Source organism: Actinoplanes sp. NPDC051537, from assembly GCF_055586105.1.
Genome location: NZ_JBVJIU010000028.1, coordinates 48,573 through 104,244, shown reverse-complemented (window position 1 = coordinate 104,244; position 55,672 = coordinate 48,573). Strand labels below are relative to the sequence as shown.

Genomic DNA, 55,672 nt, shown 5'->3' with positions numbered 1-55,672 from the left:
TCGGGGTCCCGCAGCTGCGCGCGCCACGCCGCGGCGGCCTCCTTCAACAGCAGGTCGCCGGCCTGATGCCCGTACGCATCGTTGAATCGCTTGAAGAAATCAAGATCAAGAAGACCGACCACGAGGGGTACGCCGGAACGCCGCGCCCGCGTCAGCTCGCGCGCGAGGGCCTCGTCCCAGGACCGCCGGTTCGGCACGCCGGTGAGCCCGTCGAGGTGCGCGAGCGAGGCGAGCTGCCGGGCCTGCCGGTGCACGCGGTCCAGCAGCAGCTTCATCCGGGCCACCACCAGCAGGAACAGGATCGCGCTGCCGACCGCGACGGCCCGCCAGTCGATCGCCGCCGGGTTGTGCAGGCCCTGGATCGCGAGCACGGCCGGCGCCAGCAGCGAGGCGCCGGCGAGGACGGTGAGCCGCGGCGTGGAGAGGGTGCCGGCGTCGGGCCGCGGTCCGGGCTCGTCCGGGCGCAGCGCCGAGGGGTGCAGGACGGCCGCCGTGGTGAGCAGGTAGGTGAGGATCCAGCCGCCGTCGAGCCAGGTGACGTCGATGCTGCCGAGGTCGGCGGCGCTGTAGAGGACGTCGGCCGGCAGCCGGGTCGCCTGGGCGAGAACGATCAGCACGTACGCCGGGGACAGCCGCCGCGTTCCCGGGGACATCACGAGCCGGGCCGTCGTGGCGATCAGCAGCACGTCGAGCACCGGATAGGCCAGCGACACCAGCTGGTCGCCGAGCCCCGCGTGGTCGGCGGCGGCGAGCGGCCGGATCACGAAGACCCAGACCGGCAGCGCCAGCGCCGTGGAGAGGATCGCGGCGTCGAGCAGCCCGATCCGGTCGCGTCCCCGGGTGCGGCCGCGGATCAGGATCACGAGCCCGGCCAGGGTCAGCGGGTAGGAGCCGAGATAGACGACATCGGCGATGCTCGGGTACGCGTCGACGTGCTCGACATTGAGCAGGTAGTCGTAGATCGCGTCGCCCGCCACCGACAGCACGTTGCCGGCCAGCAGCAGGTGCCACCGGAGGGCGTTCGGCGGCCGCACCCGGATGATCGCCACGAGCATGACGAGGCACGCGATGGCGCCGACGCCCTCGAAGCAGAGGCCGGCGGCCAGCGAGCCCTCGCGCAGCAACGGGTAGCCGACCGCCGCGGGGGCGCTCAGCCCGAGCCACCAGAGCCAAGCGCGGCGGGACATGCCGGGAAGATCGGCTCCCCGGCGCCCCAGTTTCGATTTCCCCCGGCCCGACTTTTACGTGCTCGCGACCCACGTCGGGTGGGTGGCGGCGAACTGGGCGACCGAGTCGTCCTTGGCCGCCTGCAGCAGTTGCATGCTGTCGCTGTTGAGGATCTCGACCTCGCCGATGCCCGCGATCGACCTCGGGTTGAACTTGCCCTCGTTGGTCTTGATCGTGATCAGGTCGTCGGGGCGGATGCTCTTCATCGAGAACACCCAGTCCTCGAGCGAGATGCCGCCGGTGTCGACCGTCATGGTCGCGCCGATCGCCTTGATCAGCCCGGGCAGCTTGGTCGGCGACGACAGGCCGTCCTTCACCGCCTGGTTCACGATCGCCTTGAAGAACTGCTGCTGGTGGCGCTGCCGGCCGTAGTCGAAGTCCTTGTTGGCGAGCAGGTCGCGCTGGCGGACGAAGTCGAGCGCCTCGGCCGGCGTGAAGCAGTGGTTGCCCTTGGCGTAGAACTTCGCCGTCACCCCGGGGATCTTGCGCTTGAGCGTGCCGTCCTTGTTGATCACGTACGGCGCCGCGGGCTTGCCGGTCTTGTCGTTGGTGCCGACATGGATCGAGGTGGTGTCCTCGTCCACGTACATGCAGACCTTGCCCAGCACGTTCACCACGTTCTTGAAGCCCTCGAAGTCGATGATCGCGCCGGCGTCGGGCGTGATGCCGGTCAGCTCCTTGATCGTCAGCGAGAGCAGCTCGAACCCGTGCGACAGCGCGGCGGAGCCGGTCAGGCCCCGGCTGCCGAAGAAGAAGGCGGCGTTGATCTTGTTTTTCCCGCCCTCGTACTTCTGCTTCCCGTTGTCGTACGCCGGGATCGGCACGTAGCTGTCGCGGGGCAGCGAGATCATGTAGCCGGCCTGGTGATCGGCCTCGACGTGCAACAGGATGATCGAGTCGGAGCGGGTGCCCGCCGTGGGCAGCGCGTCCTTCCGTGCGTCGATGCCGACCAGCAGGATGTTCTTGGCGCCGGTGATCGTCACGTGCTTGGTCGCGTCACCGGCCGAGCCGATCAGGCTCTGCTGGGCGACCGACCGGGTCGCCGCGCCGACCGTCGCCTGGATGGCCACCACCGACCCGCCGCCGACGATCGTCAGCAACGCGCCGAGGGTGATGCACCAGCGCGCCCACATCGGGCTGCGCCGGCGGCGCCGGGCTGCGGCGTTTCTCTTCAAGATCGGCTCCTATTCGCGACGTCGTCCACATATAAGACGGATGTCGCGGCCTATGAGATTGCTCCGGGGACGTGAGAAATCCCGGAGTTTTCGCTGTCAAGATCCTGAGACCGGGGGCATTCGTCCGTTCGCAGCGCGGTGTTAACCCCCCGTCCGCCTCCCGCACCTACTGTGCGGCAGGCCCGCAATCCCCTCGCGTTAGCAGGTCACCCCATGTCCACAAGGCCGGACGTCAGCGTCGTGATCCCGACGCGCAACCGCCCGGAGCTGGCCGCCCGGGCCGTCCGCAGCGTGCTCGCCCAGACGCACGCCGCGCTCGAGGTGATCGTGGTCGTCGACGGCCCCGACGGGGTGTCGGCCGGCGCGCTGGCCGCCATCGGCGACGAGCGCCTGCGCGTGATCGAGCTGCCCGAGCAGGGCGGCGCGCCGAACGCCCGCAACGCCGGGGCGGCCGAGGCCCGGGGTCGCTGGACCGCCCTGCTCGACGACGACGACGAGTGGCTGCCGGAGAAGATCGAGGCCCAGCTGCGACTGGCGGCCACCGCCACCCGCCCGTCCCCGGTCGTCGCCACCCGCATGATCAGCCGCACCCCGCGCGCCGACACGGTGATGCCGCGCCGGCTCCCGGCCCCCGGCGAGCCCCTCAGCGAGTACTTCACCCTCCGGCGCGGCCTCTTCTACGGCGACGGCTTCATCCAGACCTCGACGATCATGGCGCCCACCGCCTTGCTCCGCCGGGTCCCGTTCACCGTCGGCCTGCGCCGCCAGCAGGAACTCGACTGGGCGCTCCGGGCGGTGCGCGAGAAGGACGTCGAGCTCCTGTACGCCGACGACGCGCTCGTGCTGTGGCACCAGGACGAGGATCGGGAGCGGATCAGCCTGGCGAACCCGTGGGAGGAGCAGCTCGCCTGGCTGCGCGGCAGTCGCGACCTGTTCACCCGGCGGGCGTACGCTGCGTTCACGATGAGTGTGCTGAGCTCGATGGCCGCACCCACCCGCAGCGGCAAGGTCTTCCGCGAGCTGCTGTCCGAGGCCCGCACCCACGGCCGGCCCGGCGTCATCGACTACGTGACGTTCCTCCAGATCTGGACGCTGCCGCCCACCGTGCGAGCCCGCCTCCGCGACCTGATCGTCGGCCGCCGCACCGCCGGGGCCCCGCCCACCGAGGCCGCCACCACCGACGGCACCGCCCCCACCGGCACCGCCATCAACGGCACCGCCCCCACCGGCACGGCCGCCACCCACGGCACCACCACCCGCTCCGCCGCCACCCACGGCGCCGCCGTCACCAATGGCACCGCCGCCACCACCGGCACCTCGGCGGCCACGTCATCGATCCGCGCCACCTCGCCAGACATTTCCGATAAATCAGCCGATGTCCACTGAGCCGCTCGTGGCCGTGTGGCGTAGCGCCATGCTCGGCGGCTCCGAGACCTTCGTGCGCAACCAGGGCGACGCGCTGAGCCGGTGGCGGCCGGTCTACGTCGGGGCGACCAAGGTCGAATCGGCCGTCTCCCGCGACAGCGATCTCATCGCGTACCCGAACCGGACCGACCGCAACGCCTTCCTCCGCCTGCGCCTGACCGGCAGCTCGCCGCGCCTGCGGCGGCTTCTCGCAGACGTCGCGCCCCGGCTCGTGCACGCCCACTTCGGCGGCGACGGCTGGCTGGTCAGCGGCGAGGCGAAACGCCTGGGCATCCCCCTGATCGTCACCGCGCACGGCCACGACGTGACCCGCCAGCCGGCCAGCGCCGGCGCGCACGGCGTCCGCTACCGCCGCAACCTGCGCACGGTCTTCGAGCGGGCCGCCGTCGTCATCGCCGTCTCCGAGGTGATCCGGTCCAAGGCGATCGGCTGGGGCGCCGACCCGGACAAGGTGCGGGTGCACTACATGGGCGTCCCGATCCCCGCCGACGTGCCCGCCCGCCCGAAGCAGTGGGACGTCGCCTTCGTCGGCCGCTTCGTCGAGAAGAAGGGCGCCGACGACCTGCTGGCCGCCCTCGCCACGCTGCCGTCCCGCCCCCGCGCCGTCTTCATCGGCGCCGGGCCGTTGCTCGCCGGCATGCGGGCGTACGCGCGAGAGCTCGGCGTGGACGCGACCTTCCCCGGCCAGCAGACCCCGGCGGAGGTACGCGAGATCCTGCTGGCCACCCGCGTTTTCGCCGCGCCGTCGCGGACCGCCAAGGACGGCGACACCGAGGGCCTGCCCACCACCGTCATGGAGGCCGCCGCGCTGGGCCTGCCGGTCGCCGGCACCCACCACAGCGGCATCCCCGAGGCGGTGACCGACGGCGAGACCGGCCTGCTCTCCCCCGAGGGCGACCGGCCGGCCTTGGCCGCCGGCCTGTCCCGCCTCCTGGCCGACGAGGATCTGCGCGACCGCCTGGGCCGTCGGGGCCGCGCCCTGATGCTGGCCAGGTTCGACGTCGTCACCCAGACCGCCCGGCTCGAGCAGATCTACGACGAGGTCGTCGCCGCGCACCCGGCCCGCTGATCACTTACGGTCGTCGGCGGGTGACGGCCCAGAAGGCCCGGCGCCCCGCCTTGAGGCCGCCGAGCACCGCCTTGCCGGGCGTGGTCGCGGAGAGGACGGCGTTGATCTTCCGGACCCGCTTGAGCTCGTCGTCGCGGTAGGCGATCTGGCGCTCGTAGAACTCGTGCCTGGCCCGGGCGTCGGCCAGTTCCTGTTCGAGGCGGTCGCGGGCCATGGTCAGCTCGCGGACCGTGCCCGAGACGGCGGGTTCGCCCGCGGGGACGTCGTGCGGGTCGAGCTCGCGGCCGGTCATCCCGGCCAGCAGCGCCGTCAGCTCGGCCTCGTCGGCGGGCGACGGCCACAGGTGCGTGAGGCCGGCCCCGATCAGCGTGGCGGCCAGCCGGCGCAGGGCCTCGACCGGTGACGACGCCGGGGCGAGGCCGTGGTGGTTCCCGTCGGCGTCCACCACGACCTGCGCGGCGGCGACGCCGGCGAACGGGCCGCGCTGCCAGGCGCCGAGCAGCTCGCGCACGGCGGGCAGCGCGCGCCGCCGGCTCGCCGCGATGACCAGGTCCTCGAGGGTGCGACCGAGCGGGAGCGGGCTCTCATCCCGCACCCACCGGCCGCCGGTGTCGCGGGTGACAGCGCCGGACCCGATCAGGGCGGCGGGACCGGCCGGGAGGTCGCCGGCGAGCAGGATCCAGGAGGGGGCCAGCGAGGCCGCGAGCTCGTGGCGGAGCGCCCCGGTCACCAGCCGCGCCGGGTCGGCCAGCAATGACGGCGCCGGGTGCGCGGCAGCTGTCAGCGTCGCCGACAGGAAGCCGCTCAGGGCGGGGTCGGCGAGGACCTCGGCGCCGAGCAGAACGGACGGCGTGCGCGGCGCCGGATAAGCCGCATACGAACGGACGACCGGCACCCCGGCGGTGGCCAGGCGGCGGTGCAGCGCGGCCGGCGACACCGGCCACGAGTCGTCGGGCCCGGCCCACTCGGCGTCGGACGGGGACGGCGGCAGGGCCAGCAGGCGGTGCAGGCCGAACAGGTTCTCCACGGCCAGCAGCAGGCGGCCGCCGGGGCGCAGGACGGCGAGCAGGCGGCCCAGCGTCTCGTCCCAGGTCAGGTCGTCGGTCTCGGGCGAGCCGAGCCGGTCCAGGCCGTCGAGGGCGACGACGGTGTCGAACGCCGGCGCCGACGACAGCTTCGCGAGGCTGCCGCACAGCACCGCGGCCCGGGGAAAGCGCGCCGCCAGGGACGCGGCGTCGGCGGCGCCGCGTACCAGCAGGGTCAGGTCGCCGGGCGGGAGCGCCGAGATCAGCGCCGGGTCGTGCGGGCCGGCGACGAGGATGCGGCCGGCGAGCGGCACCGGCAGGGCGACCAGCGCCGGGGCGGGGCCGTGCGTCCCGTCGAGGTCGGACCAGTGCAGCATCTCGCCGCCGATCGGCTGGACGGTCATCGGGTCAGCACTCCGGTCAGCTCGGCGCCGGCGACGCTCGCGGGCATCGGCCAGCCGAGCAGGCGGCGCAGCTCGGCGGGGGGAAGCAGGCGGTCGGCGCCCAGCTCGTCGACGGCGATCGCGCGGGCCACCCCGGCGTCGACGTGGGCGCCGTGCAGCGCGGCCCACTCGCTGCGGATGCGGGCCTGGCCGCCGAACGCCGGCGACTCGCCCTCCAGCTGCATCGGGTCGCCGTAGACGGCAGGCTCGCAGCCGGCCAGTGAGCCGTAGAAGATCGCGCTGCACAGCCGGTTCGAGGCGATCCGCCGGTGCCGGCGCTGCTCGGCGAGCTGCCGGTAGAGGAAGCCGGGCTCGAGGTCCTTCCACCAGCCGCCGCGGAAGCCGTGGCAGATGACCCGGAAGCCGGCCCGCTCGTAGCGCGCCCGCAGCCGCGGGTCGCGGAACTCCTGCCAGTACAGGCAGACGGTGACGGGGCCGGTCTCGACCTCGCGGATCTCGGCCATCAGCCGGTCGTGGTCGCCGAGGACCTGCTGACCCTCCCAGCCGTGGAACGGGTACCAGATGGTGCCCTCGCGGGGCGCGCCCGCATCGATCGGTTCCATCGAGAGGAGGTACGCGTAGGGAGCGCCCACGACGTAGAGCTGCCGGCGCCCCAGGGCCCAGGCGCGCCGCCGGGTGCGCTCGGACCACAGGAAGCTCGGCACCCCGGGCACGAACTCGTGGTCGGGGGCGAGGCCGTCCCCGATGTTCCACCCGTGCTGGAGGTAGCCGTTCAGGCGGGGCGGGCCGGCGTCGTCGAGTCCGCAGTAGCGCGCCAGGACGTGCGAATGCCCGTAGTAGTGGTTGGCGTGATGCACGGCCCATCCCACACCGGGCAAGCGTCGCCCGAGCCAACGGAAGATGTCCCCGGGGTGACGGAATCAGGCCCCGGGATCGTACATGTGCACACCGATCAGAACCCCGGCCGGATCCGTGACGTACGCCCCCCGCCCGACCCCGCCGATCGCGAACGGCGGCACCACGACGGTACCGCCGTTCTTCGCCGCCGCGTCGAGCACCGCGCCGAGATCGGGCACCCGGATCACCGGCACCGACCGCGGCTGCCCGTCCCGCGACGCCAGCAGCCCGGTGTCGACGCCGGGCGCGTCGCCGTGCGGCGCCACCAGGTAGTCGGGGGCCGCGAACGGCTGCGTCTCCCAGCCGAACACCTCGGCGAAGAAGCCCGCGCTCGCCGCGAGATCGGGCGAGTGAATCTCCAGGTAACTGACCGGCCGGCTCACGCGAGGCCCCTTTCGTAGGAATGGATGGTGCGGATCCAGTGCTCGATCTCGGCCAGCGGCGACGTCGACAGGGTGTGCCAGTGCTGGCGCCCGCGCACCGTGGTGGCCATCAGCCCGGCTTCGGCGAGCACGCGCAGGTGCTGCGAGGTGGCGGGCCGGCTGATCGGCAGCAGCTCGGCCAGCTGCCCGCTGGTCGCCGGGCCGTGCGCGAGCCGCTGGAGCAGCGCGCGCCGCGACGGGTCGGCCAGCGCGGCGAGCGTCGAGCTGAGGTCGGTCACCGCGAAAGTGTAAGCTAGAGCTTACATGTTTTCCAGTGTGCTACAGTTCGCCGCAGCAGGACCGCGGATGCTGGCGTTCACGCCCCCGCCGGTCCCCCGGCCGAGAGTCGCTGACCCGGCCAAGTTTTCTTTTCATCGACGCCACGGCGCGTTGCCGTCGCGTATCGCATCGACGCCATGGCGTGCTGCCGTCGCGTATCCGAGGAGTCCCTCCATGCCCGTTCAAGCTACCCAAAACACCTCAAAAGACACGCTCGTCGCCGTTGACGCGCTCCTCGACATCGTCGACGACCGCGCCTGGCTGCGGGCCGACGGCTACCGGCCGGGCCCCGGCGACATCGCCGTCCACCGCGACCAGATCCGCCGCCTCCACCTGCGCCGGGGCGACCGCGTCACCGGCGTCGCCCGGGTGACCGCCCCCGGCAAGCCGGCCACCCTCCAGATCGACGCGATCAACGGGCGCCCGCCTGGCCGGCGCCCCGACTTCTACGAGCTGACCGCCCTGCACCCGGACGAGCGCCTCCGCCTCGAGACCGACCCGAAGCTGCTCACCACCCGGGTCATCGACCTGCTCATGCCGATCGGCAAGGGCCAGCGCGCCCTGGTCGTGGCGCCGCCGATGGCCGGCAAGACGACCATCCTGCAGCAGATGGCCAACGGGATCGCCCGCAACCACCCCGAGTGTCACCTCATGATCGTGCTGGTCGACGAGCGGCCGGAGGAGGTCACCGACATGCAGCGGCAGGTGAAGGCCGAGGTCGTCGCCGCAACCTTCGACCGGCCCCCGCACGAGCACACCGCCGTCGCCGAGCTGGCCATCGAGCGGGCCAAGCGCCTGGTCGAGCACGGCGAGGACGTGGTCGTGCTGCTCGACTCGATCACCCGGCTCGGCCGCGCCTACAACCTGCAGACATCGGGACGCGGCCGTACGCTCTCCGGCGGTCTCGACGCGAGCGCCCTGTACCCGCCCAAGCGGTTCCTCGGCGCGGCCCGCAACATCGAGGGCGGCGGCTCGCTGACCATCATCGCGACCGCGCTCGTCGAGAACGGCTCGGCCATGGACACGCTGATCTACGAGGAGTTCAAGAGCACCGGCAACGCCGACCTCAAGCTCGACCGCGCCCTGGCCGAGGCCCGCACCTTCCCGGCGATCGACATCTCCGCCACCGGCACCCGGCACGACGAGGCCATCGTCGGCCGCCTCGAGCTGGCCGTGCTCGCCCGGCTGCGCCGCGCGCTCGGCGGCCAGGACCGCCGCGACGCCATGCGCCAGCTCCTCGACCAGCTGCGCACCACCACCGGCAACGCCGAGTTCCTGCGTCGCGTCGCCGGCACGCTGACCGCGTAGCCGATGATGGCGGGATGCCGAGCATCGACGAGATAGTCGCCGCCACTCCCCGGGTCAGCTGGTCGATCGCCCTGTCGAACGGGCAAACCTACGAGCCGGACAGGCAGCTGCGCACGGCCAGCGTCGGCAAGCTCCTGCTCCTGGCCGAGACCGCCCGCCGCATCACCACCGGCGAGCTCGATCCGGCCGAGCCCCTCCCCCGCGACGAGCGGGTCGCCGTCGCCGATTCCGGCCTCTGGCAGCATCTTTCGACCACCGAGCTGCCGATCGCCGACGTCGCGGTGCTGATCGCCGCCGCGAGCGACAACTGGGCCACCAACGTGCTGCTCGACCGCATCAGGCTGCCCGCGGTGGCGGCCCTGACCGCGTCGCTGGGTCTCACCCGAACGGCACTGCATGATCGCGTACGGAATGATCGTGGTCCCGGAGATCCGCCGACACTCTCCACCGGCACCGCCGCCGAGCTGCTCGCCCTCATGATCCGCCTGCGCGACCGTGAGTTGATCTCGAAGGCCGCCGACGACCTCGTCGACCGCTGGCTCGCGACCGGCACCGACCTGTCGATGGTCGCCGCCGCCTTCCACGACGACCCGCTCGCCCACGTCACCGGCGTGCGCAACAAGACCGGCACCGACGACAGCGTCCGCTGCGACGTCGGCTACCGCGACGGCCTCGCCTACGCCGTCCTGGCCAACTGGGACCCGGCGGCCGGGGACGCGACCGCCGGGGTCATGACCGCGATGCGCGCGATCGGCGCCGCGATCAGTGGGTGATCCGCAGCCGCCCCGGCTGATAGGTGACGATGCCCTCGGCATCCAGGTCGAAGCTGGTGGCCGGACCGTCCCCGGTGACGCGCAGCTTGCCGGCGCTCACCCGGTGGAAGGTGGACTCGCCGGCCACCACGGTCAGCCACGGCATGCGGATCCGGATCACCGGCGCCGCCTGCGCGGCCGAGCCGGCGTCGAGCTGCAGCGTGCGCATCGCCCAGGTCAGGAACAGCGGCGAGTCGGCCAGCAGGACCACCGCGCCGCCGTCGAGCGTGGCCGGGTCGCCGAGCCCGGCGGGCGGCCCGTCGACGGTGCCCGACTCCTCGGCGCCGCAGGTCCAGCCGTCGTCGGTGCGCGACAGCGCCAGGTTGCGCCGCCAGCCGCTGCCCTCGGTGGTGATGGTGAGCGCGCGGACCCGCCAGGAGCCGTCGAGATCGGCGTGCCAGCGGGAGGTCCAGGGCCGGTGGCCGCCGACGACGGCCGTCCCGGTCACGACGCCGGGCGCCACGCCGTCCCGCAGGACGAGCTCGGTGCCGACCGTGCCGGTCCGCTGCCAGACGAGCGGTCCGTGTGTGCGCGTTTCCGCCACCCGGCGCTGGGTGGCGGCCATTCCCAGGGTCATCTGCTCGGCCGCCTCGGAGTTGGGTTGCATGCCCTTACGATTGCACCATGCAACCTTTGCCGCCAGGTTGCCGCGCGTCAAACTCCGGCTGGGAATCGGGGATCAGGCCGCGTTTCCCGGATTGTCCTGATCTTGGGAGTGCCGGTGCCAGCCGAGCCACCACTCCTGCTCGGGCATCTCGCCGGCGGCGGCCGCGAACGCGGTGAGGGCCTCGGTCACCGCAGGCTGCCACACGCCGGCCGTCTCGGCCACGATCCGCTCGAGCTCGGCGCGCCGCGCGTCGATCACGCGCTCGACGATCTCCTGGCCGGCCCGGGTCAGCCGCAGCGTCACCACCCGCCGGTCGTCGGTGGACCGCACCCGGCGCACCAGGCCCTTGGCCGCCAGCCGGTCGGTCATCCGGGTGCCGGTGGAGGGGTTGACCTGCAATTCCTCGGCGATGTCGGCGCCGCGCAACGAGCCCTTGACGGCCAGCACGACCAGCGCGCGGAACTGGGGCAGGGTCACATCGGCCTCGACCGCGGCGAGCGCGCGCACGGTGAGGCCCACGAAGGCCCGGCTCGCCAGCATCAGGGCATTGACGGCGGGCGCGTGATCGGCCGACGGCAACGGTTGCACAGAGCCATCATTGCAGGAAGGGCCGGAACCGTGTCACGGTCCCGGCCCTCCTGTCCGATATTTACGGCGTCGGGTAGTCGGTCACGTAGACCGGCGTCCCGATGTGACCGGGCTCCGAGGTGGCCGGGTCGCCCACGCCGTTGACGACGTGGTCGATGGTGCCGGCCGACAGGTTGACGGTCATGATGTGGTGCAGTTTCACGCCGGGACGGTTCGGAACCTCGAAGCCGTTCTCGGTGTGGATCGACGGGTTGTTCTGGTTGAACACGTACACGCCCGCGCCGTACAGGTTGTGGGTCTTGACCTTGTCGCCGACCTTGTAACCCGCGTAGCCCTCGACCTTCCCGTTCATCCAGTCCGCCTGCGTCGGCGGGTCGTACGGAAGCTCGTTCTGGTAGAGCACGGTCGTGCCCCGGTCGCCGTTCCAGGTGAGGTTGTACTTCTGGAAGTGCTCGACGAACAGGCCCGTCGCGGTCACGCCGGCGCCGTTGATCACGACGCCCTGGCGACCGGTGTTGGTGTTCCACCGCTCGGTGTCGCCACCGGTGAAGCCCTCGATGCCGTGGTCGGCCCGCCACACCCAGGTGTGGTCGATGAGGACGTTGTCGCTGTTGACCTCGAGCGCGGTGTCGACCTTGCCGACGTGCGGGCCGCCGACGCGGAAGTACACGTCGGACAGCGTGGTCGGGTTGCTCGCGGAGCTGAAGTTCAGCCCGTGCGGGTTACCGACCTGCAGCAGGGTCTTCGACTCCTTGGTGCCGGCGTCGATGGTGACGCCCGCGACGATCGCGCCGGGGACGTCGGCCACCTTCAGCGGCGTGGCGCCGTTGACCGCGGTGAGCGTGGCGTGCCCGATGCCGAGCACCACCTGGTTGGGCCAGAAGACCTGCAGGCTCTTGTCCACGTTGTAGATACCGGGACTCAAAAGCAGGTTCTTGCCCAGGAGCAGCTGCGCGTTGATCAGCCACTCCGGGTCGGACGGCTTGGCGATGTAGAAGTCGCTCAGCGGCACGGTGCGGCCGGGAGTGATCCCGTTCGCCCAGGAGACGCCGCTGGAGTTCTTCTGCGCCGACGGGACGCGGACGTTCCACTTGCCCTTGTCGTCGACGAAGAGGTACGGCTTCTCCCGGCTGACCGGGGTGGCGGCCAGGGTCGTGTACGGCTCCGTCGGCCACTTCGCCTCGGTGGGCGCGCCCTCGACGCCGCTGAAGACCTGGTTCCACACGCCGTTGGTCCAGCTGTCCAGCTTGCTGTTACGGGTGATCCACTGCTGCTGCGAGCCGTTGAGCACCGTGGGGAACTTGGAGTCGGCGATGAACCCGCCGCTGGCGTACTGCGGTCCCGCGGTGCAGTAGTCCATCAGCGAGAACGTGCCGCCGGTGACGTCGAGCCGGCGCAACGAGACCGCCTGGGACACCGCCCAGAAGTTCGTGTTGCCGGCCCGGCAGCCCTCCTGGCCCGTGCCGTTGATGTGCAACGACAGGTTGGAGAGCGTGCGCCAGAAGTTGACCAGCGCGAGACAGTTGCTCGTGCCGTTGTTCTCCAGGCAGCGGTTGTAGACCTCGATCTTCCCGTTGATCACCACGTCGTCCGGGCTCGCGCCCAGACCGGCGACCTCGGTGTAGTACCCGATCTTGAACTGCAGCGGCTTGGCGTCCGTGCCGTACGTGCCCGGCTTGAAGAGGAACGCGTAGCGGTCCGTGCTCATCTCGGCGTCGGTCTGCTTGGTGGCAGCGGCGTCGAGCTTGGCCTGGATCTCCTCCACCGGCATGCTCGGGTCGAAGATGGTCACATTGCTGCCGAAGTTCGGCGTGGGGGCCGGCTTTCCGGCCGGTGAGGCCTGCGCGGCGGTGCCGGTCAGCGAGGTCACGGTGATCACCGCGAGCCCTATGGCGAAGATCCGCCCGAACTGCCGGCGTACATGCCGCCCGGCGCGTGTCGTCATGCTGGAGGGGTCCTTCCCGTCATGTGCGTGCAACAGACTGGACACAGATGGCTACAGACGGACGCCCGTGTCAAGGCAATGAAGATCGGCAATAGCACAGGCTTCGGACATCTCGGCCCGGTTCCGCAACAGGGTCTGCCCGAATGACCGCCGGAACCGGTACCGGCGGGCGTGCTGCTCGTGTGTACTGGGCCGATGGCCGCCCTCATCGACGTCGCCCGCCGCGCCGGGGTCTCCCCCGCGACCGCTTCGCGCGTTTTGTCGGGCAGCGGGCCGGCGTCCGCCGCGAGCCGGGCGCGGGTGCGGGACGCGGCGGCCGAGCTCGGCTACGCGGCCCACCCGGTGGCGCGGATGCTGGCCCGCGGCGACGGCACCCGGATCGTGCTCGCCGTCCGCGACCGCAACCCCGCGATCCTGGCCGACCAGTACGTCAGCCGGGCGGCGGCCGCGGCGGCGCGGACGGCCGACGACGCCGGGCTCGGGGTGGCGGTGCGATGGCTGCCGCTGGACTGCGCGGCGGCACTGGACGACCTGGCCCGCGACCGCAGCGTGGCGGCTCTGCTGCTGGTCGGGCACGACCGGGCGATCCTCGACGCGCTGCCGGGCCGGCTGCGCGGGCGGACCGCGGCGATCGGGGTCGGCGGGGCCGACGTCGACAGCGCGGCCGGCGTCGGCGGCCTGCTGCGGCACCTGCTGGCGAGCGGGCGGCGGCGGATCGCGATGGTGGCGGGCCCGCGCTGGCTTGCCGCCGCACGGGCGCCGCTCCGGGCGTACGGGCAGATCATGCTCGAAGCCGGTCTCGCCACCCGCACCGTGACCGGCGACTTCACCGCGGCCCGGGGTCGCCGGGCGGCCGAGCGGATCCTGCGCCGATGGCCGGACACCGACGCCATCGTCGCGGTCAGCGACGCCACCGCGCTCGGCGTGCTCACCGCGCTGACCGACCGCGGCGTGCGGGTGCCCGGCGACATCGCGGTGACCGGTTTCGACAACCTCCCGCTGCTGCCGGCCCTGACCACCGCCACCCACCCGGTCGAGCGGATCGCCGCCGCCGCGACCGGGGCCGTGCTCGCCGGCGAGAGCGCCGCCGGGCTGTTCCCGAGCCGGCCGGTGCTGCGGCGTACCGCGTGAGTCTTGCGGTGGAAACGCTTCCACCGCATAGCCTCGGCGGGTGCCCGAGATCCGCATCTACCGGCCGAGCGACCGCCTGGCCCTCTACGACATCTGCGTGCGCACCGCCGACGCCGGCGGCGACGCGCGCGGCCAGTTCTCGACCGACGAGCTGTGGGGCGACCTGTTCGCCGGCCCGTACGCGTACCTCGAACCGGGCCTCGCGTTCGTGGTCGACGACGGCGGCCGGACGGTCGGCTACGTGGTCGGCACCGCCGACACCGCCACGTTCGCCAAGCGGTACGCCGCCGAGTGGGTCCCGCTGCTCGGCGACAAGTACACCGAGCCGCCGCCCCCGCCGCGCACCCCCGAGCAGGACATGGTCGCCCTGCACTTCCACTCGGAGCGGATGGTCGTGCCGGGCCTCGACGGCTTCCCCGCCCACCTGCACATCGACCTGCTCCCGCCGTACCAGGGCCGGGGGCTGGGCCGGCGGCTCATCGAGCGGTTCGCCGCGACGGTCGAGGCCCCGGGCGTGCACGTGGCCATGGTGACCGCCAACGTGCGCGCCCGGGCCTTCTACGACCGGCTCGGCTTCGCGGTGCTGCCGGTGCCCGACCCCGGACCGCTGACCTACCTCGGGCTGCGGACCGGCACCTGACCGGCGCGCAGCACGTTCGCCGGGTCGTAGCGCTCGGCCACCGCGATCAGCCGCTCCAGCGTCGCCGGGTCGTAGGAGCGGGCGATCCGCTCGGCGCCGACGCCGGCGGCCAGGTTGGGCAGGAGGCCGCCGGTCGTCCACCGGGACATGGCGGCCTTCACCCGCGCGGCGTGCGCGACGACCGCGGGCGCGGCGATGCCGATGGTGACCAGCGTGTACGCGGCATCGCGGTGACAGAGGGCGCCGGCGACGCCGGGCTGCTCGGCCAGGGCGCCGCCCAGTTGCCGCACCTCGACGATGATCTGCTCGCTGCCCGACCCCGGGCCGGCCACGGCGAGCAGCGCGTCCGCCGCCCCGGCCGGCAGGTCGTGCAGCAGCTCGCCGCCCTCGTGCACCGGCATCGGGTCGGACGGGTCGTAGTGAATCACACCCAGGGACGCGTACGGGATCGTCTGCACGCCGTCGATGACCGGCTTCAGTTCCCGCATCGGGGCGAGCGCCCGCTCGCCCTCGTCCTCGTCCCCGGTCCAGGCGAACCGGACCGTGACCGAGAACTTCCCGGCCAGCGGCCCGGGCACGCCGGGCAGGGGCGGCAGCTGGAGGAACGCGATCGAGGTGGTGCCCTCGGCCGGGAGCTTCGCGCTCCACTCGCGCCAGCCGTGCAGCACCGCCGCCGCCTCGTCGCCGGTGTAGAACAGCGAACCGGCATAGAGGGCCGGCTGCGGGATCAGGTCGAACTCCAGCGCGGTCACGATGCCCACCGCGCCCTTGCCGCCGCGCACGGCCCAGAACAGGTCGGGCTCGTCGGTCGCGGTCACCCGGCGCAGCACGCCGTCGCCGGTGACCAGCTCGGCCGCGCGGACCCGGTCGGAGGCCCAGCCGTAGGTGCGGGCGACCGGTCCGAGGCCGCCGCCGGTGGTGTAGCCGACCACGCCGACGCCGGGCGCCGACCCGGCGAGGGGGGCCAGTCCGTGCGGGGCGGCGGCGTCGAGCACCTGCTGCCAGCGGACGCCGGCACCGACCCGGGCCCAGCGCTCGGCCGGGTGCACCACGCACTCGTCGAGGCGTCCGGTGTGGACCAGCAGCGCGCCGTCGAGGGCGCCGGCCAGGCCGTGCCCGGTGGCCTGGACCGCGACCGGCAGCCCGTGCGCACCGGCGAAGCGGACGGCCTCGGCCACGTCCTGGGCGTCGCGGCACTCGACGATCAGGGCCGGGGTGGCGGTGACCGCCACGTTGAAGGCGGCGGCGAGGCGGGCGTACGCGTCCTCGCCGGGCGTGGCGATCGTGCCGTTCAGGCGGCGGCGCAGCGAGTCGAGCTCCATGATGTTTTCCTCCACTGTCGGTTCGTCTGTGCCGACAGTGCCCGGAACCGCTTGAGCCGCGCTTGAGCCCGCCTTGCGGATCACTGGAACGGTTCTCGTGCCGCCGCTCGATGACGTTCGGCGCGGCCCGGCTCGCCCATCGCCCCGGCCAGATCGGCGAGCAGGCGGTCGTAGGGACCCCAGCAGGCGGTGGCGGTGCCGACCACCATCTGCCGTCCTTCGAAGGGCAGGAGTTTCCCGTACGCCTTCGTGACGTCGCCGTCGAGAGCCAGCTCGGCCCAGGCCAGCACCGCCACGTACGTGTCGCCGGTCCAGTCCCGGATCGGCTCGGCCGGCAGGCGCCGCAGCCGCCGCCGCGCCCCGGCCCGGTCGCCGGACTCGGCCGCCGCGACCGCCGCCAGCCCGTGCAGCATCGGCACGTCCAGCTGGTCCGCGTAGCCGCCGATCAGGCCGGCCACGTCGCCGACCCGGCCCTCGCGGCGGCGGAACGTGAACGCCTGAAGGGCGTGGCACATCTGCGCGCCCCACATGTTGGTCTGCCGGTAGCGGGCGCCGGCCTGCTCGCCCAGCTCCTCGGCCTCGTCCCAGCGGTCGGTCAGCATGCAGACCGCGGACTGCTGGTAGAGCAGGTGGGGTTGCACGTCGGGCCCGGTCAGGCGGGCGCCGAGCCGCTTGGCCGCGGCGAGGTCCTCGAGGAACCCGTCGGCGTCGCCGAGGTGCAGCCTCAAGGGGCCGCGGTGCATTCGCGCGAAGAAGGCATGTCGCGTGGGGAGGCCCGGCGTGCTGAGCGCCTCCTTGAGGGAGCTCATCCAGCGCTCGGCCCGGTCGGGGCTGCCCCAGGTCGCGGCCTGGTAGTTGTTGAGCGTCCGCCCGAGCAGGGCCGGGTCGTTCCGCTGCCGGGCGATCTCCACCGCTTGTTCGGCGTAGGCGATGCGGTCGGCGTCCCGGTCGCTGTAGGCCAGCTCGGCGCCCAGCGTGCCGAGCAGCGTGGCCCGCAGGACGGGGTCGGGGCAGTCGGCCAGCTCCTCCAGCAGCGCGACCATCTCCTCGTCGACCTCGCCGTAGCTGCGCCAGTTCCACAGGGTGACCCCGCCCCAGACGCTGGCCGCCGCCGCCAGCCGGTTCGGGTCGCCGAGCTTGCGGGCCACCGCGATCGCCTCGGCCACCACCTCGCGGGTCTCGTCGAGGCGGCCGGCCCGCAGCAGGTCGTCACCGAGCGCCACCAGCATCCGGTGGCGTTCCTCGGGCGCGCCCTTCAGCAGGGCCAGCGCCCGGCGGGTGTGCGCCGCGGCCTCGCTGTGCGCGTGCTGCTCGCGGGCGGCGGCCGCGGCCCGGTCGGCGTACCGGATGGCGGGCTCGGCGCCGGTCACCGGGACGGCGTGGAAGTAGTGGTGGGCGAGCCGGTCGACGTCGTCGCTGGTGGCGGCGACCCGGGCGTGCAGGCGGGCGGCGTCGAGGCGGCTCAGCCCGGCCAGCAGCGTCTCCTGGACCAGGGCGTGGCTGAACCGCCAGCTCCAGGCGGTCTCGTCGAAGAGCAGGACCCGCGCCCGTACCGCCGGTTCGAGGCCGGCGATGACCGCCTCGGCGTCCTGGTCGCCGGCGCTCTGCAGCGCCGGCAGGCTCGCCTCGCGGCCGATCACGGCGGCCAGGCTCAGCAGCGCCCGGGTCGGCCCGGGCAGCCGGGCGAGGCGGTGGTCGAGCACGTCGCGGACCGACGGCGGCAGCACGGCCTCGTCCTCGCCGGCCCGGATCAGCTCGGCCAGCTCGCCCGCGAAGAACGGGTTGCCGGCCGTCCGCTCGTGCACGACCCGAGCCACCCCCGGGTCGCCGACCAGCTCGCCCAGGTCGTCGGCGGACAGGCCGGCCAGCGCAAGCCGCTGGCCACGGGGCTCGCGGGCCAGCGCGGCCAGGCAGTCGACGACCTCGGGCGCGAGTTCCTCGCCGAGCGTGCGCACGGTGGCCACGACCAGCACGCGGAGGCCGTCGAGATGCCGGGCGAGCAGGGTGAGCAGGGCCAGCGAGGTGGCGTCGGCGGCCTGGACGTCGTCGAGGACGACCAGCAGCGGGACGGCGCTGGCGCCGAGCCGGGCCCGCAGCTCGCGGAAGAGCGCGAACGCCGACATCTCCGGGTCGGCGTCGGCGACGTCCCCGAACCGGCCGCCGTCGAGGCGCTCGAGGACCTGCGTCCACGGCCAGAGGGGCGGGACGCCGGCGTCGTCGGCGCAGCGGCTCCACAACGCCCGCCAGCCCTGCGCGCCGGCCAGCGCGGCGGCGGCCTCGGCGAGCCGGGTCTTGCCGATGCCCGCCTCGCCCTCGAGGACCAGCACCGCCCCCTGGCCCTTGGTGACCTCGCCGATCGCCGCCCGGATCCGCTCCAGCTCGGCCCGGCGCCCGACCAGCGGGCTCTTCTCGGCGGCCGGCCGCAGGATCGACATCTCGAGCGCCCGCAGCTCCGGACCGGGATCGACGCCGAGCTCGTCGGCGAGCAGGCGCCGGACCTTCCGGTACGCGTCGAGGGCGTCCGCCTGGCGCCCGGCCGCGGAGAGGGCCTCGATCAGGGTCGCCCACAGTCCCTCGCGCAGCGGGTGCTCGGCGACGAGGCGTTCCAGCTCGGCGACGGCCTCGCCGGTGCGGGCCAGCCGGACCCAGGCCGCGGCCCGCCGCTGCCGGGCGAGCAGGTGCAGCTCGGCCAGCCGGGCCCGCTCGGCGGCGGCGCGGGGCAGGTCGGCCAGGGGATCCCCGCGCCAGAGCTCGACCGCCTCGGTGAGCAGCTTGGCGGCGACCGCGGCCTCGGCCTCGGCCGCCTCGCCGATCAGCCGGGGCAGCCGGACGAGGTCGAGGTCGCCGGCGTCCACATCGGCGAGGTAGCCCGGCGAACGGGTCACGATGAGGCCCGCTCCCAAGGCCTTGCGCAGCTGGGACACGTACGACTGAATGGTCGCCGTCGCGGCCGCCGGCGGATCGTCGCCCCAGAGCGCGTCGGCCACCCGGTCGACGCTGACCACCCGGCCGGCCTCGCTGAGCAACAGGGTCAGCAGCGCCCGCGGCTTGGCCGCGCCCACCTCGACCGGCCGGCCGTCCTCGTCGCGGCACTCGAGGGGTCCCAGCAGCCGGAAACGCATGCCGCCAGGGTAGCGACGGCGGATCGTCGTCCGGTTCCCGCCCGATCATGCGAGTCCGGGGTGCCCGGTCGCGTGGCTAGCGTGCGGAGATGACCCGTTCGGCGCCCATCGCGCTCCTTCTCGTCTCGGGCTGCCTATTGGTCCCGGGCTGTGGGGACTCGAGCCCGCCCGCACCGGCCGCGACCACCCCGGCCACCGACACCCAGGGCGCGCTGGCCTGCAAGCTGATCGCCGCCACCGGCGACAGAATCGACAAATTGCTGAGCACCGCCACCATCACCGACATCGCCGTCGCCGCCGAGGCCTCCACCAACGAGGAGATCAAGGGCGCGGGCGAGACGTTGTCCGAGAAGTACGACGACGCCTCCGGCAACCTGGGCACCGGCGACGAGCAGTCCTCGAAGATCAACCTGGTCGCCGCGGCCGACGAGCTCTCGGCGGCGTGCGCCGCGGCCGGCCTGACGGCTTCGCCCGGATCCTCCGGTCACCGATGAGTTCGACCTGTGCGGCCGGTCAACCACAGCACAGCGAACTACGGAAAGGTCAATCCCATGACGGAGTTGAGCGCGGACCGGTCCCGGCAGGCGATCGTCGAACACACCCGGCGTCTCGCGGAGTCGGCCGCCGCCGCCGGGCCGGATGCCGCCGTGCCGACCGCCCCCGGATGGACCATCCGTGACCTGGTCGAGCACGTCGGCCAGACGCAGAACTGGGTCGCCGAGATCGTCGAGCGGCGCATCACCGACCCCGCGCACCTGCCCACGGAGGTGGCCGCGCTGCCCGCCGACCCCGGCGACTGGCCGGCGTGGCTGTCGGCGTCCGCCCGGCGGGTCGCGAACGCCTGCTCCGGCGACGCGCTCGACGCTCCGGTGTTCAACGCCGCCGGGGACGAGCGGACCGGGGCGCAGTTCTGGCTGGCGAGCTCCGTCAACGAGGCGGTGGTCCACGGCTTCGACGCCGGGGCGACGGACATCGACGCCGACATCGCGGCCGCGCTCGTCACCAACCACTTCACGATGCTCACCTCGCCGACGTGGGCGATGCGGCGGCCCGAGTCGGCCCAGGCTCTGCGGGGCACCGGCCAGACCCTGCAGTGGCGGGCCACCGACACCGCCGGCGCCTGGTTCGTCGAACAGCGCCCGGACGGCGCGACCTGGCGGCCCGCAACCGAGAAGGCCGACGTGACGGTGACCGGCCCGGCCCGGTCGCTGCTGCTGACCCTCACCCGGCGACTGCCGCTCGCCGAGACCATCGGCATCACCGTCGAGGGTGACACCGGCCTCGCCCGGAACTGGCTCGACCACACCGCCCACGTCAGCGGCTGATCGGCCCGGCCACGTCTCGCAGGTGGTGCTCCACCTCGTGGATGGTGTGCCGGCCGAGCCACCGCAGCGACCTCGACGCGGCGACCGGCCAGTTGTAGACACCCGTGCGCTCCCACTGCTCGGGGCTCAGCCCGGCGAACGCCGCGGCCAGGCGCGACGCCTCCGCACTCAGCGCGGCCAGCACCGCCGCCGGGTCCTGCTCGTTGTAGCGCTCGGCGACGGCAAGCTCCTCGCGGCCCATCGGCGCGAAGGCCGGCTCGTCGGCGGCCAGCGCGAGCGCCACCCGCGAACCCTGCACCCGCAGCACGTCGCGCACGTGGCAGGCGTACTCCAGCGGTGACCACACCGCGGGCGCCGGGCGTATACGTAAGCAGAGCAAGGGCACTCGGGCGAGCGCCGCCGCGAAACGGGGGCCGGCCGCCCGGATGTGGCCGGCGATCTCCGCGACCGGAACCGAGGCATAGACGAACCCGCACTCATCGCAACTCTCCATCCGCCGAACGATAGGTCCCCACCAGGTCCCGGGGCTCTTCTTCGACGCCATCCGGGACCCGGCGATCACGACGTCCGGACGGCAGGACGAGGACGGCGATGACCACGGCGGCCAGCATCAGCGCCGCGCTGAGCCGGAACCCCAGGGCGTACCCGTCGTTCAGGCTCGGCGCCGAGGCGGCGGCGGTGCCCAGCGCGGCCAGGCCGAGCGACGCGCCGATCTGGCGGGAGCTGTTGAGCAGCCCCGAGGCGGTGCCGGTCTCGTGCGGGGCGACCCCGGCGGTGGCGATCGAGACGACCGGCGCCAGGCACAGGCCGAAGCCGACGCTGGCGACGATCGAGGGGCCGAGCACGTCGGCGAGGAACGTCCCGTCGGCGCCGATCCGGCCGAACCAGGCGAAGCCGGCCGCGGTGAGCAGGCCGCCGGCGATCAGCAGGATCCGCGGCGCCACCCGATAGCCGAGCTTGACGGCCAGGAACGAGCCGGCCACGACGCCGAGGGCGAACGGCAGGAACATCACGCCGGTCCGGGCCGGCCCGATCCCGAGGACCCGCTGCAGGTACAGCGAGGCGAAGTAGAAGGCGGCGGCCATCGCGGCGCCGACCACCAGGTTGTACGCGTTCGCGCCGGCCACCGACCGGTTGGCGAGCAGCCCGGGCCGGACCAGCGGGTCGCCGGTCGTGCGCCGCTCGGCCACCACGAACGCCGCGAGCAGGACGGCCGCCGCCGCGAGCGTGGTCAGCGTGGTGGCCGAGGCCCAGCCGTACCGGTCGGTCCGCACCACCCCGAAGACCAGCAGGCCCATCCCGCCGGTGGCCAGCACCGCGCCGAGCACGTCGGGCCGGTCCTTTCGAGTGGCGGCGTCGGCGGGCACGCCGCGCGCGGTGAGGGCGAGCGCGACGGCCGCCATCGGGACGCTCACGAACATCACCCAGCGCCATCCGGCGTACTGGGTGAGGACGCCGCCGATCACGACGCCGAGCGCGCCGCCGGCCGCGTTCATCGCCGACCAGACGCCGAAGGCGCGGATGCGCGGCTTGCCGCTCGGGAACGTGGCGGTGAGCAGGGCCAGTGCGGCCGGCGCCAGCGCCGCGGCGCCGGCGCCCTGGACGGCCCGGGCGGCCACCAGCTGGGCCGGGCTCTGGGCGAAGCCGCCGAGCAGCGACGCCACGCCGAAGCCGGCCAGGCCGATGAGCAGGATCCGCCGGCGGCCGAACCGGTCGGCGGCCTTCCCGCCGAGCAGGAGCAGGCCGCCGAAGGCGAGCGCGTACGCATGGATGACCCAGGTCAGGCCCGCGGCGCCGAAGCCGAGGCCGGCGGCGATGCGGGGCAGGCCCACGTTCACCACGGAGAGATCGAGCGACAGCATGAACTGCACGACGGCCACCGCCGTCAGCACCAATGGCTTTCGGAACATGTTCCGAAACTAATCCGGGCGGCGGGAGGAAGCAAGATAGGGAACGTGCCACGTGCCCAGAAGACCGGCCGACCCCCGGTGACCTCCCGCGCCGAGATCCTCACGGCCGCCCGCAAGCTCATCGACCGGGACGGCTGGGAGAAGCTGACCGTCCGCCGCCTCGCCGCCGAGCTCGGCATCGGCGCGACGACGCTCTACCACCACGTGCGGGACAAGCAGGATCTCTTGGTGCTGCTGCTCAACGCGTACGCCGAGCAGCTGCCCCGCCCGACCTTGCCGGCCGGCCCGAGGGAGCGCGTCATCGCCGCCGCGGCCGCCATGCACGACGCCCTGGCCGGCTGGCCGTGGGCGGCCGAGATCCTCACCGCCGACGGCTTCGTCGGCCTGCTCGACGAGCCGTCCCTGCACTTCGTCGAGGCCATCCTGTCCGGCGCCGTCGACGCGGGCCGCACCCGGGCCGAGGCGGTCGACGTCTTCCGCAGCATCTGGTACTACACGGTCGGCGAGATCCTGGTCCGCGCCCACTCGACCGGAAACGCCTTGCGCGACATCGACTTCGGACGCTTCGACCCCGAGGCTCTGCCCCACCTCGCGGCCGTCGGCGGCCGCTGGCCGGAGCTCGCGGCCCGCGACATCTACCCGGAGGGCCTGCGCGCCTTCGTGACCGGGCTCCTCCCCTCGTAGGGAGCCGAGCCGGGTCGAAGAGACGGCGAAGGCCGACCGAACGCCGACGGGACCTAGCGCTCCACCACGTTGCGCAGGGGGCGACCCTCGCGCAACGCCGCCAGGTTCTCCAGGATCAGCAGCGGCGCGCCGAGGGGGCGGCCGCCCGCCGCGTGCGGGGAGATGATGATGTTGGGCTCGTCCCAGAGCGGGGAGTCGGGCGGGAGCGGCTCGGTCTCGGTGACGTCCAGCGCCGCGCCGGCGAGGCGGCCCTCGCGGATCGCGGCCAGCAGGGCGGTCTCGTCCACCGTGGCGCCGCGGCCGACGTTCACGAACCAGGCGCCGGGCGGGAGCAGGGCGGCCACGTCGGCGTTGAACGCGTGCCGGGTCTCCGGCGAGGCGGGCAGGATCGAGACCAGGACGTCGGCGGTCGGCAGGACCCGGGGGAAGTCGGCCTCGGTGACGACCGTGACGCCGTACCGGGTGCCGGCGGTGCGGGCGACGCCGGTGACCTGGGCGCCGAGCGCGGTCAGCAGCGGGGTCAGCGCGGCGGCGATGCTGCCGAAGCCCCAGATGACCACGTGGGCGTCGCGCAGCGTACGGAAATGCAGGTCGTCGTGAACCGGTTGGTTCCCGCCCAGCTCGGCCGCCCACCGATGCCCGACCTGGGCCCGGATCAACAGGTTGAGCCGGCGCGCGGCGGCCAGCAGCAGCGCGAGGGTGTGCTCGGTGACCGTCTTGTCGTGCAGGCCGCGGCCCGAGGTCACCACCACCCCGGCCGGGAAGCCGGCCGCGATCACGACGTCGGGGCCGGCCGCCAGCGTCTGCACCCAGCGCAGCCGCTTGAGACGGGCCGCCGCGTCGCGCAGTTGCGATTCCGGGTTGCCCCAGACGACGAGGACCTCGGCGTCGGTGTGCTCGTCCGGGATCGGCTGGTCCACCGCGTACGTGTGGCCGGAGGCAAAGGAGGGCAGGTCGAGATCGGAGAGATCGACGTTGCCGGGCAGCAGCACCTTCATGACTGCTCAGCCTGCCACGCCGCGAGGAGGCCGTCGATCTTGGCTCGATGCGCCCGTTCCCAGTCGTCGAGGGAGGTCGCCGCGTCCGCCGCCAGCTTCGCCTCGGCCGCCGCGATCGTCTCGTCGAGCTGCCCGGCCGGCACCACCACGACACCGTCCTCGTCGGCCACCACCAGGTCGCCGGGGCTCACCGCCACGCCGGCGCAGCGGATCGGCACGTTGATCGTCAGCGCCGCCGCCTTGCCGCCCGGGATCGGGATCACGCCGCGCCCCCACACCCCGAAGCCCATCTCGCGCACCTCGCCGAGGTCGCGGATCAGGCCGTCCAGCACGAACCCGGCGATGCCGTTGCGCTGCGCCACCGCGCACACGTTGCCGCCGGCCAGCGCGTAGTCGGGGTCGCCCGACTCGACCACGATGACCGAGCCCGGCTCGGCCCGGTAGATCGCCGCGTGCAGCATCAGGTTGTCGCCGGGCGGGCAGCGCACGGTGAACGCGGGACCGGCGATCCGCGGCGCCGGCGACCAGAGCGCCTTGATGCCGGCGTCCATCACCTGCCGCCGGTCCAGCACGTCCGCGAGCGTCGTCGTGGGTAGGTCAGCCATCGGGCCAACCTACCGGTCAGGCGCGCACGTCGCCGCCGTGCGCCACCAGCGCATAGATGATCAGGACGTCGATCACGATCAAAATCACCGACCAGAGGGGGTACGCCGGGAGGTAGAGCATGCTGGCGAAGGCGCTGACGAGGGCGATCGCCACCCCGGCCACGCGCGCCCAGAGCATGCCCAGGAAGATCCCGGCGCCGGCCGCGAGGCCGAGGACGCCGACCACGACGTGCACCCAGCCCCATTGCGTGTAGCTCCAGGACAGTGCCAGCCCGGCCGGGCGGGTCACGTAGAAGTCTTCGTCGGCGAGGGCCACGATGCCCTCGATCAGGTGGAAGATGCCGGTCAGGACCATCATGAACCCGCCGAACGCGACCAGGCCGATCCAGCCGGTCATCGGCGGCGCGGAGGCGGGCGTTCCCGGCCGCTCGGTCGCGTAGCTGCTCGGTGCGGACATGCCGCCATCGTCGGCGCGCCCGGGGTGCGGGCGCGCCATCCGCGGCGGATGATGCCCGCATGCGTCCTCGGCGGGCAGGCTCCCTCAATGGCTGACCTTCCCGCGCCGATGACCGCCGGCCGGCGCTGGCTCGCACGGCTCGCATTCCTGGCCGCGGCCGGCGCCGCCGTGCTCCTGCTGGCCATGGCCGGCTTCCGGGCGAGCCTCGCCCTTCTGATCACCGCCGCCGCCGGCCTGGTCGCGATGGCGGTCGGCGTCTGGTGGTTCCTGAGCCACCGCGGGATCCGGCGATGGGTGGCCGCGGTCCTCGTGGCCGGCGCGCCGATCACCGTCGGGGTGCTGTTCGCGCGGGCCTCGTTGATCTGGGTGGTGGCCGCCTTCGGCCTGCTCTGGGTGGGGATGGTCGCGGCCGGGCGGGCCGCGCTGCTCCACCACCGGGACCCGGCCGAGTTCGACACGCCGCCGCCCAAGCGCCCCTTCGTGATCATGAATCCGCGGTCCGGCGGCGGGAAGGTCGTCCGCTTCGACCTCGAGGACCGGGCCCGCAAGCTGGGCGCCGAGGTGTTCCTGCTCTCCGGCCCGACCTCGGTCGACGTCGCCGAGGTCGCCCGGCGGGCCGTGCGCGACGGCGCGGACCTGCTCGGGGTGGCCGGCGGCGACGGGACGCAGGCGCTGGTCGCGGGCGTGGCAGCCGAGTGCGGGGTGCCGTTCATGTGCATCTCGGCCGGCACCCGCAACCACTTCGCGCTCGACCTCGGCCTCGACCGCGAGGACCCGTCGACCTGCCTCGACGCGCTGACCGACGGCGTCGAGATGCGGGTCGACCTGGGCCGCGTCGGCGACCGGGTGTTCGTCAACAACGCTTCGTTCGGGGCGTACGCGTCGGTGGTGCAGAGCCCGGAGTACCGCGACGACAAGACGCGCACCACGCTCGAGCTGCTGCCGGACCTGCTGACCGGCCACACCGGGCCGGTGCTCGAGGTGCTCGCCGGCGACGTGGCGCTCTCCGGGCCGCAGGCGGTGCTGGTCAGCAACAACCCGTACGGCGCCGACGACGTGGCCGGGCTCGGCCGCCGGTACCGCCTCGACGGCGGCGAGCTCGGCCTGCTCGCCGTGCACGTGCGCGGCGCGGCCGACGCGGCGAGCCTGATCTTCGGCGGCCGCACCGGCACGCTGACCCGCACGTCGGCGCGGTCGGTGGTGGTCGACGCCTCGGCCGGGGCGATCCCGGTCGGCGTGGACGGCGAGGCGCTGGTCCTGCAAACGCCGGTGCGCTGCTCGATCGCGCCGGGCGCGCTGCGCGTACGGCTGCCCCGGCAACGTCCCGGCGTGCCCGCGCCGCCGCCCGAGCTCGACTGGAAACGGTTGCGCCACCTGGCGTTCGGCCGATGACCCAGCCCCTCGTCGTCGCCCACCTCTCCGATCTGCACCTGGGCGCGCACGACCCGTTCGCGGTGGCGTCGATCGCCGACGAGGTGGCCGCCTTCCGCCCCGACCTGACCGTGGTCACCGGGGACCACACCATGCGGGCCCGGACCCGCGAGTTCCACCAGGCCGCCGAGCTGATCGAGAAGCTGCCGTCGCCGCGGCTGGTGGTGCCCGGCAACCACGACACGCCGCTGACCAGCCCGCTGCGGGTGGCCGCGCCCTGGAGCCGCTACCGCCGGTGGATCGGGCCGCTCGAACCGGTGGTGCGGCTGCCCGGGCTCACCGCCCTCGGGCTCAACAGCATGCCGTGGTGGCGGTGGAAGAGCGGCCGGATCTCGGCGGGCCAGGCATCCGCCCTGCAAACGGTCCTGGGTTCCGACGACGGCGTACGCCTGGTCGCTCTTCACCATCCGCCGCTGGCTGGCGGCCTCGAGCGGCTGGCCGGGCGCTCGCGGTTCCTCCGGGCGCTGTCCGCGGCCTCGGTCGACCTGGTGCTGTTCGGGCACACGCACGTGCCCTCGGCGTACCGGCACGGGAATCTCATCATGATCAACGCCGGGACGACCACCAGCCATCGCGTACGGGACATCCCGCGCTCCTGGACGCTGCTGCGCCTGCGCCCGCACGCCACCGAGGTGCACGAGCGGTTCGAGGTGTCGCCCGGCGGGTGGGAGACCGGCCGGGTGCTCTATTTCGGTTGAGCGGCCCGGTCGCGGCGTGCTACCTCCTTTCGCATGCGTGGAGAACTGATCCGGTTGCGGGTGCTCGAGCCCGCCGACGCCGAGACGATGTGGCGGTGGGCCAACGACCCCGAGGTCGTGCGGTGGATGTTCGAGGGCTACCTCGGCTCGCTCGCCTCGGCCCGCGAGCGTCTCGAGCAGCAGCCGCGCAACACGTACCACAACGTGTTCTTCGGGGTCGAGGTCCTCGACGACGGCATGCTGATCGGGGCCGTGCGCCTGCGCGACGCCGAGCCCGAGCTGGGCATCGCCGAGCTCGACATCTACCTGGGCGAGAAGGACTACTGGGGCCGCGGCTTCGGCACCGACACGATGCGCACGATCTGCCGCTACGGCTTCGACCACATGCGCCTGCACAAGATCAAGCTGACCGTGGTCCCCGAGAACGAGTCCGCCCACCACATCTACAAGAAGGTCGGCTTCGCCGACGAGGGCCGCCTGCGTTCGGTCTTCCGCCGCGACGGCCAGTGGTACGACATGTACACGATGGGCCTCCTCGAGGGCGAGCTGCGCTAGGGGTCCGTGACGTACCAGATCCGGATGCGACGCGGCGCCGCCGCCGTCGCCCGGGGGAACGGCTCAGCAATGCCGCGCGGCCGAACAGCGCGACCGGGCCCTCGGCCGCGGCTGTCGCGCCGATCGAACGCCGCCACGTCGGCACGGCCGAGACGCCGGGCAAACCGCGCCAGACGGCCAGGTCGCCGTCGGCGAGCGCGCGCGGCTCCTCGTGCACGGCGGCTCCCGTCGGTGGTGGAGGGGCAATGGCGGGCCATGCGGATCTCGTCGCCTGCCCGCAAGGCCGCACAGTTGCGGTGGGGATTGGCGCGGTTGAGGTCGGCCTCGGCGACGCCGATCTCCGCCCGGCTCTCCAATCCGAGGCGGCAGCGGTCCCCGAGGCCGCCAGGCCCGCGCTGGCGGCGAGTGGGTCGGGCGCGGTGGTGGCCGGCTGATCGGTCGCCCTCGTCGGGCAGGATTCGTGTTCACCGTGAGCGGTCCGAGCGGACGGGCGCAAGCAACACTGTTTGTGCCGGCCCTGAGCGAAGCGAGCGCATCGATGCGAGAGGCCCCGGGCGACGCCCACGACCGCGTCGCGGATACGGCCGTCGACGGGCGACGCGGGGCCGCAGCCGAAGGGACCACCCCGACCGGTCGAGCCCCGACCGCCGTGGAGCAATGGATGACGGACCGGGCTCGGCTCGGCGGCAACTCCTAGGCGACGGCGGCGAGCAGCTCGGCCCGGCCGGCGCCCGGCAAGGGGTAGCGGTCGCCCGGCGGGAGGGGACGCGGCGCGGGTGGCTGCAGGAGGGTGCCGGCGGCCAGGCCGGCCCGGGCCAGTTCCGGGTCGTGCAGGGAGGCGCCGTGCACGGTGCGGGCGGCGGTCCAGGCCGGGTCGGCCGGCTGGTACGGCAGACCCGCCACGTCGCTGTCGATCTCGGCTATGCGGTGACGGTCGAACCAGACCGTGGCCCGGTAGAGGGGCTCGATCACCTCGGCCGTGCGGGCGCCGAAGCCGTCGGCGACACCGCCGGTGGCCCGCAGGTGGTCGCGCAGCGTGCGGGCGTGCAGCAGGCCGATCCCGGCGCCTCGGCCCAGCGACGGGTTCGTGCAGCAGGCCGCGTCGCCGACCGCCACCAGGCCGGGCAGGTCGGCCGGGCGCCACACGTCGGCCAGGCCGCCCATCACGTCGATGCCGGTCAGCGGCTTGCCGGCGGCCCAGTGCGCGGCCAGCGGGTAGCGGGACAGCGCGGCCTCCCAGGCGGCCGGGTCGCGCAGGGCCCGCAGGGCGTGGTCCCGGCTGCTCGCCACGAAGCCGACCGACCAGGTGTCGTTGTCGGCGGGCAGGGTGAGCAGCGAGACCGACTCGTGGTGCTGGAGGATCGGGCCGAGCACCTCGGGCGGGTCGCCCTGGTAATGCCGGGCGTAGTAGACGAACCCGGCGTCGGATCGCTCCCCGGCCGGCTTCGGGAGGCCGGCCGCGGCCAGCCAGGACGGGAGGGCCGAGCGGCGGCCGCCGCAGTCCACGACCAGGCGCGCCTGCACGCGGGTGCCGTCGGTCAGGCGTACGCCCGAGATGCGACCGCCCTGAGTGAGAACGCCACTCACCGTGACCCCGCGCCGGATCGTCAGCCCGGCGGTGAAGACCGCCTCCTCGGCGAAGGCCGCCTCGAGAACCGGCCGCCGGGCCGTCATGGTGTCGAACCGGTCGTCGTCCGGCCGGCCGCCGTCGTACGCCGCGGGCGGCAGGACGGTCGCGAAGTTGAGCCGCAGCGCGCCCGCGGCCGCCAGCCGGGTGAGCACCCCGGGCAGGTCGGCGCGCATCTGGGCGTACCAGTGCGGAAGCATGATGTGGGAGTTGCGGAACTGGGCGACGCCGGGACGCTCCCAGTCGTCCCACTCCCGGCCGGCGGCGGGCGGCGCGGGATCGCGGTCGAGGACGGTCACCCGGTAACCGTCGCGGGCGAGCAGCATGGCGGTGGCGAGTCCGGTGAGCCCGGCGCCGAGAACGATGATGTCGGTCATGCCGTGAGCGTCGGCTCGACCGCTGCTCACTCTCCAGACCGTTCGGTGCTCACTTCCTGCCCGGTCTCGCGCCGCCAGAGGATCTCGGTGAGCCGGTCGACGGCCTTGGCGAGGTGCCGGCGGTAGGTGCTGAACGGCAGGCCGAGCACCTCGGCGGCGGCCTCCTGGCTCGGCGCCGGGCGCAGGTAGGTGCGGTTGAGAACGGCGGCCAGCGGCGCGCCCTTGGGCTCGGCCGCCAGCCGCTGCACCGCCCAGGCCAGCGCGGCGGCCCGGTCCGGGTCGCGCAGCGCCTGCCGGACGCCGGCCGCGAACGCGTCGCGGCTCGGCGGCGGCGGGCGCAGCAGGCCGGGTGGGGGCGGGCCGCTGCCGCCGGACTGCTCGCGCTCGTTCATCAGCTCGAGCCAGGTGTCGACCGGCAGCCGCCGCCAGTCCATGCCGAAGGCGACGTGCCGCTGCCCGCCGACGGTGACCTCGAAGGCGGTCGTGAACCCGAGGTAGTCGAACATCGGCTGCCAGAAGGCGGGGTCGGCGACGGTGACGAAGGAGCAGGCGGCCGGGCGGCCGATCCACTCGATGATCGACGAGACGGCGCCGGCCAGCACGGCGTAGAGGTCCCGCTGGGTTCCCTCGCTGCCGCCGAGGAAGCGGGCCAGGCCGATCCGCTCCCCCGGCCGGAGGGTGACGCCGCCGAGGGCGGCCCGGACGACCGGATCGTCGGGGCCGGCGGCGGGCAGGGTCAGATGATGGACGTACGCGAGGAGCCCGCGCTCGCCCCGCACGACGCTGAGCCCGTCCGGCTGCGCGGCGAGCCACTGCCGGGCCAGCGCGGCGCTCTCCGGGCCCTGGAACTCCCGCACCGAGTCGAGCACCTCGGGGTGGTCGGCCTCGGAGCCCGGGACCAGGGCGACCGGCCCGCGGTCGCGCAGGGTGTGGAACGCGGCCGACAGCGGGCTGCTGCGGTGCAGGTAGAGCAGGTGCTGGGCGTGCAGCTGCCGGTCGGCGCCGGCGGCCGCCCGCACCCCGGCGACGGTGTGGTCGTGGACGATCCGGTGCAGGGCGCCGTAGCGGTCGGGCGAGCGGCGCTCGAACTCGGCGTCGAGCACGTCCCGGGCCAGCTCGTGCGGCCGCAGCCCGCGGGGGCCCCAGGTGATGAACGGCCGCCGGCAGAGCCACTCCCAGACCGCGGGCGCCTGCGCGCCGACGGTGGCGCGCAGCAGGTCCTCGGTGGTCAGCCAGGCCTTGGCGCAGGTGGCCAGGCCGGTGGCGTGCGCGTCGGTGGGCGGCTCGCGGACCAGGCAGGCGAGCAGCGCGGTGATCAGGTCGGGGACGTCGGCGAGCGCACGCGGCACGACGCCGGTGACGGTGGCGTCGGCCAGCAGGGCCAGCGCGAGGGGGTGGCCGCGGCCGAGGGCGGCCAGGCCGTCGCGGGCCTCGGGCGGCACGCCGGCGCGGGCCAGCAGCGCCGCGCTCTCCCCGGCGCCGAGCGGCTCGAGGCGGCGGATGGTGGCGATGCTGCGCCAGCCGGGATCGGTGCGCCAGGCCGGTGCCGGCGGCTCGCGCCCGGCCAGCACGACCACGTCGGTCTCGGCGCGGGCGGGCAGGAACTCGCGGCGCAGCCAGCCGTCGAGCGGTGCGAGCCGCTCGTAGCCGTCGACCAGCAGAACCCCGGCGTCCAAGCCCTTGAAGGTGTCGGGCGAGGCGTCGGCCTCGCGGCCGTCGACGTCGGCGACCGTACGCCCGGCCGCCCGCGCCCGCCGGCGGAACTGCTGGAGGGTGCTGGACTTGCCGATGCCGCCCGGCCCGTGCAGGAACAGGACCCCGCCCCGGGCCAGGACCTGGTCGAACGCGGCCAGCTCGGCGTCGCGCCCGACGAACGATCGGGCGCGGGCCTGGTCGAGCAGGTCGGCGACCTTCGGCATGCGACATTCCCCCGCCCGCAGTGTAGGGGTAAACCACGGGCGAGGGCTGTCGGCGTCAGAGCACTTCGGCGGCCAGCCGGTCCGGGTTGCCGAAGCGGTGGGCGGTGATGCTGACCGCCTGCTCGTGCAGGAACGGCACCAGCTCGACCCGGCCGGCCTCGGTGACCGGGTGCGACCAGACGGCCAGGTCGGGAGTGGACGGCAGCTCCGCGACGGCCCCGACGAGACGGACCCGCCCGGAGGTCAGGCCGGCCAGCCACTCGGCGTCGGTCTCCACCTTGACCTCGGCCGGAATCGCCGCCGCGAGCGAGGCCGGCAACGCGTCGGCGACCGACACGCGCATCGGCGAGCCGGCGATCAGGCCGGCCGCCAGCACCCGAACCAGTTCCGCAAGCGAGGCGTCGGCGGCAAGCCGCACCACGACCGGCTGCGGCAGGTAGCGCAGCACATTGCGCTCGGCCCACAGCCCGGACACGTCGTCCTGCCGGAAGTGTCCGGAAACAGCGGCAGCGTCACTCGCGGCGGCACGCTCGACGAACGCCATCTCCCGCTCAGCGAGGACCGAGCGTGCGGCAGCCAGCAGCGACCGCACCGCCTCCGAGGAGATCGGCGCACCGGCCGAAGCCGTCGCGGACTCCCAGCCGGTGAGGCCGACCAGGTAGTTGGGGCCGCCGGCCTTGGTGCCGGGGCCGACCGCCGAGCGCTTCCACCCGCCGAACGGCTGCCGGCGGACGATCGCGCCGGTGATGCCCCGGTTGACGTAGAGGTTGCCGGCCTGGATCCGGTCGAGCCAGGTGCGCACCTCGGCCGCGTCGAGCGAGTGCAGGCCCGAGGTGAGGCCGTAGTCGACCTCGTTGACCAGGTCGATCGCCTCGTGCAGGGTGGCCACCGTCATGACGCCGAGGATCGGGCCGAAGTACTCGGTCCGGTGGAACGCCGAGCCGCGGCGCACGCCGTCACGGATGCCGGGCGTCCACAGCCGGCCCTCGTCGTCCAGCTTCCGGGGCTCCAGCAGCCACTTCTCGCCGGCGCCGAGCTCGGTGAGGCCGGTGAGCAGTTTGCCGGCGGCCGGCTCGATGACGGGGCCGACCTGGGTGCGGGGGTCGGCCGGGTAGCCGACGGTGAGCGAGGAGGCGGCGTCGAGCAGCTGGGTGCGGAACCGCTCCGACTTCGCCACGGAGCCGACCAGCACGACCAGCGAGGCGGCCGAGCACTTCTGACCGGCGTGGCCGAACGCGGAGGCGACCACGTCCTTGACGGCCAGGTCGAGGTCGGCGCTGGGGGTGACGATGACGGCGTTCTTGCCGCTGGTCTCGGCCAGCAGCGGCAGATCGGGGCGGAACGAGCGGAACAGCTCGGCGGTCTCGTACGCGCCGGTCAGGATGACCCGGTCGACCAGCTCGTGGGTGATCAGCTCGCGGCCCAGCTCCCGCTCGCCGACCTGCACGAGGGTGAGCAGCCGCGGGTCGGGCAGCACCGGGCGGACGACGTCGGCGAGCACGGCGCCGCAGCGCTCGGCCGGGCCGGCCGGCTTGAGCACCACGGCCGAGCCGGCGGCGAGGGCCGACAGCAGCGAGCCGGCCGGGATCGCGACCGGGAAGTTCCAGGGCGGGGTGACCAGCGTCAACCGGGCCGGGACGGGCACGGCGCCGTCGATGCGGTCGAGATCGGCGGCCAGCTCGCCGTAGAAGTGGGCGAAGTCGGCGGCCTCGGAGACCTCGGGGTCGGCCTGGTCGGCGGTCTTGCCGGCCTCGGCCGCCATCACCTCGATGAGCTCGGCCCGGCGGGCCTCGATCGCCTCGCCGGCCCGGTGCAGGATCGCGCCGCGCTCGGCCCCGGAGAGCTTGCCCCAGGCCTCGGCCGCCTCGGCCGCGCCGGCCATCAGGGCGTCGAGCCGGGGCTGGTCGCCGACCCGGGCCGCGTCGATGGTGGCCACGCCGAGCGGGGAGATCGGCGCGCGGCTCAGCACGTCACGGACCCAGGCCCGGTTGGCGGCGACGGCCGGGTCGGTGTCGGGGGTGTTCTCGAAGTGGCCCGGGCCCGGGTGCGGGACGGCGGCGTAGCGCTCGGCGACGCGGCGGGTGGCCGGGACCTCGGCGTCCAGGCCGGCGAGCGAGGCGAGGAACCGCTCCTTCTCGCGGGCGAACAGGCCGGCGTCGGAGTCCAGCTCGAACACGGCGGACATGAAGTTGTCCTGGCTCGCGCCCTCCTCGAGCCGCCGGATCAGGTAGGCGATCGCGACGTCGAACTGCTCCGGGCGTACGACCGGCGTGTAGAGCAACAGACCGCCCACCTCGCGCCGGACCACCTCGGCCTGGCCCTCGGCCATGCCGAGCAGCATCTCGAACTCGATGCCCTCGCGGACGCCGCGGCGGCCGGCCAGCAGCCAGGCGTAGGCGATGTCGAACAGGTTGTGGCCGGCGACGCCGATCCGGACGTTGCGGATCCGCGATGGCTCGAGGGCGTAGTCGAGGACGCGCTTGTAGTTGGTGTCGGTGGCCTGCTTGCTCTCCCAGGTCGCCAGCGGCCAGCCGTGCACCGTGGACTCGACCCGCTCCATCGGCAGGTTCGCGCCCTTGACCAGGCGCACCTTGATGCCGGCGCCGCCCTTCTGCCGCCGCCGCGCGGCCCATTCCTGCAGGCGGATCATCGCGCTCAAGGCATCCGGGAGGTACGCCTGAAGCACGATCCCCGCCTCGAGATCGGTCAGGCCGGGCGAGTCGAGCAGCCGGGTGAAGACCGCGATCGTGAGATCGAGGTCCTTGTACTCCTCCATGTCGAGGTTGACGAACTTCTTCCGCGGGAAGGACGCCGCCAGCCTAAACAGCGGGGTGAGGCGCTCGACGATGTCGTCGACGGCCTCGTCGAACGCCCATGGGCTGTGCGGCTCGACGGCGGCCGACACCTTGATCGACACGTAGTCGACGTCGTCGCGGCTCAGCAGCCGCTCGGTCTCGCGCAGCCGGCGGCCGGCCTCGCCCTTGCCGAGCACGGCCTCGCCGAGGAGGTTCACGTTCAGCCGGACGTCGCGGCGGCGGATGCGGGAGATCGCCTTGCCGAGGCGGGCGTCGGAGGCGTCGACGATCAGGTGGCCGACCATGCGGCGCAGCACGCGGCGGGCGATCGGGACGACCACGCCCGGCATGACCGGCGCCATCGTGCCGCCGACCCGGACCGCCGCGCGCAGCGGCGCGGGCAGGAAGCGGGGCACGTCGGGGGCGAGCGTGGCGAGCGCGCGGGCGCTGACCCGCAGGTCCTCGGGACGCACCACGCCGTCGACGAAGCCGACCGCGAACGCCAGGCCCTTGGGGTCGCGCAGCAGCCCGGCCAGCTGCGCCGCCGAGCCGCTCACCTTCACCGCCGACGACTCGTGCAGCCAGCGGCGGACGAGGTCGACCGCCTCCTGGGCGAGGTCGGTGTCGGCGGGCATCGCGATGTCGGTCATGGCGCCAGTGTCCGTCCGTGCGGCGTTAAGGAAAAGCGATGGTTAGTGACGAGTACCGTTCAGTCCTGCTTACCCATCTCCCAAGGGGCGAGAACATGCTCGAGATCAGGCGTCTGGTGCTGCTGCGCGAGCTGGCCATCAGAGGGACGCTCGCGGCGGTGGCGGAGGCGCTCAACTTCTCCCCCTCCGCAGTGTCACAGCAGCTCAGCCTGCTGGAGAAGGAAACCGGCATGCCGCTGCTGCGCAAGGCCGGGCGCCGGGTGCGGCTCACCCCGCAGGCCGAGGTGCTGGTCGCGTCCGTGGCCGAGGTGCTCGACACGCTGGAGCGCGCCGAGGCGGCACTCCAGGCCTCGCTGACCCGGGTGAGCGGCCGGGTGCGGGTCGCCGTCTTCCAGTCGGCGGCCCTGGCGCTCATGCCGGCCACGCTGCGGGCCATGGCGACGCGCTATCCGGACGTACGGGTGGAGATGGTCCAGCGGGAGCCGGAGGAGGCCCTGCGGGAGACCTGGGCCCGCGACTTCGACATGGTCATTGCCGAGCAGTACCCGGCCCACGCGGCGCCACACCACCCCGGGCTCGACCGGCGGGCGCTCACCGAGGACGCGATCCGGCTCGCCCTGCCCGCCGCCGGGGTCGCGCTGCACCCGGTCGGCTCGCTCGGCGAGGCCCGGGCCATGCCCTGGGTGATGGAGCCGCACGGGGCGGCGTCGCGGCATTTCGCCGAGCAGATGTGCCGGACGGCGGGCTTCGAGCCGGACGTCCGGTACGAGACCGCCGACCTGCAGGCGCACATGCGCCTGGTCGAGTCCGGCAACGCCGTGGCGCTGATCCCCGATCTGGTCTGGGCCGGCCGGGACACCTCCTGCCGCCTGCTCGACCTCCCGGGGAGCCCCCGCCGCACGATCTTCACGGCCCAGCGTCTGGCCGGCGCCGCATCACCGGCCGCCCGGGCATTCCGGGACACATTGGAGGAGGCCGCCTCAAATCACCTCCCCGGAACGACGGATGGCCCCTTGCCGATCCGGGAAAGGTATGACGAACGTAGTTAGTGGCGAATGACCCTGTCCCTCCGAGAAGGGCCTACCGATGGCCGACTGGGTGCTCATACCCTCTCTGAAGCGACTGCTCGCGGAGTTCAACTTGATCGCGCCGAACCGCGACAAGACCAGCGACGGCAGCATCGGCGATACCGCACACCAGCACGAGGTCTCCGATCACAACCCCGACGAGACCGGTTCGGTACCGATCCACGACGCGGACCACGTGAACGAGGTCCACGCGATCGATGTGGACAACAACCTGAACGAGAGCGACCTGACCATGGAGAAGGTCGTGCAGTTCCTCCTCGGCCGCGTGCGGTCCGGCGCCGAGAAGCGGCTGCGCTACATCATCTACAACCGGCGCATCTGGGAGGCGTCGTCGGGCTGGGTGCAGAAGGCCTACCACGGCGCCTCTCCGCACACCGAGCACGCGCACTTCTCCGGCTCGTACGACTCGAAGCTCGAAGCCTCGACGGCTTCCTGGCATCTGGAGGACATTCCCGTGGCTCTTACCGCCGCCGACAAGGCCTGGATCTCGGCCGAGATCGCGAAGCAGTGCGCGGCCACCATCTCGGCCTGGAAGGACGACATCGGCCGCGCCGTGGTCGCGACGCCGATCGATGGCGCGAACATTCCGCCCTCCACCTGGAATCGGACCCTCGGGATGGTGGTCACCGATTCCTGGGCCGCCACCATGAAGGGCACCACGATGACCGAACAGCCGATGCCGGCCGCGGGCGCGTTCTCGCAGATCCTCGAAGACCTGGCGATCCTGACGGCCAAGGTGGACGCGCTGTCGTCCACCTTCAAGGAGGAGCCCACGGCCCTCGACGGCTCGTCAGACCTCGAGCAGGGGTAACGGCTTCGTGCACAGCACGTCCGGCATCGGCAGGTAGCCCAGGCGCTGCCAGAACCGCAGGCCGGCCTCGTTGTCCGGCATGACCAGCAGGTTGACGCGCGGGCAGCCGAGCCGCCGGAAGCGGGCCTCGAGCTCGCCCACCAGCCGGGTGGCGATGCCGCTCCGGCGGTGGGCGGGGTCGACGGCCAGGCGCAGGATCCAGCCGCGCCGGCCGTCGAAGGTCCCCATGACGACGGCCACCGTCCGCTCGCCGGCCCGGCCCACCAGGAACAGCTCGGGGTCGCGGGAGAGCTTGGCCTCCAGCTCGGCCCGGGGCACGACCTCGCGGCCGGCCGTCGCCCACACGCGGACGACGTCGTCGTAGTCGTCCCAGCCGAACTCTCGAATGTGGATCACGCCGGGAGTATCCCCGCCATCTCGGCGACGGCGAGCTCCAGGGTCCGGTCGACGCCGTGGGCCACCATGCTCCGGAACGCGGGGTCGCCGCCCCGGGCATTCCGGCGGACGCCCTCGGCCGAGGCGATCACCCGCTGACGGACGATTTCCAGGAAATCCGGTTCCGGGCCCATCCAGCCGTACGCATCGAGAAAGCGCCGGAGGCGGCGGGCTCGGCCCGCGAAGTCCGTGAAGCCCTCGGCCGTCACCACGTGGCGGGCATGCAGCGGAACCCAGGCGAAGGCCATGAACGCGAGGTCCCAGGCCGGGGTGACCGGCCCCGCGAAGTCCCAGTCGAAGAAGCCGGCCAGCCGCCCGTCCCGCCACGCCGCGTTGTAGGGCGCGGCGTCGTTGTGGCCGATGATCAGCCCGGGCCGCCAGGCGCCGCCCTCACGCCAGACCGCGTCCTCCGGCGGGACGAAGCCGGCGACGGCGGCGTGGTAGTCGCGCAGCCATGCCGCGGCCTGGACCAGGGCGTCCTCGCTGTGCACCCAGGACGGCCAGGGCTTACGGTCACCCACCGTCTCAGCACCGTGTCGCGCACCTTGACCGCTCCCCCGGCGTTCCCACCGGCCAGCCGCTGCTCCCCCGTCATGCCCCGACCGTAGCCGCCGCGCCGCCCGTTCCCCGCACTGGCTCGGCGCGCTCACGTCAGGGCGGCGCGCGTACCGTCGGGGCTGCGCGCTCACCGTCAGGGCAGCGCGCTCACCGTCAGGGCAGCGCGCTCACCGTCAGGGCGGCGCGCTCACCGTCAGGGCTCGACCGTGAGGGCGGACATGCCGGCCACCGCGAGCAGGTCGACGCCGGCGGCGCCGGCGGTCCAGCCGTTGGCCGTGAACTCCCTGCCGGGGGCGACGCCGCGGTGGGTGGCGCCCGCGAGGGTGACCTGGCCGGCGCCCGACTGCAGGCGCACCCGCACCGGGGTGGCGCCGGCCAGGCGTACCAGAAACTGGTCCACGCCGCCGGACATGCGCACCGGGATCGGGCCCCGCGGGGCCGGCAGCGCCAGGTCGATGCGGTTCGCGCCGCCCTCGAGGTCGACCCCGTCGACCACGGCGCCGGTCAGATCCACCCGGGTCCGCTGGGCGCCGCCGTGCAGCCGGACGGTCCACCGCACGTGGGCGTCGAGGACGACCTCGACCGCGGCGGGCCCGCCCTTCAGGTGCAGCTTGATGTCGTCGCCGCGGCGTTCGGCCAGCACCGGAGTGGACGCCCGGTAGAGGTCGCCGCCGAGATCGCCGGTCGTCACGCGCACGTCGGCGGCGCCGTCCACCAGCTCGAACACGGCCGCCGCCGGCATTGTCGCCCGGCCGCCGCCGCCGTGGGAACGGGGCACCAGCAGGATCGCGCCGACCGTGACCGCCAGGACCACGAAGATGCCGCCGGCCACGAGCAGGCGCTTGCGGTGCGACCGCTCCGGCGGCCGCTCCCAGCCGGGCAGCTCGGCCAGGGTGGGCGGGTCGTCCACGAACGGGTCGCTGGGCGGCAGGTAGATCGGCGCGAACCCGTGCGGGTCCGTCGGTTCCTCGGTCGGGGCTGGCCACTCCGCGGTCGGCTCGTCCTCCATGCCGTTGACTACGGCCCGGGCTCCCGGATGGATCAGCGGTCAGAGGGTGATCAGGCCACCCTCGGGGGCGACGCCGACGCCGTGGGTGTCCAGGAGGGCCCGTTCGGCGGAGTCGTCGCGGGCGGCCGGGTTGGTGTTGTTCAGGTGGGTGTAGAGGTAGCGCGGGCCGGGGTTCGCGTCGAGCAGGGGCAGGCTCTCCTCGATCGGCAGGTGGCCCATCTGCCGGGCGGTGCGGTCGACGCCGGTGTGCAGCAGCAGCTCGTCGTCGCGGAAGAAGGTGCCGTCGAGGACGGTCAGGTCGGCGCCGGTCAGGGCGTCGTGCCAGGCGCCGAGGCAGGGGGCGTAGACCAGGGTGGCGCGGCCGTCGGTGAGCCGGGCCCCGACCACCCAGTCGCCGGGGTCGAGGGCGGCCGCGTAGCGGGGGCGTCTGCGGCCGACGACGAAGACGGTCAGCACCAGGCCGCCGTCCAGGGCGATCGGCGCCCCGGGCACGAGCGCGACACCGCGCACCGCGGTGTAGTGACCGAGCAGCGGCAGCGCGGGCGTGGCGGCGAGCACCGGCGGCGTGGCCAGGACGGTCAGCGCCGGGGCCTCGCGCAGCTGGGCGAGGCCGAGGGTGTGGTCGAGCTCGGCGCTGGTCAGGATCACGCCGCGGAGCGGGGTCTCGCGCGGGCCGGGGCCCGGCCACAGCTCCGGCCGGTCGAGGGTCAGGTCGGGGGCGGCGTTGATCAGGTACCAGGCGCGGCCGTCGGCGGTGACGGCGAGCGTGTCCTGGCGGCGAGACCGGCCGCCGGCGCGGGCGGCCCGGCAGCCGGCGCAGGCGCAGTTCCACTGGGGCAGGCCGCCGCCGGCCGCCGTTCCCAGGAAGCGGATCTTCATCGCGGCGAGGAGCGGAGGACCGGGAGCGGGCGCGGGCCGGGTCGCTCGCGCAGCGCCGTCACCGTGGCGTGGGCCGGGGACAGGTGGCAGACCGGGTCGGTGGCGGCGGGGTCGCCGGTCAGCTGGAAGGCCTGGCAGCGGCACCCGCCGAAGTCCACCTCGCGCAGCGCGCAGTCGCGGCACGGCGAGGGCAGCCAGTCGGTGCCGCGGTAGCGGTTGAACAGCTCCGACGAGTACCAGATGTCGTGCAGCGAGGCGTTCCGCACGGTCGGCGGGGGCGGGCCGGGCAGCTGGGCGGCGGCGAGGCAGGGAAGCACGTCCCCGGCCGGCGTGACGACCAGCTGGCGGGATGCCCAGCCTTGCATGCACGCCTTCGGGGTGCCGTCGAGGTAGTCGGGGCGCACGTAGGTGATGTCCATCCGGTCGCCGTGGCGGGACCGGGCCGCGGCCACGGCGTCGTCGGCGGCGGCCACCTGCGCCGCGGTCGGCAGCAGGGCGGCCCGGTTGCGCAGCGCCCAGCCGTAGTACTGGGTGTGCGCCAGCTCGAGGCGGGACGCGCCGAGCGAGAAGGCCAGGTCGGCCAGCCGTGCGACGCGGCCGGCGTTCAGGGCGTGCAGCACCACGTTGACGGTCAGCGGCAGGCCGGCCGATCGGACCGCCGACGCCGCCGCGAGCTTGCGGGCGAAGACGTCCACGCCGGCGATGCGGGCGGCCGCGGCCGGATCGACGTCCTGGAACGACAGCTGCACGTGCCGCAGGCCGGCGGCGACCAGCGACGACAGCCGGGCCGGCGACAGGCCCGACCCGCTGGTGATCAGGTTGGGGTAGAGGCCGCGGGCCGAGGCGCGGGCCACGAGGGCGGCCAGGTCGCGGCGCAGCAGGGGCTCGCCGCCGCTGAGGTGCAGCTGGCGCACGCCGGCGTCGGCGGCCTGGTCGATGACCGACAGCCAGGTCGCGGTGTCCAGGGAGTCGGCCGTCATGGTGACCGGGTTCGAGCAGTACACGCAGCGCAGCGGGCACCGGTAGGTCAGCTCGGCGATCAGCCCGATCGGCGCGCCGGCCGGCACCGGTGACCCGCCCACGGAACGGACCACCGCCGCGATGCCGCCGTCGATCACCACCCCGCCGAGAGAGGAGAGGAGCCGCGCGACCGAAGGCTCGGTGACACCGTCGTACTCGGCCGCGAGGGCGGTGACGATCTCGGCGTGGGAGGACCGGCCGTCGCACCGGGCCAGCGCGGCGGCGGCCGGATCGTCCAGCACCAGGACACCCTCGGGATGAAGGAGCAGGTGCGCGTCGCGGGCCCGATCGAAGACCAGCGAACACCCCGGCCGCAGCCCGGGCCTCACCGGATGCCGCCGGCGTAGTCGACCGCGTCGAGCATGGCGTTCAGGACGTCGCACTTGTACGCGAGCGCCGCCACCGCCGCGTCCTGCTGGGCGACGGTGACGCAGTGGGTGAGCACCAGGTCGAGGGTGAACGCGCTGTCGTCGCGTACGACCGGAATCCGATTTTCGAAGTAGGCCATGCCGTCCGGCTTGATCCACTCGTAGCGGGTGCGCCACGCCCGGACCCGGTCGGCCATGTGCCCGGGCGAGAACAGCTCGGTGAGCGCGGCGGCGGCGCCCTCCAGCCAGGGCCGGCTGCGGCAGAAGGCCAGGTACGCGTCGACGGCGAACCGGGCGCCGCGAAGGACGTGCCGCTCGTCCAGCACCTCCGCGCGGGAGAGGCCGACCGCCTCGCTCAGGCGGAGCCAGTCCTCGAGGCCGCCGTCGTCCTGGAACGAGATGCGGGAGAGCCACCGCAGGCGGACGTCGGGCAGCGGGCACGCGGCCACGATCGCGGCGTTCTTCTGCGAGAGATGGCGCTGGTAGTACCAGCGGTTCGCCACCCATGACCGGATCTCGCCGGGCGTGCACCCGCCGGCGTGCAGCCGGACGTGGAACGGGTGCCGGTCCCAGTACCGCGAGGCCTGCGCGCGCAACGCCCCGGCGAGCTCCGCGTGGGTCAGCGCTTCTCGCGGCGCGGCCACGGGCCGGCTGCCCCCGCGTAGGCCGAGATCTCGGCGGCGGTCTCGAGGCGGGTGACCCGCGGTTCGGTCCACTTCTTCTTCATGACGATCCTTTCCGGTACGGATCAGTTCTCCGGGTACGGGTCAGAAGACGACGATCTTGCCGGTGCTCTGGGGATGGACGGCGTCGTTGTAGAAGTACGTGCCGGGCGTCGCGAACGTGTGGGCGTACGACTGCCCGGGCATCAGGGTGCCGGTGTCGAACTCGTCGTCGAAGAACGCGACCGCCGCGTGGGCGCTGGCGTTCGAGGACGGGTTGACGAACGTGACCGTGGTGCCGGCCGGGACGCGCAGGTGCTGCGGCGCCATCGCGTTCTGCGCCACCAGGTTCTCGGTCGCGGACGGCGCGCCCGCCGTCCAGGTGCGGCCGAGCGTCACCGTGGTGATGCCGGTGACGGCCGCGGCGCGGATGTCGTTGCGCTTCGAGGGCGGGGTGGGGGCGGCCGCCGGTGGCACGGTGCCGCCGAGCTTGAAGGCCCAGAGGTGGTCGCCCTTCGGGATGTCGGGATAGGGCAGGCCGTTGCCCCCGGCCAGCACCGCCAGATACTGGACGCCGTCCACCTCGTACGAGATCGGGCTGGTGTGCACGCCCGCCCCGGTCTGGAAGCTCCAGAGCACCTCGCCGGTCTCGTCGTTCATGGCGTGCAGCACGCCGTCCGGGCCGCCCTGGAACATCACCCGCCCGGCGGTGGTGAGGATGCCGTTGCCGTGGGCCAGGGACCATTCGCCGTCCCGCCGCCACACCGGCTTGTTGGTGCGCGGATCGACCGCCGCGAGCCCACCGGCGAAGTACTCGCCGAGCGGCCGGGAGGTGTTGACGCGGCCGTCGCGGGCGTTCGAGTAGCCCGAGTTGATCAGCCCATAACCGACATAGATCCATCCCGTGTACGGGGAGAACGACAGTTGCGCCCAGTCGGCCCCGCCGCCCGCGCCCGGGAAGATGATGGTGGCCCGGTCCCAGTGCGGCGTGTAGAGCCCGCCCCACTCGTAGAACGGCACCGGCCGGGTCGCGTTGCCGAAGCGCGGCTCCTGCGGGCAGAACGCCTCGCCGCCCGGGAACGGCTGGGTCGCCGCCGTCTTCTGCCGCACGTCCTGCGGCACCGGCCGCTCCTCCATGCCGTGCACCGGCTTCCCGGTGACCCGGTCGAGGACGTAGTACATGCCGACCTTGCTGCCGTAGACGACCACCTTGCGCAGCCGGCCGTCGATGCGCAGGTCGAGCAGCACCGGCGCCATCACGTTGTCCATGTCCCAGATGTCGTGGTGCACGGACTGGAAGTGCCACCGCCGTTTCCCGGTCTTCGCGTCCAGCGCCACGATCGAGTTCGCGAACAGGTTGTCGCCGCCGCGCGAGGAGCCGTCGGTGCGCGGGTACGGCCCGCTGAACGTCCAGTAGACGAGCCCGAGCGCCGGGTCGAGGGCCGGGTGGATCCACGGGACCGCGCCGCCGGTCTTCCACGAGTCGCCCTCCCACGTGTCGTTCCCGAACTCGCCGGGGCCGGGGGCGGACCAGAAGATCCAGACGATCTCGCCGGTGGCGGCGTTCAGGGCGTACGCGCGACCGCGCGCGCCCCCGGTGCTGCCCTGCATGCCGACGTAGATCAGGCCGTCGTGGTGGACGACGGCGCCGGCGAGCGTGCCGGTGAGCCCGCCGCACTGGCCGTTCTGCGGGTCGCAGCCGCTGTCGGCGCCGCCCTCGTCGGCCGTGATCAGCTGCTTCTGCCAGATGATCGCGCCGGTCCGCTCGTCCAGCGCGTAGACCACGTTGGAGCCGGAGGCCGAGTAGACTCGGCCGTCGCCGAGCGCGACGCCGCGCATGTTGGTGCTCTTCGGGCCGACGTTCGTCTTCCACTTGACCGCTCCGGTGCGGCCGTCGATCGCGAAGACGTTCTGCTGGCTGGTCTGGACGTAGAGGACGCCGTCCCGCACGACGCAGGTGCTCTGCTGGCCCTGCTCGGTGCTGCCGCCCTCGAGGTTCACGTGCCAGGCGCCGCCGAGCCGGCCGACGGTGCGGCGGGAGATCTGCGCGAGCGGCGAGTGGTTCTGGTTGCCGAGGTCGCCGCAGACCTTGGGAAAGTCGCGGCCGGGCGAGCGGAACGGCTGGTCGGGGGCTCGCTCCGGGGTGGACGCCACCGCCGGCGAGCCGACCGCCGCGGTGGCGGCGCCGGCCCCGGCCGCGGCGAGGAACTTCCGTCTGTCCATGCTCACTCCTTGGTCCATCTAGTGGACCCGTAGAGCCGTCAGATGGATGGACCATAGTCCGCACCTTGCCCGCGGCGCAAACATCGGCCTACCGTGAGCGAGGTTGAAATGGATCGATCGGTCCATCTAGCGGACCACCGCCCGAATCGGAGCACCGTCCATGATCGAATCCGTCCGGAAAAGCGGCCTGGCCGCCGCCATCGCCGTCCTCGCCACGGTCGCCGTCCTCGCGTTCGCCGGCTGGCGACCCGGCCCGGCTCAGGGCCATCCCGATCCGAACCCGGGCGCGCAGCAGCTCGGCGACCCCGACTACGGCGTCTGCCGCGGCGTCGATCCGCGGTGCTACCACGACTGGGGCAACTTCGGCCCGGCCACCGGCTACAAGGTGCTGCTGTTCACGCGTACGGCCGGACCGCGGCACGCCAATCTCGGACCGGCGCTCGCGGCCGGGCTCGACCCCCCGCTCACCGCCGCCAACGTGGTGCAGAACGGCATCGTGGCGCTCGGGCAGCAGAACGGGTTCGCCGTCGACTGGACCGAGGACCTGGCCCAGGTGAGCTCGCCGAACCAGCTGTTCCGCTACCAGGCGGTGATCTTCTTCAGCACGTCGCGGGACACCCTCGACGACGCCGCGCAGACCGCGCTGCGGCAGTACATCCGCGGCGGTGGCGGCTTCGTGGGGGCGCACAACGCGTTCGGCACCGAGTACAACTGGCCCTGGTACGAGGGGCTGCTGGGCGGCGCCAACTACTACGACCACGGGCCCGAGCAGGCCGGGACGGTCCGCACCGTGGACCGGCGGGACGCCTCGACGGCCGGGCTGCCGGCCCGCTGGGACTTCGAGGACGAGTGGTACAACCTGGTCCCGTACCCGTCGAAGGTCCGGATCCTGGCAACCGTCGACGAGTCGACGCTGACCCGCGGCGTGCGGGGCAGCATGGGACACCCGGGCCACGGCGACACCCACCCGGTGGCGTGGTGCCAGTACTACGACGGCGGGCGCGCGTGGCTGACCACGCTCGGGCACGACGCGGCCCTGTTCGACCCGGCGTCGACGTTCCCGGGCGCCGCCTCGTTCCGCTCCCTGCTGGTGGGCGGCATCGAGTCGGCGGCGGGGATGAAGCCGTTCTGCCGGTGATGCCTCCGGGCCCGGCCGCGCCGGCCGGGCCCGCTTCACAGGCCGAGATAGATCTGCCGCACGCGTGGGTCGTGCCGCAGTTTGTCCGACGTGCCGGTCATCGCGGCCGCGCCGTTCTCGACGACCAGGCAGGTGCTCGTGGCCTCGAACGTGAGCTTGGCGTTCTGCTCGACCAGCAGCATCGACAGGCCGTCGGCGCGCAGCCGGCGCAGCACCGCGAGGATGTCCTCGACCAGCTTCGGGGACAGGCCCATCGACGGCTCGTCGAGCAGCAGCACCCGCGGCTTGCACATCAGCGCCCGGCCGATCGCGAGCATCTGCTGCTGACCGCCGGAGAGGGCGCCGGCCAGCCGCTCGCGCATCTCGCCCAGCACCGGGAACAGCTCGTAGACCTCGGCCAGCGTCTCCCGGGTCTCCTTCTTCCACGATTTCGAGTACGCGCCGAGCAGCAGATTCTTCTCGACCGAGAGACCGGCGAAGACGTGGCGCCCCTCCGGCACGTACCCGATGCCGTGGCGCACCATGTCCCGCGCCGGCACCCGCGTGAGGTCGGTGTCGCCGAGGCGCAGCGCGGCGACCCGGCGCGGCACCAGCCCCATGATGGCCTTGAGCGTGCTGGTCTTCCCGGCGCCGTTGGCCCCGATCACCCCGACCGCGTCGCCCGCCGGAACTTCGAAGCTCAGCTCCCGTACGGCGCAGACGCCCCCATAGTGGACGGTGAGCCCCTCGACGGTGAGAGCCGTCATGTCGTCGCCTCCTCGGGTATGTCCATCGAATCGCCCAGGTAGGCCTCGATCACGGCCGGGGTGGCGGCCACCGCGGCCGGCGTGCCCTCGGCGATGACCTTGCCGCTGGCCAGCACCGTGATCCGCTCGCAGAGCGACATGACCAGCCCCATGTTGTGCTCGATGATCACGACGGTGATGCCGGTGTCCCGGATCGACCGCACCATCTCGCCGAGCTTGCGCACCTCGTCGCCGTTGAGCCCGGCCGCGGGCTCGTCGAGCAGCAGCAGCCGGGGCCGGCAGGCGACCGCGCGGGCGATCTCCACCCGCCGTTGCGTGCCGTAGGGCAGCGACTTCGGCGGCAGCGAGGCGAACGCGGTGAGCCCGTATTGCTCGAGCACCTCGTCCGCCCGGCGGCGCAGTTTCCGGTCGCGGCGCACCACCGAGAGCGGCGCGAGCAGATAGCGCCAGCTCGACAGCGTGCGCGTGCGGTCGAGCGCGACGAGCACGTTCTCCCGCACGGTGAGGTCGCCGAAGAGCCGGAGATTCTGGAACGTACGCGACATGCCCGCGCGCGACAGCCGGTAGGGCGGCCGGTTGGTGACGTCGACCTCGCCGAACCGCACGCGCCCGGCGGTCGGCCGGTAGAGCCCGCTGACCACGTTGAACAGAGTCGTCTTCCCCGACCCGTTCGGCCCGACGATGCCGCGGATCTGCCCGGCCGGAACGCTGAGCGACACGTCGTCGAGCGCCTTGAGCCCGCGGAAGTGCTTGCTGATCCCGTCGACGACAAGGATGGGCTCGTCGGACTCGACGGTCTCGACTTGTTCGTATGGATGGAACTCCCCGAGGCGGGCCGCCTCTCCCCCGCCGCCGCGGCGTTTGGCGATCGCCTGGCGGAACTGGGCGGGGAGGCCGGCCAAGCCCGCGGGCGCGAAGACCACCACCAGGACGACGACCGAGCCGTAGCCGATCTGGGCGAACGTCGGGTGGTCGACCAGCAGCTCGCGGACCAGGTAGAGGCCGACCGCGCCGGCGACGCAGCCGATCAGGCTCTGCCGGCCGCCGATGATGACCATGGCCAGGAGCAGGAACATGTTGGCGATCGAGAAGCTCTCGGGGGCCACGTAGCGAATCAGGCCGGCGTAGAGCACGCCCCCGACGCCGCCGTAGACGCTGGCCAGCAGGAACGCCGTCATGCGCAGGACCGGGACGTCGGCGCCGAGCGCGCCGGCGGCCAGGGCGTCGTCTCGCATCGCTCGCATGCGGCGGCCCAGGGCGGTGCGGACCACGAACAGGCCGAAGGCGAGGCCGAGGGCGAAGACGATCAGTTCCAGGTAGTAGTAGAGGTATTCGCTGGAGAGGTCCACGCCGGGGATGACCGGGACCGGGATGTTCGAGATGCCCTCGGCGCCGCCGGCGATCTGGGCGTTGGTCACCCAGTTGGTGAAGGCCAGGGCCAGGCCGAGGGTGACGATGCCGAGGTAGTGCGACTGGACGCGCAGCGCGGGCGTGCCGACCAGCAGGCCGGTCGCGGCCGTGGCCAGCAGCGCGAGCGCCGCCGACACCCAGAAGCCGAGGCCCGCGTGCGTGGTCAGGATCGCCGTCGCGTAGGCGCCGACGCCGAAGAACGCGACCTGGGCCAGGTTCACCTGACCGCCGACGCCCATGCACAGGCCGAGGCCGACGGCGAGCACCGCGAACACGATGATCACGTTGACCACGTGGATCGCGTACGAGTCCAGGCCGTACGGCAGGAACCAGAGACCCAGCGCGAGCAGCGCGATCAGGCCGATGCGGTATCTCATGCGCGGTTCACCGTCCGCTCGCCGAAGACCCCGGTCGGGCGGATCATGATGATCACCGTGAAGACCAGGAACGTGACCAGCTCGGAGTAGCCCTGGAAGTGCCCGGCCGTGAACGAGTCGAGCACGCCGATGGCGAGGCCGCCGACGATCGCGCCGGGGATGCTGCCGAAGCCGCCGAGGATCGCGGCCGCGAAGCCTTTGATGCCGAGCGCGCCGCCGAGCGCCGGGTTGACGTAGAGCAGCGGACCCACCAGCCCGCCGGCCAGCGCCGCGAGGCCCGCACCGATCATGAAGGCGATCGCGTTGCTGCGTCCGACGTGGATGCCGACGGCGGTGGCCGCCTCGTGGTCCATCGCCACCGCCTGCATCGCGGTGCCGCGCTTGGTGCGCGACAGGAACAGCACGAGCAGGACGGTGGCGACCGCCGCGATGGCCAGGACCACGAGGTCGTACGTGCGGATGCGCAACCCGAACACCGACAGCGGCGCGGCCGGCACGGGTGACGGCACGGCCCGTCCGGTGGCGCCCCAGATCATGATGACCAGGGCGTCGAGCACGATGCCGAAGCCGATGGTGCCGATCAGCATGAGGTCGAAGTCGCGGTTCTCCAGCGGGCGCAGCACCCGCTCGATGACCAGGCCGATGGCCGCCGTCACCGCGATCGCGACGAGCATGGCCACCGCGAACGGCAGCTTCGCGGTCAGGTAGAAGGTCGACGCCAGGTAGGCGCCGACCGTGACCACGTTGCCGTGCGCGAAGTTGACCAGCCCCATCGTGCGGTAGACGAGCGAGAACCCCAGCGCCACCAGGGCATAGATGGCGCCGAGGCTGATCCCGCCGATGATCGTCTGGAAGAAGACCTGCATCAGCTCGAGGCCGCCACGAGCTTGCCGTCCTTGATCGTGCCGATCGAGGTGGCGAAGATGCCGACCCCGGTCGGGTCGAACGCGAAGTCGCCGAGCAGGCCCTTGTACTTGGTGGCGCGGATGGCGTCGGCGAGGGGCTTGCCGGTGGCCACGTTGCTGGTCTTCAGGGCGGTGAGCATGATCTGCGTGCCGTCGTAGGCCTTGGCGCCGTGCAGCTCGGCCTCCTCGTTGTAGGCCGCCTTGTAGGCGTCGGCGAACTTCTTGGACTCGGGGCTGATGTCGTTGCTCAGGTAGGGCGAGCTGACGATCGTGCCCTCGGCGTTCTTCGCGCCGGCCGTGTCCAGGAAGACCGGGGTGCCCTGCGGCGCCGCCCCGGCGAACGGCGCGGTGATGCCGAGGTCGCGGGCCTGCTTGACGATCAGCCCGGACTCGACCTCCTCGGCGCCCAGGAAGATCAGCTTCGGGTTCTTCTGCCGGATCGTGGTGAGCGCGGCGCTGAAGTCCTTCTGGTCGGCCGTCACGACCTGGTCGGCGACCGGCGTGACGCTGCGCTTGGCGAGCGCCTTGGTGAAGGAGTCGTGCTCGCCCTTGCCGTACGACCCGTTGTTGGTGATCATCGCGATGTTCTTGATGCCCTGCTGGTCGACGATGTGCTTGACCAGGGTCTCGTCGTACGTCGTGCTGGTCGGGCCGTTGAGGAACAGGTACTCGCTGCCGACCGCGACCAGGCCCGGGGACTGCCCCGACGTGATGTTGGGGATCTCCGCGGTCTTGAGCGTCGGCGCCATCGCGATGGTCACCGCGCTCTCGGCCGTGCCGATCATCGCGAGGTAGCCCTCGCTGTCGATCTTGCGGGCCAGGTTGGTGCCGGTGGTCGGGTCGCCCTGGTCGTCGAAGACGTCGAGCTGGATCTGCCGGCCGTTGATGCCGCCCTGGGCGTTCCATTCGGTGACGGCCAGCTTGGCGCCCTTGAGCTCCCAGGCGCCGAGCGAGCTCAGCTGCCCGCTCTGCGCGTCGACCAGGGCGATCTTGATGGGTCCGGTGTCGCTGCCGGAGTCCTTCTTGCCGGAACCGGGCGCGCTGCATCCGGTCAGGACGAGGGCCAGGACGGCGAGGGCGTATAGGGGACGGGGTCGCGCCACGTGCGTCTCACCTCTCTCACAAATGCGAAAGCGAACTATTCGAAAACGATCATTCAAAAACGCCCTGGTAGATGTCCGTGATGTTCCAGTGCCCGGGCGTCGGCACCGGCTCGTTGACCATGGGGACGTCGAGCACCGCCGGGCGGCGGCGCTCGATGGCGGTGCGCAGCGCCTCGCCGAGCCCCGCGGGCGACTCGACGAGGTAGCCGTCGGCGCCGCAGGCTCGCCCGAACGCGGCGAAGTCCGGGCTGTACGGCTCGCCCTGCGGATCGGTGAAGTCGCAGCCGTAGCTGCGGCCGAAGAACGTCGACTGCAGGTCGGAGATCGTGCCGTGGGCACGGTTGTTCATCACCAGGAAGATCACCGGCAGGCCGCGCTCGACGGCCATCGGCACGGCCGGCAGCTGGGCGCTCATGCCGCCGTCGCCGACCAGGGCCACGACGACCCGGCCGGGCTGGGCGATCTGGACGCCGAGCGCCGCGGCCGGGCCGAAGCCCATCGTGGAGGCCCCGCCGGGGGTGATGAAGCGGCCGGCCGCCGGGAGCGGGTAGCACTGGGCGACGCCGTTCTTGTTCCAGCCGACGTCGGTGACCAGGATGGCGTCGTCCGGCACGATCGAGCGGACGTCGGCGAGGATGCGCTCGGGCCGGAGCGGGAAATCGTCGCTTTCGCCCCGCGCGGCGCTCGCCGCGAACAGGTCGTGCCGGGCATTTCCGATTTGTTCGAGAAGCTGAGGGCGGGTGGCGGGAGGGTGCCGGAGAACGGCGTCGCGGATGGCCGCGACGGCGAGGCCGGCGTCGGCCACCACGCCCATCTCGACCGGATAGTTGCGGCCGATCTCGGCCGGGTCGATGTCGATCTGGAGGAGCCGCGAGGGCGGGAAGCTCCAGGTGTACGCGGGATTCCAGGAGCTGGCGTCGGTCTCGGCGAACCGGGTGGCGATGGCCAGGACAAGATCGGCCTTCCGCGCGTACTCGTTGGTCAGCTCGAGTCCCCAGAACCCGGTCATGCCCAGCACCAGGGGGTGCTCGTCGGGGAGCGCGCCCTTGGCCATCAGCGAGTGCGCGACCGGGATGTCGAGGTGCTCGGCCAGCTCGCGCAGGTTCTCCCGGCCGGCCGGGCCGAGCCCGCCGCCGAGGTAGATCAGCGGTCGCTCGGCCGACGCCAGGAGCGCGGCGATCCGCGCGGCGTCCGCGGCCGGCAGCGCGGCCTTCGTCGTCGTCAGTGGCAGCGGCGCGCCGGACTGCGGGAGCTGCCGGGAGAAGACGTCCATCGGCACGTTGAGCAGCACGGCGCCGGGGCGGCCCGAGGTGGCGGTCCAGAACGCGCGCTCGGTGAAGCGGGCCAGGTCCTCGGCCCGGTGCACGTGCCAGGCGCGCTTCACGAACGGCCGGTAGATCGCCGTCTGGTCCGCGTCGGCGTGCAGGTTCACCTCCTGGTGCGGGTGCCGCCCGTACAGGTACGAGGGGATGTCGCCGGCGATGGCGACCAGCGGGACCGAGTCGAGGGCCGCGGTGGCCACGCCGGTGACCGCGTTCATCATGCCGGGGCCGACGTGCAGCAGCAGCACGCCGGGCTTGCCGCTGGCCCGGGCGTATCCGTCGGCGGCGTGCGCGGCGGCCTGCTCGTGGCGGGCGATGACGAACTCGATCGAGCTGCGGCCGAGGGCGTCGAGCAGGGCGATGTTGGTGTGCCCGCAGGTGCCGAAGACATACTCGACGCCGTACGACTCGAGCTGCGCGACGAGGTTGCCGGCGGCCGTCATTCTTCCCCCCAGATGGACATTCCGCGCAGGATGAGCGTCTTGACGACCGTGTAGTCGTCGACCATGAAGCGCGGCGACTCGCGGCCGAAGCCGGAGTCCTTGACGCCGCCGAACGGCACGTGGTCGAGGCGGAAGTTGGACGAGCCGTTGACGATCAGGCCGCCGACCTCGAGCTCGCGCCAGGCGGTGAGGACGCGGCGCAGGTCGGTGGTGAACAGGCCGGCCTGCAGCCCGTACCGGCTGGTGTTGCAGGTCGTGAGGACCTCGTCGAAGTCGTCGTAGGGCAGCACCGCGACGAGCGCGCCGAAGACCTCCTGGGTGACCACCGCCGCGTCGGCCGGCGGCCCGGCCACGACGGTCGGCCGCAGCGTGGCGCCGTCGCGGGTTCCGCCGCAGGTGATCGTGGCGCCGGCGGTGACGGCGTCGGCGGCCCAGCCGGCCACCCGCGCCGCCGCGTCCTCGTCCACCATCGATCCCACGTCGGTCTCCGGGTCGAGCGGGTCGCCGACCTTCAGCGCGGCCACCTCCGCGGTGAGCCGCTCGACGAAGGCCGGGTAGAGCGCCCGCTGCACGTAGACGCGCTGGACGGAGATGCAGCTCTGGCCCGAGTTCGTGTAGCCCGTGCGCGCGCACGTCCGCGCGGCGGCCTCGACCGAGGCGTCCTCGCACACGATCGTCGCGGCGTTGCCGCCGAGCTCCAGAACGAGCCGTTTCGCGCCCGCGGCCCGGGCGACGGCCGCTCCCGTGGCGGCGCTCCCGGTAAAGCTGATCACCGAGACCTCGGGCGCCGCGCACAGCATCGCCCCGACCTCTCCCCCGCCGTGCAGGAGCTGGACGGCCTCGGCCGGGGCGCCGGCGTCGAGCAGCAGCGCGACCACGGCCGCCGAGACGGCGGGGGCCTGCGGCGGCGCCTTGACGATCGTGGTGTTGCCGGCCGCGAAGGAGGCGCCGAGCTTGTGGGCGAGCAGGTTGGCCGGGGCGTTGAACGGGGTGATCGCCACGGCCACGCCGGCCGGCGCCCGGTAGGTGAGCGCGGTGTTCCCGGCGCCGCGCGCCCAGCCCGCGACCGGGAGCACGTCGCCGCCGATCTGCCGGGCCTCGGCCGCGCAGACCGCGAACGTGTCGGCGACCCGGTCCATCTCGCCGAGCCCGTCCTTCAGCGGCTTGCCCAGCTCGAGGGCGATCAGGCGGGCGATGCCCGCGCGGTGCCGGGCGGCCAGCGCGGCGGCCGAGTCGAGGATCGCGGCGCGGGTGGCGGGGGCGAGACGGGCGATCGGCTTCGCGTACGCCGCGGCGTGCCGGACCGCGGTGTGGACCTCGTGGTCGGCGGCGACGCGGGCCCGGCTCACCTCCGTCCTCGTGTACGGCCCCACGCGTACGGCCGCCGGGCCGTCGGTGAGCCAGACGCCGCCGAGCAAGGCGGGGGCGTCGGCCGTCTTGAGGATCGTCTCGAGCATTATTTCCTCCTTGGTCCGCTAGATGGACCTGAAGGCGTAATATGGACCGCGCTGTGGACTAGGCGTAACGTACGGGCGTCCGCCGGTTTCTCGCAATAGGACGAGCCGAGAAAGATGAACCACCGGCGGAAGGAGAGAGGCACCGTGGAGAACGGCACAGGGGAGAACCCGGAAGAGAGCTCGGCGGGAGGGGTGCGCAGCGTCCAGCGCGCCCTCGACATCTTGTCGCTGCTCACCGAGGAACGGCCGTCGATCACCGTCCGGGAGGTGGTGGCCGCCACCGGCCTGGCCAAGACGACCGTGATCCGGCTGATCCAGACGCTCGAGCAGATGGGCCTGCTCTGGGCCACCAGCAGCGGCTACATGGCCGGTCCCGGCCTCTGGCGCTGGGCGCACCTGGCCCGGTCCAGCTGGGAGCTGCCGCCCGAGACCAAGCGGATGATGCGCGACCTGGCCGCCCGCGACCGCGAGACGGTCAACGTCTACGTGGCCCGCGACATCGTCCGCGTCTGCATCGCCCAGCAGGAGAGCCCGCAGCCGCTGCGGCACGTCGTGCACGTCGGCGACGAGCTGCCGATGTGGGCCGGCGCGTCGGCGAAGGTGCTGCTGCGCCACGCGTCCCCGGGGCTGCTCGCCCGGATCGCGCGGTCCTCGCCGTACGGGGAACAGCATGTCCGCCGGATGCAGGAGTGGATCGACGAGGCCGCCCACCAGGGCTTCGCGGTCAGCCACGGCGAGCGCGAGGAGGGGCTGACCGCGGTCGCCGTCCCGGTGCTCGGCCGCTCCGGGACGGTGGTCGCCGCGCTCACGCTGAGCGGGCCGACCATGCGGTTCACCGACGAACGGGTCGACGTCTTCGTCAAGGACCTGACGGAGGTGGCGAACCGGATGGCCGAGCGCGGCTTCGACCATCCCCTGGGCGCTTCGTTCTGACGGTTCGCGCTGGAAGGAGACCCCCGCATGCCCGATCTTCCGCTCGCCGGAGTCCGGGTCCTCGACCTGACCAATGTGCTCGCCGGGCCGTACTGCAGCTATCACCTCATGCTGCTCGGCGCCGAGGTTGTCAAGATCGAGGTACCGGGCGCCGGTGACCTCGCCCGCCACCTCGGGCCGGACCCGGCGCTCAACCGGGCCGGGATGGGCGCCTCCTTCCTCGCCCAGAACGCCGGCAAGAAGTCGGTCGAGCTCGACCTGAAGGACCCGGGCGACCGGGCGACCTTCGAGCAGCTCGCCGCCCACGCCGACGTGCTGCTGGAGAACTTCCGGGCCGGGGTGCTCGGCCGGCTCGGCTACGGCTGGGACGAGCTGCGCGGCCTCAACCCGGGGCTGGTCTACTGCGCGATCAGCGGGTTCGGCCAGCAGGGACCGCTCAGCCAGGGACCGGCGTACGACCAGGTGGTCCAGGGACTCTCCGGGATGATGAGCATCACCGGTACGCCGTCGACCGCCCCGCTGCGGGTCGGTTTCCCGGTCTGCGACACCGTCGGCGGGCTGTCCGCGGCGCTGGCCGTCGTCGCGGCGTTGCACGGCCGGCAGCGCGACGGCGAGGGACGCTTCCTCGACGTCTCGATGCTGGAGACCTCGATCTCGGCCATGGGCTGGCCGGTCTCCAACTATCTCGTCTGCGGCGTCCCGCCCGAGCCGATGGGCGATCAAAACGCCACCGCCGCGCCGTCGGGGACGTTCGAGGCCGCGGACGGCCCGCTGAACATCGCGGCCAACCGGCAGGAGCAGTTCGCGACGCTGTGCCGGCTGCTCGACCGGCCCGACCTGCTCGACGACCCGCGCTTCGCCGAGCGGGAGGCGCGCAAGGAGAACCGGGCGGAGCTCAACCGCGAACTGAACAAGGCATTGGGGTCCCGTACGGCCGCGGAATGGGAGCTGCTGCTGTCCGGCGCCGGCGTGCCCGCCGCCCGGATCCTCACCGTGCCGCAGGCGCTCGACCAGCCCCAGCTCGCCGCCCGCGGGTTCCTGACCACGGTGGACGACTTCCGGGTCACCGGCAGCGGGGTGCTCTTCGACGGCGAGCCCTTGCGGCCGCCCTCGCCGCCGCCCGCCCTCGGCGAGCACAACGCGTCGGTTCCGGCGCTCGTCGAGCGGTGGCGGTCGTGACCGCCGAGCGGGAGGCCGCCGGGCGGGAGGCCGCCGGGCGGGAGGCCGCCGGGCGGGAGGCCGCCGGGCGGGAGGCCGCCGGGCGGGAGGCCGCCGGGCGGGAGGCCGCCGGGCGGGAGGCCGCCGGGCGGGAGGCCGCCGGGCGGGAGGCCGCCGGGCGGGAGGCCGCCCGGCGGG

At 73.3% G+C, this 55,672-nt stretch carries 50 protein-coding genes (1 of these 50 running past the window's edge); 18 read left to right on the top strand and 32 right to left on the bottom strand.

Annotated features, from left to right (window positions below; translation table 11 throughout):
• Both ACZ6TB_RS45215 and ACZ6TB_RS45210 read right to left on the bottom strand, forming a co-directional pair.
• Positions 1 to 1,187, bottom strand: the 5' portion of a protein-coding gene (locus ACZ6TB_RS45215; protein WP_465566877.1) for a GGDEF domain-containing protein. 256 nt of this gene lie to the left of the window's left edge; only the first 1,187 of its 1,443 coding nucleotides appear in the window; the start codon lies at positions 1,185 to 1,187; the stop codon falls past the left edge of the window.
• Between the two features lie 54 nt (positions 1,188 to 1,241).
• A complete protein-coding gene (locus ACZ6TB_RS45210) occupies positions 1,242 to 2,402 on the bottom strand; it encodes an LCP family protein (RefSeq protein WP_465566874.1) in 1,161 nt (386 codons plus the stop codon).
• Positions 2,403 to 2,615: 213 nt separating this feature from the next.
• Between ACZ6TB_RS45210 and ACZ6TB_RS45205 the strand changes: the two genes are divergently transcribed.
• Together ACZ6TB_RS45205 and ACZ6TB_RS45200 are read left to right on the top strand one after the other, a co-directional pair.
• Complete coding sequence (locus ACZ6TB_RS45205; RefSeq protein WP_465566871.1) at positions 2,616 to 3,788, top strand: glycosyltransferase family 2 protein; 1,173 nt, start codon at positions 2,616 to 2,618, stop codon at positions 3,786 to 3,788.
• Complete coding sequence (locus tag ACZ6TB_RS45200) at positions 3,778 to 4,896, top strand: glycosyltransferase (RefSeq protein WP_465566869.1); 1,119 nt, start codon at positions 3,778 to 3,780, stop codon at positions 4,894 to 4,896. Before ACZ6TB_RS45205 ends, ACZ6TB_RS45200 begins: the two co-directional genes overlap by 11 nt.
• A 4-nt stretch (positions 4,897 to 4,900) precedes the next feature.
• Here the strand turns inward: ACZ6TB_RS45200 and ACZ6TB_RS45195 are convergent, their stop codons facing one another.
• From ACZ6TB_RS45195 to ACZ6TB_RS45180, 4 genes are all read right to left on the bottom strand, one after another.
• Entirely contained in the window at positions 4,901 to 6,325 is a 1,425-nt protein-coding gene (locus ACZ6TB_RS45195; protein WP_465566866.1) for a hypothetical protein, read from the bottom strand.
• Positions 6,322 to 7,182: a hypothetical protein gene (locus ACZ6TB_RS45190; protein WP_465566863.1), complete on the bottom strand. Its 861-nt coding sequence runs from the start codon at positions 7,180 to 7,182 to the stop codon at positions 6,322 to 6,324. The genes ACZ6TB_RS45195 and ACZ6TB_RS45190 overlap by 4 nt, the downstream gene beginning before the upstream one ends.
• A gap of 63 nt (positions 7,183 to 7,245) precedes the next feature.
• Positions 7,246 to 7,605, bottom strand: coding sequence for a VOC family protein (locus tag ACZ6TB_RS45185; protein WP_465566861.1), 360 nt, complete (start codon positions 7,603 to 7,605; stop codon positions 7,246 to 7,248).
• Positions 7,602 to 7,883 carry an ArsR/SmtB family transcription factor gene (locus tag ACZ6TB_RS45180; RefSeq protein WP_465566858.1) on the bottom strand — a complete coding sequence of 94 codons (282 nt, stop codon included), beginning with the start codon at positions 7,881 to 7,883 and terminating at the stop codon, positions 7,602 to 7,604. The genes ACZ6TB_RS45185 and ACZ6TB_RS45180 overlap by 4 nt, the downstream gene beginning before the upstream one ends.
• A gap of 214 nt (positions 7,884 to 8,097) precedes the next feature.
• On the opposite strand from ACZ6TB_RS45180, the gene rho reads away from it, so the two are divergent.
• Together rho and ACZ6TB_RS45170 are read left to right on the top strand one after the other, a co-directional pair.
• A complete protein-coding gene (gene rho, locus ACZ6TB_RS45175) occupies positions 8,098 to 9,231 on the top strand; it encodes a transcription termination factor Rho (protein WP_465566855.1) in 1,134 nt (377 codons plus the stop codon).
• Between the two features lie 14 nt (positions 9,232 to 9,245).
• Positions 9,246 to 10,004, top strand: coding sequence for a serine hydrolase (locus ACZ6TB_RS45170; protein ID WP_465566853.1), 759 nt, complete (start codon positions 9,246 to 9,248; stop codon positions 10,002 to 10,004).
• On the opposite strand, the gene ACZ6TB_RS45165 is transcribed toward ACZ6TB_RS45170, so the two are convergent.
• From ACZ6TB_RS45165 to ACZ6TB_RS45155, 3 genes are all read right to left on the bottom strand, one after another.
• A complete protein-coding gene (locus tag ACZ6TB_RS45165) occupies positions 9,994 to 10,650 on the bottom strand; it encodes a putative glycolipid-binding domain-containing protein (protein WP_465566850.1) in 657 nt (218 codons plus the stop codon). The genes ACZ6TB_RS45170 and ACZ6TB_RS45165 overlap by 11 nt on opposite strands.
• Positions 10,651 to 10,722: 72 nt before the next feature.
• Entirely contained in the window at positions 10,723 to 11,238 is a 516-nt protein-coding gene (locus tag ACZ6TB_RS45160) for a MarR family winged helix-turn-helix transcriptional regulator (protein ID WP_465566847.1), read from the bottom strand.
• Between the two features lie 61 nt (positions 11,239 to 11,299).
• A complete protein-coding gene (locus ACZ6TB_RS45155) occupies positions 11,300 to 13,183 on the bottom strand; it encodes an adenylyl cyclase (RefSeq protein ID WP_465566844.1) in 1,884 nt (627 codons plus the stop codon).
• Positions 13,184 to 13,378: 195 nt separating this feature from the next.
• Here ACZ6TB_RS45155 and ACZ6TB_RS45150 point away from each other — a divergent pair, with 195 nt between their 5' ends.
• Positions 13,379 to 14,314 carry a LacI family DNA-binding transcriptional regulator gene (locus ACZ6TB_RS45150; protein WP_465566842.1) on the top strand — a complete coding sequence of 312 codons (936 nt, stop codon included), beginning with the start codon at positions 13,379 to 13,381 and terminating at the stop codon, positions 14,312 to 14,314.
• Between the two features lie 40 nt (positions 14,315 to 14,354).
• A complete protein-coding gene (locus tag ACZ6TB_RS45145; protein ID WP_465566839.1) occupies positions 14,355 to 14,954 on the top strand; it encodes a GNAT family N-acetyltransferase in 600 nt (199 codons plus the stop codon).
• Here ACZ6TB_RS45145 and ACZ6TB_RS45140 read toward each other — a convergent pair.
• The gene (locus tag ACZ6TB_RS45140) at positions 14,927 to 16,276 is read right to left on the bottom strand and encodes an FAD-binding oxidoreductase (RefSeq protein ID WP_465566836.1); all 1,350 of its coding nucleotides are present in this window, start codon (positions 16,274 to 16,276) and stop codon (positions 14,927 to 14,929) included. The genes ACZ6TB_RS45145 and ACZ6TB_RS45140 overlap by 28 nt on opposite strands.
• A gap of 80 nt (positions 16,277 to 16,356) precedes the next feature.
• On the bottom strand, positions 16,357 to 19,398 hold the full coding sequence (locus ACZ6TB_RS45135) for a BTAD domain-containing putative transcriptional regulator (RefSeq protein ID WP_465566833.1): 3,042 nt from the start codon (positions 19,396 to 19,398) through the stop codon (positions 16,357 to 16,359).
• A gap of 89 nt (positions 19,399 to 19,487) precedes the next feature.
• Here ACZ6TB_RS45135 and ACZ6TB_RS45130 point away from each other — a divergent pair, with 89 nt between their 5' ends.
• Positions 19,488 to 19,892 (top strand): hypothetical protein, encoded by a 405-nt coding sequence (locus tag ACZ6TB_RS45130; protein ID WP_465566830.1) that lies wholly within the window; start codon positions 19,488 to 19,490, stop codon positions 19,890 to 19,892.
• 57 nt (positions 19,893 to 19,949) lie between these two features.
• Positions 19,950 to 20,723, top strand: coding sequence for a maleylpyruvate isomerase family mycothiol-dependent enzyme (locus tag ACZ6TB_RS45125; protein ID WP_465566828.1), 774 nt, complete (start codon positions 19,950 to 19,952; stop codon positions 20,721 to 20,723).
• On the opposite strand, the gene ACZ6TB_RS45120 is transcribed toward ACZ6TB_RS45125, so the two are convergent.
• Positions 20,713 to 21,216, bottom strand: coding sequence for a DinB family protein (locus ACZ6TB_RS45120; protein WP_465566826.1), 504 nt, complete (start codon positions 21,214 to 21,216; stop codon positions 20,713 to 20,715). The genes ACZ6TB_RS45125 and ACZ6TB_RS45120 overlap by 11 nt on opposite strands.
• On the bottom strand, positions 21,200 to 22,633 hold the full coding sequence (locus ACZ6TB_RS45115) for an MFS transporter (RefSeq protein ID WP_465566825.1): 1,434 nt from the start codon (positions 22,631 to 22,633) through the stop codon (positions 21,200 to 21,202). Before ACZ6TB_RS45115 ends, ACZ6TB_RS45120 begins: the two co-directional genes overlap by 17 nt.
• Positions 22,634 to 22,678: 45 nt before the next feature.
• On the opposite strand from ACZ6TB_RS45115, the gene ACZ6TB_RS45110 reads away from it, so the two are divergent.
• Positions 22,679 to 23,317, top strand: a complete 639-nt coding sequence (locus ACZ6TB_RS45110; RefSeq protein ID WP_465566823.1) for a TetR/AcrR family transcriptional regulator — start codon at positions 22,679 to 22,681, stop codon at positions 23,315 to 23,317.
• 53 nt (positions 23,318 to 23,370) lie between these two features.
• Here ACZ6TB_RS45110 and ACZ6TB_RS45105 read toward each other — a convergent pair whose 3' ends face one another.
• From ACZ6TB_RS45105 to ACZ6TB_RS45095, 3 genes are read right to left on the bottom strand one after another with little or no spacing between them, the layout of a single operon-like run.
• Positions 23,371 to 24,315 carry an NAD(P)-dependent oxidoreductase gene (locus tag ACZ6TB_RS45105; protein ID WP_465566821.1) on the bottom strand — a complete coding sequence of 315 codons (945 nt, stop codon included), beginning with the start codon at positions 24,313 to 24,315 and terminating at the stop codon, positions 23,371 to 23,373.
• Positions 24,312 to 24,920: an RraA family protein gene (locus tag ACZ6TB_RS45100; protein WP_465566819.1), complete on the bottom strand. Its 609-nt coding sequence runs from the start codon at positions 24,918 to 24,920 to the stop codon at positions 24,312 to 24,314. Before ACZ6TB_RS45100 ends, ACZ6TB_RS45105 begins: the two co-directional genes overlap by 4 nt.
• A gap of 16 nt (positions 24,921 to 24,936) precedes the next feature.
• A complete protein-coding gene (locus tag ACZ6TB_RS45095) occupies positions 24,937 to 25,377 on the bottom strand; it encodes a DUF7144 family membrane protein (RefSeq protein ID WP_465566817.1) in 441 nt (146 codons plus the stop codon).
• Between the two features lie 87 nt (positions 25,378 to 25,464).
• Between ACZ6TB_RS45095 and ACZ6TB_RS45090 the strand changes: the two genes are divergently transcribed.
• From ACZ6TB_RS45090 to ACZ6TB_RS45080, 3 genes are read left to right on the top strand one after another with little or no spacing between them, the layout of a single operon-like run.
• Positions 25,465 to 26,769: a diacylglycerol/lipid kinase family protein gene (locus ACZ6TB_RS45090; protein WP_465566816.1), complete on the top strand. Its 1,305-nt coding sequence runs from the start codon at positions 25,465 to 25,467 to the stop codon at positions 26,767 to 26,769.
• Positions 26,766 to 27,506: a metallophosphoesterase family protein gene (locus ACZ6TB_RS45085; protein ID WP_465566814.1), complete on the top strand. Its 741-nt coding sequence runs from the start codon at positions 26,766 to 26,768 to the stop codon at positions 27,504 to 27,506. Before ACZ6TB_RS45090 ends, ACZ6TB_RS45085 begins: the two co-directional genes overlap by 4 nt.
• A 33-nt stretch (positions 27,507 to 27,539) precedes the next feature.
• Positions 27,540 to 28,061, top strand: a complete 522-nt coding sequence (locus tag ACZ6TB_RS45080; protein ID WP_465566811.1) for a GNAT family N-acetyltransferase — start codon at positions 27,540 to 27,542, stop codon at positions 28,059 to 28,061.
• A 693-nt stretch (positions 28,062 to 28,754) separates the two neighbouring features.
• Here ACZ6TB_RS45080 and ACZ6TB_RS45075 read toward each other — a convergent pair.
• Genes ACZ6TB_RS45075 through ACZ6TB_RS45065 form a run of 3 tightly spaced genes read right to left on the bottom strand, consistent with a single transcriptional unit; the run spans position 28,755 to position 35,429 of the window.
• Positions 28,755 to 30,065, bottom strand: coding sequence for an FAD-dependent oxidoreductase (locus tag ACZ6TB_RS45075; protein WP_465566808.1), 1,311 nt, complete (start codon positions 30,063 to 30,065; stop codon positions 28,755 to 28,757).
• 26 nt (positions 30,066 to 30,091) lie between these two features.
• On the bottom strand, positions 30,092 to 31,984 hold the full coding sequence (locus ACZ6TB_RS45070; RefSeq protein ID WP_465566805.1) for an ATP-binding protein: 1,893 nt from the start codon (positions 31,982 to 31,984) through the stop codon (positions 30,092 to 30,094).
• Between the two features lie 55 nt (positions 31,985 to 32,039).
• Positions 32,040 to 35,429 carry a bifunctional proline dehydrogenase/L-glutamate gamma-semialdehyde dehydrogenase gene (locus tag ACZ6TB_RS45065; RefSeq protein ID WP_465566802.1) on the bottom strand — a complete coding sequence of 1,130 codons (3,390 nt, stop codon included), beginning with the start codon at positions 35,427 to 35,429 and terminating at the stop codon, positions 32,040 to 32,042.
• Positions 35,430 to 35,524: 95 nt separating this feature from the next.
• Between ACZ6TB_RS45065 and ACZ6TB_RS45060 the strand changes: the two genes are divergently transcribed.
• Both ACZ6TB_RS45060 and ACZ6TB_RS45055 read left to right on the top strand, forming a co-directional pair.
• A complete protein-coding gene (locus tag ACZ6TB_RS45060) occupies positions 35,525 to 36,478 on the top strand; it encodes a LysR family transcriptional regulator (protein WP_465566799.1) in 954 nt (317 codons plus the stop codon).
• Between the two features lie 37 nt (positions 36,479 to 36,515).
• Positions 36,516 to 37,328: a hypothetical protein gene (locus ACZ6TB_RS45055; protein WP_465566796.1), complete on the top strand. Its 813-nt coding sequence runs from the start codon at positions 36,516 to 36,518 to the stop codon at positions 37,326 to 37,328.
• Here ACZ6TB_RS45055 and ACZ6TB_RS45050 read toward each other — a convergent pair.
• The 7 genes from ACZ6TB_RS45050 to ACZ6TB_RS45020 form a co-directional block, all read right to left on the bottom strand.
• On the bottom strand, positions 37,308 to 37,724 hold the full coding sequence (locus ACZ6TB_RS45050; protein ID WP_465566793.1) for a GNAT family N-acetyltransferase: 417 nt from the start codon (positions 37,722 to 37,724) through the stop codon (positions 37,308 to 37,310). The two genes, ACZ6TB_RS45055 and ACZ6TB_RS45050, sit on opposite strands and share 21 nt — an antisense overlap.
• Entirely contained in the window at positions 37,721 to 38,413 is a 693-nt protein-coding gene (locus tag ACZ6TB_RS45045) for a phosphotransferase (protein WP_465566790.1), read from the bottom strand. The genes ACZ6TB_RS45050 and ACZ6TB_RS45045 overlap by 4 nt, the downstream gene beginning before the upstream one ends.
• Before the next feature lie 101 nt (positions 38,414 to 38,514).
• Positions 38,515 to 39,330, bottom strand: coding sequence for a hypothetical protein (locus tag ACZ6TB_RS45040; RefSeq protein ID WP_465566787.1), 816 nt, complete (start codon positions 39,328 to 39,330; stop codon positions 38,515 to 38,517).
• Positions 39,331 to 39,369: 39 nt separating this feature from the next.
• Positions 39,370 to 40,209: a pyrroloquinoline quinone biosynthesis protein PqqB gene (gene pqqB, locus ACZ6TB_RS45035; protein ID WP_465566784.1), complete on the bottom strand. Its 840-nt coding sequence runs from the start codon at positions 40,207 to 40,209 to the stop codon at positions 39,370 to 39,372.
• Positions 40,206 to 41,558: a pyrroloquinoline quinone biosynthesis protein PqqE gene (pqqE, locus tag ACZ6TB_RS45030; RefSeq protein WP_465566781.1), complete on the bottom strand. Its 1,353-nt coding sequence runs from the start codon at positions 41,556 to 41,558 to the stop codon at positions 40,206 to 40,208. The genes pqqB and pqqE overlap by 4 nt, the downstream gene beginning before the upstream one ends.
• A complete protein-coding gene (gene pqqC / locus ACZ6TB_RS45025) occupies positions 41,555 to 42,241 on the bottom strand; it encodes a pyrroloquinoline-quinone synthase PqqC (protein ID WP_465566778.1) in 687 nt (228 codons plus the stop codon). Before pqqC ends, pqqE begins: the two co-directional genes overlap by 4 nt.
• Positions 42,242 to 42,364: 123 nt before the next feature.
• Positions 42,365 to 44,482, bottom strand: a complete 2,118-nt coding sequence (locus ACZ6TB_RS45020) for an outer membrane protein assembly factor BamB family protein (RefSeq protein ID WP_465566775.1) — start codon at positions 44,480 to 44,482, stop codon at positions 42,365 to 42,367.
• 160 nt (positions 44,483 to 44,642) lie between these two features.
• Here ACZ6TB_RS45020 and ACZ6TB_RS45015 point away from each other — a divergent pair, with 160 nt between their 5' ends.
• Positions 44,643 to 45,620: a ThuA domain-containing protein gene (locus tag ACZ6TB_RS45015; RefSeq protein ID WP_465566772.1), complete on the top strand. Its 978-nt coding sequence runs from the start codon at positions 44,643 to 44,645 to the stop codon at positions 45,618 to 45,620.
• Between the two features lie 35 nt (positions 45,621 to 45,655).
• Here ACZ6TB_RS45015 and ACZ6TB_RS45010 read toward each other — a convergent pair whose 3' ends face one another.
• From ACZ6TB_RS45010 to ACZ6TB_RS44985, 6 genes are read right to left on the bottom strand one after another with little or no spacing between them, the layout of a single operon-like run.
• Positions 45,656 to 46,366, bottom strand: a complete 711-nt coding sequence (locus ACZ6TB_RS45010; protein ID WP_465566769.1) for an ABC transporter ATP-binding protein — start codon at positions 46,364 to 46,366, stop codon at positions 45,656 to 45,658.
• The gene (locus tag ACZ6TB_RS45005; RefSeq protein WP_465566766.1) at positions 46,363 to 48,153 is read right to left on the bottom strand and encodes a branched-chain amino acid ABC transporter ATP-binding protein/permease; all 1,791 of its coding nucleotides are present in this window, start codon (positions 48,151 to 48,153) and stop codon (positions 46,363 to 46,365) included. Before ACZ6TB_RS45005 ends, ACZ6TB_RS45010 begins: the two co-directional genes overlap by 4 nt.
• Positions 48,150 to 49,019 carry a branched-chain amino acid ABC transporter permease gene (locus ACZ6TB_RS45000; protein WP_465566763.1) on the bottom strand — a complete coding sequence of 290 codons (870 nt, stop codon included), beginning with the start codon at positions 49,017 to 49,019 and terminating at the stop codon, positions 48,150 to 48,152. The genes ACZ6TB_RS45005 and ACZ6TB_RS45000 overlap by 4 nt, the downstream gene beginning before the upstream one ends.
• Positions 49,019 to 50,161, bottom strand: a complete 1,143-nt coding sequence (locus ACZ6TB_RS44995; RefSeq protein ID WP_465566760.1) for an ABC transporter substrate-binding protein — start codon at positions 50,159 to 50,161, stop codon at positions 49,019 to 49,021. Before ACZ6TB_RS44995 ends, ACZ6TB_RS45000 begins: the two co-directional genes overlap by 1 nt.
• A 49-nt stretch (positions 50,162 to 50,210) precedes the next feature.
• Positions 50,211 to 51,926 carry a thiamine pyrophosphate-binding protein gene (locus ACZ6TB_RS44990; protein ID WP_465566757.1) on the bottom strand — a complete coding sequence of 572 codons (1,716 nt, stop codon included), beginning with the start codon at positions 51,924 to 51,926 and terminating at the stop codon, positions 50,211 to 50,213.
• Positions 51,923 to 53,383: an aldehyde dehydrogenase family protein gene (locus ACZ6TB_RS44985; protein WP_465566754.1), complete on the bottom strand. Its 1,461-nt coding sequence runs from the start codon at positions 53,381 to 53,383 to the stop codon at positions 51,923 to 51,925. Before ACZ6TB_RS44985 ends, ACZ6TB_RS44990 begins: the two co-directional genes overlap by 4 nt.
• A gap of 144 nt (positions 53,384 to 53,527) precedes the next feature.
• Between ACZ6TB_RS44985 and ACZ6TB_RS44980 the strand changes: the two genes are divergently transcribed.
• The 3 genes from ACZ6TB_RS44980 to ACZ6TB_RS44970 form a co-directional block, all read left to right on the top strand.
• Entirely contained in the window at positions 53,528 to 54,316 is a 789-nt protein-coding gene (locus ACZ6TB_RS44980; protein WP_465566751.1) for an IclR family transcriptional regulator, read from the top strand.
• Between the two features lie 27 nt (positions 54,317 to 54,343).
• Positions 54,344 to 55,495, top strand: coding sequence for a CaiB/BaiF CoA transferase family protein (locus ACZ6TB_RS44975; protein WP_465566748.1), 1,152 nt, complete (start codon positions 54,344 to 54,346; stop codon positions 55,493 to 55,495).
• Positions 55,492 to 55,672: hypothetical protein (locus ACZ6TB_RS44970; RefSeq protein ID WP_465566746.1), on the top strand; the 181-nt coding region annotated here is incomplete at its 3' end. The genes ACZ6TB_RS44975 and ACZ6TB_RS44970, both read left to right, overlap by 4 nt.

Excerpts from the sequence above, each read along its gene's own strand:
- ACZ6TB_RS45205 (WP_465566871.1), top strand. The coding sequence starts at position 2,616 with ATGTCCACAAGGCCGGACGTCAGCGTCGTGATCCCGACGCGCAACCGC.
- ACZ6TB_RS45200 (WP_465566869.1), top strand. The coding sequence starts at position 3,778 with ATGTCCACTGAGCCGCTCGTGGCCGTGTGGCGTAGCGCCATGCTCGGC.
- ACZ6TB_RS45195 (WP_465566866.1), bottom strand. The coding sequence starts at position 6,325 with ATGACCGTCCAGCCGATCGGCGGCGAGATGCTGCACTGGTCCGACCTC.
- rho (WP_465566855.1), top strand. The coding sequence starts at position 8,098 with ATGCCCGTTCAAGCTACCCAAAACACCTCAAAAGACACGCTCGTCGCC.
- ACZ6TB_RS45170 (WP_465566853.1), top strand. The coding sequence starts at position 9,246 with ATGCCGAGCATCGACGAGATAGTCGCCGCCACTCCCCGGGTCAGCTGG.
- ACZ6TB_RS45165 (WP_465566850.1), bottom strand. The coding sequence starts at position 10,650 with ATGCAACCCAACTCCGAGGCGGCCGAGCAGATGACCCTGGGAATGGCC.
- ACZ6TB_RS45155 (WP_465566844.1), bottom strand. The coding sequence starts at position 13,183 with ATGACGACACGCGCCGGGCGGCATGTACGCCGGCAGTTCGGGCGGATC.
- ACZ6TB_RS45150 (WP_465566842.1), top strand. The coding sequence starts at position 13,379 with ATGGCCGCCCTCATCGACGTCGCCCGCCGCGCCGGGGTCTCCCCCGCG.
- ACZ6TB_RS45140 (WP_465566836.1), bottom strand. The coding sequence starts at position 16,276 with ATGGAGCTCGACTCGCTGCGCCGCCGCCTGAACGGCACGATCGCCACG.
- ACZ6TB_RS45135 (WP_465566833.1), bottom strand. The coding sequence starts at position 19,398 with ATGCGTTTCCGGCTGCTGGGACCCCTCGAGTGCCGCGACGAGGACGGC.
- ACZ6TB_RS45130 (WP_465566830.1), top strand. The coding sequence starts at position 19,488 with ATGACCCGTTCGGCGCCCATCGCGCTCCTTCTCGTCTCGGGCTGCCTA.
- ACZ6TB_RS45125 (WP_465566828.1), top strand. The coding sequence starts at position 19,950 with ATGACGGAGTTGAGCGCGGACCGGTCCCGGCAGGCGATCGTCGAACAC.
- ACZ6TB_RS45120 (WP_465566826.1), bottom strand. The coding sequence starts at position 21,216 with ATGGAGAGTTGCGATGAGTGCGGGTTCGTCTATGCCTCGGTTCCGGTC.
- ACZ6TB_RS45115 (WP_465566825.1), bottom strand. The coding sequence starts at position 22,633 with ATGTTCCGAAAGCCATTGGTGCTGACGGCGGTGGCCGTCGTGCAGTTC.
- ACZ6TB_RS45105 (WP_465566821.1), bottom strand. The coding sequence starts at position 24,315 with ATGAAGGTGCTGCTGCCCGGCAACGTCGATCTCTCCGATCTCGACCTG.
- ACZ6TB_RS45100 (WP_465566819.1), bottom strand. The coding sequence starts at position 24,920 with ATGGCTGACCTACCCACGACGACGCTCGCGGACGTGCTGGACCGGCGG.
- ACZ6TB_RS45095 (WP_465566817.1), bottom strand. The coding sequence starts at position 25,377 with ATGTCCGCACCGAGCAGCTACGCGACCGAGCGGCCGGGAACGCCCGCC.
- ACZ6TB_RS45090 (WP_465566816.1), top strand. The coding sequence starts at position 25,465 with ATGGCTGACCTTCCCGCGCCGATGACCGCCGGCCGGCGCTGGCTCGCA.
- ACZ6TB_RS45085 (WP_465566814.1), top strand. The coding sequence starts at position 26,766 with ATGACCCAGCCCCTCGTCGTCGCCCACCTCTCCGATCTGCACCTGGGC.
- ACZ6TB_RS45080 (WP_465566811.1), top strand. The coding sequence starts at position 27,540 with ATGCGTGGAGAACTGATCCGGTTGCGGGTGCTCGAGCCCGCCGACGCC.
- ACZ6TB_RS45075 (WP_465566808.1), bottom strand. The coding sequence starts at position 30,065 with ATGACCGACATCATCGTTCTCGGCGCCGGGCTCACCGGACTCGCCACC.
- ACZ6TB_RS45070 (WP_465566805.1), bottom strand. The coding sequence starts at position 31,984 with ATGCCGAAGGTCGCCGACCTGCTCGACCAGGCCCGCGCCCGATCGTTC.
- ACZ6TB_RS45065 (WP_465566802.1), bottom strand. The coding sequence starts at position 35,429 with ATGACCGACATCGCGATGCCCGCCGACACCGACCTCGCCCAGGAGGCG.
- ACZ6TB_RS45060 (WP_465566799.1), top strand. The coding sequence starts at position 35,525 with ATGCTCGAGATCAGGCGTCTGGTGCTGCTGCGCGAGCTGGCCATCAGA.
- ACZ6TB_RS45055 (WP_465566796.1), top strand. The coding sequence starts at position 36,516 with ATGGCCGACTGGGTGCTCATACCCTCTCTGAAGCGACTGCTCGCGGAG.
- ACZ6TB_RS45040 (WP_465566787.1), bottom strand. The coding sequence starts at position 39,330 with ATGGAGGACGAGCCGACCGCGGAGTGGCCAGCCCCGACCGAGGAACCG.
- pqqB (WP_465566784.1), bottom strand. The coding sequence starts at position 40,209 with ATGAAGATCCGCTTCCTGGGAACGGCGGCCGGCGGCGGCCTGCCCCAG.
- ACZ6TB_RS45020 (WP_465566775.1), bottom strand. The coding sequence starts at position 44,482 with ATGGACAGACGGAAGTTCCTCGCCGCGGCCGGGGCCGGCGCCGCCACC.
- ACZ6TB_RS45015 (WP_465566772.1), top strand. The coding sequence starts at position 44,643 with ATGATCGAATCCGTCCGGAAAAGCGGCCTGGCCGCCGCCATCGCCGTC.
- ACZ6TB_RS45010 (WP_465566769.1), bottom strand. The coding sequence starts at position 46,366 with ATGACGGCTCTCACCGTCGAGGGGCTCACCGTCCACTATGGGGGCGTC.
- ACZ6TB_RS45005 (WP_465566766.1), bottom strand. The coding sequence starts at position 48,153 with ATGAGATACCGCATCGGCCTGATCGCGCTGCTCGCGCTGGGTCTCTGG.
- ACZ6TB_RS45000 (WP_465566763.1), bottom strand. The coding sequence starts at position 49,019 with ATGCAGGTCTTCTTCCAGACGATCATCGGCGGGATCAGCCTCGGCGCC.
- ACZ6TB_RS44990 (WP_465566757.1), bottom strand. The coding sequence starts at position 51,926 with ATGACGGCCGCCGGCAACCTCGTCGCGCAGCTCGAGTCGTACGGCGTC.
- ACZ6TB_RS44985 (WP_465566754.1), bottom strand. The coding sequence starts at position 53,383 with ATGCTCGAGACGATCCTCAAGACGGCCGACGCCCCCGCCTTGCTCGGC.
- ACZ6TB_RS44975 (WP_465566748.1), top strand. The coding sequence starts at position 54,344 with ATGCCCGATCTTCCGCTCGCCGGAGTCCGGGTCCTCGACCTGACCAAT.